Source organism: Fictibacillus nanhaiensis, from assembly GCF_036213205.1.
Taxonomy (GTDB): domain Bacteria; phylum Bacillota; class Bacilli; order Bacillales; family Fictibacillaceae; genus Fictibacillus; species Fictibacillus nanhaiensis_E.
On sequence record NZ_JARMFC010000033.1, the window covers coordinates 1 to 57,671 of the forward strand.

Annotated in this window: 61 protein-coding genes and 2 tRNA genes; 45 read left to right on the top strand and 18 right to left on the bottom strand. The window is 36.7% G+C overall.

What is annotated here, in order from left to right; translation table 11 throughout:
- Positions 1 to 823 precede the first annotated feature (823 nt).
- The 12 genes from P4V41_RS20445 (at position 824) to P4V41_RS20500 (ending at position 14,393) form a co-directional block, all read left to right on the top strand.
- On the top strand, positions 824 to 2,344 hold the full coding sequence (locus P4V41_RS20445) for a primase C-terminal domain-containing protein (protein ID WP_328086992.1): 1,521 nt from the start codon (positions 824 to 826) through the stop codon (positions 2,342 to 2,344).
- A gap of 719 nt (positions 2,345 to 3,063) precedes the next feature.
- Entirely contained in the window at positions 3,064 to 3,834 is a 771-nt protein-coding gene (locus tag P4V41_RS20450) for a hypothetical protein (protein WP_328086993.1), read from the top strand.
- On the top strand, positions 3,794 to 5,761 hold the full coding sequence (locus P4V41_RS20455; RefSeq protein ID WP_328086994.1) for a type IV secretion system DNA-binding domain-containing protein: 1,968 nt from the start codon (positions 3,794 to 3,796) through the stop codon (positions 5,759 to 5,761). The genes P4V41_RS20450 and P4V41_RS20455 overlap by 41 nt, the downstream gene beginning before the upstream one ends.
- Positions 5,736 to 6,713: a conjugal transfer protein gene (locus P4V41_RS20460; RefSeq protein WP_328086995.1), complete on the top strand. Its 978-nt coding sequence runs from the start codon at positions 5,736 to 5,738 to the stop codon at positions 6,711 to 6,713. Before P4V41_RS20455 ends, P4V41_RS20460 begins: the two co-directional genes overlap by 26 nt.
- A gap of 4 nt (positions 6,714 to 6,717) precedes the next feature.
- Complete coding sequence (locus P4V41_RS20465; protein ID WP_066394966.1) at positions 6,718 to 6,951, top strand: TcpD family membrane protein; 234 nt, start codon at positions 6,718 to 6,720, stop codon at positions 6,949 to 6,951.
- Positions 6,948 to 7,334: a TcpE family conjugal transfer membrane protein gene (locus tag P4V41_RS20470; RefSeq protein ID WP_328086996.1), complete on the top strand. Its 387-nt coding sequence runs from the start codon at positions 6,948 to 6,950 to the stop codon at positions 7,332 to 7,334. The genes P4V41_RS20465 and P4V41_RS20470 overlap by 4 nt, the downstream gene beginning before the upstream one ends.
- 11 nt (positions 7,335 to 7,345) lie before the next feature.
- On the top strand, positions 7,346 to 9,784 hold the full coding sequence (locus P4V41_RS20475) for an ATP-binding protein (protein ID WP_328086997.1): 2,439 nt from the start codon (positions 7,346 to 7,348) through the stop codon (positions 9,782 to 9,784).
- Positions 9,784 to 10,215 carry a hypothetical protein gene (locus P4V41_RS20480; protein ID WP_328086998.1) on the top strand — a complete coding sequence of 144 codons (432 nt, stop codon included), beginning with the start codon at positions 9,784 to 9,786 and terminating at the stop codon, positions 10,213 to 10,215. The genes P4V41_RS20475 and P4V41_RS20480 overlap by 1 nt, the downstream gene beginning before the upstream one ends.
- A 13-nt stretch (positions 10,216 to 10,228) precedes the next feature.
- Positions 10,229 to 12,100: a CD3337/EF1877 family mobilome membrane protein gene (locus tag P4V41_RS20485; RefSeq protein ID WP_328086999.1), complete on the top strand. Its 1,872-nt coding sequence runs from the start codon at positions 10,229 to 10,231 to the stop codon at positions 12,098 to 12,100.
- Positions 12,101 to 12,118: 18 nt separating this feature from the next.
- Complete coding sequence (locus P4V41_RS20490) at positions 12,119 to 13,144, top strand: bifunctional lytic transglycosylase/C40 family peptidase (RefSeq protein WP_328087000.1); 1,026 nt, start codon at positions 12,119 to 12,121, stop codon at positions 13,142 to 13,144.
- A gap of 13 nt (positions 13,145 to 13,157) precedes the next feature.
- Complete coding sequence (locus P4V41_RS20495) at positions 13,158 to 13,664, top strand: hypothetical protein (protein ID WP_328087001.1); 507 nt, start codon at positions 13,158 to 13,160, stop codon at positions 13,662 to 13,664.
- Between the two features lie 537 nt (positions 13,665 to 14,201).
- Complete coding sequence (locus P4V41_RS20500; RefSeq protein ID WP_328087002.1) at positions 14,202 to 14,393, top strand: hypothetical protein; 192 nt, start codon at positions 14,202 to 14,204, stop codon at positions 14,391 to 14,393.
- A gap of 21 nt (positions 14,394 to 14,414) precedes the next feature.
- Here the strand turns inward: P4V41_RS20500 and P4V41_RS20505 are convergent, their stop codons facing one another.
- Positions 14,415 to 14,942 (bottom strand): hypothetical protein, encoded by a 528-nt coding sequence (locus tag P4V41_RS20505; protein ID WP_328087003.1) that lies wholly within the window; start codon positions 14,940 to 14,942, stop codon positions 14,415 to 14,417.
- 447 nt (positions 14,943 to 15,389) lie between these two features.
- Between P4V41_RS20505 and P4V41_RS20510 the strand changes: the two genes are divergently transcribed.
- The 9 genes from P4V41_RS20510 (at position 15,390) to P4V41_RS20550 (ending at position 26,677) form a co-directional block, all read left to right on the top strand.
- Entirely contained in the window at positions 15,390 to 15,872 is a 483-nt protein-coding gene (locus P4V41_RS20510; RefSeq protein ID WP_328087004.1) for a hypothetical protein, read from the top strand.
- On the top strand, positions 15,809 to 17,821 hold the full coding sequence (locus P4V41_RS20515) for an ABC transporter permease subunit (RefSeq protein WP_328087005.1): 2,013 nt from the start codon (positions 15,809 to 15,811) through the stop codon (positions 17,819 to 17,821). Before P4V41_RS20510 ends, P4V41_RS20515 begins: the two co-directional genes overlap by 64 nt.
- 374 nt (positions 17,822 to 18,195) lie before the next feature.
- The gene (locus P4V41_RS20520) at positions 18,196 to 18,843 is read left to right on the top strand and encodes a recombinase family protein (RefSeq protein WP_328087006.1); all 648 of its coding nucleotides are present in this window, start codon (positions 18,196 to 18,198) and stop codon (positions 18,841 to 18,843) included.
- Positions 18,833 to 20,509: a restriction endonuclease gene (locus tag P4V41_RS20525; protein ID WP_328087007.1), complete on the top strand. Its 1,677-nt coding sequence runs from the start codon at positions 18,833 to 18,835 to the stop codon at positions 20,507 to 20,509. Before P4V41_RS20520 ends, P4V41_RS20525 begins: the two co-directional genes overlap by 11 nt.
- Before the next feature lie 254 nt (positions 20,510 to 20,763).
- Positions 20,764 to 22,494 carry an ATP-dependent nuclease gene (locus P4V41_RS20530; protein ID WP_328087009.1) on the top strand — a complete coding sequence of 577 codons (1,731 nt, stop codon included), beginning with the start codon at positions 20,764 to 20,766 and terminating at the stop codon, positions 22,492 to 22,494.
- Positions 22,482 to 24,062 carry a UvrD-helicase domain-containing protein gene (locus P4V41_RS20535; RefSeq protein ID WP_328087010.1) on the top strand — a complete coding sequence of 527 codons (1,581 nt, stop codon included), beginning with the start codon at positions 22,482 to 22,484 and terminating at the stop codon, positions 24,060 to 24,062. Before P4V41_RS20530 ends, P4V41_RS20535 begins: the two co-directional genes overlap by 13 nt.
- A gap of 271 nt (positions 24,063 to 24,333) precedes the next feature.
- On the top strand, positions 24,334 to 24,870 hold the full coding sequence (locus P4V41_RS20540; protein WP_328087011.1) for a hypothetical protein: 537 nt from the start codon (positions 24,334 to 24,336) through the stop codon (positions 24,868 to 24,870).
- Between the two features lie 69 nt (positions 24,871 to 24,939).
- A complete protein-coding gene (locus P4V41_RS20545) occupies positions 24,940 to 25,116 on the top strand; it encodes a hypothetical protein (RefSeq protein WP_328087013.1) in 177 nt (58 codons plus the stop codon).
- A 1,015-nt stretch (positions 25,117 to 26,131) separates the two neighbouring features.
- Positions 26,132 to 26,677: a restriction endonuclease gene (locus P4V41_RS20550; RefSeq protein WP_328087016.1), complete on the top strand. Its 546-nt coding sequence runs from the start codon at positions 26,132 to 26,134 to the stop codon at positions 26,675 to 26,677.
- 378 nt (positions 26,678 to 27,055) lie between these two features.
- On the opposite strand, the gene P4V41_RS20555 is transcribed toward P4V41_RS20550, so the two are convergent.
- Entirely contained in the window at positions 27,056 to 27,604 is a 549-nt protein-coding gene (locus tag P4V41_RS20555) for a DUF2247 family protein (protein WP_328087018.1), read from the bottom strand.
- Positions 27,605 to 27,833: 229 nt separating this feature from the next.
- On the opposite strand from P4V41_RS20555, the gene P4V41_RS20560 reads away from it, so the two are divergent.
- Positions 27,834 to 28,550: a sporulation protein gene (locus P4V41_RS20560; protein WP_328087020.1), complete on the top strand. Its 717-nt coding sequence runs from the start codon at positions 27,834 to 27,836 to the stop codon at positions 28,548 to 28,550.
- 732 nt (positions 28,551 to 29,282) lie between these two features.
- On the opposite strand, the gene P4V41_RS20565 is transcribed toward P4V41_RS20560, so the two are convergent.
- Positions 29,283 to 29,504: a hypothetical protein gene (locus tag P4V41_RS20565; protein ID WP_328087022.1), complete on the bottom strand. Its 222-nt coding sequence runs from the start codon at positions 29,502 to 29,504 to the stop codon at positions 29,283 to 29,285.
- 624 nt (positions 29,505 to 30,128) lie between these two features.
- On the opposite strand from P4V41_RS20565, the gene P4V41_RS20570 reads away from it, so the two are divergent.
- The 3 genes from P4V41_RS20570 (at position 30,129) to P4V41_RS20580 (ending at position 31,486) form a co-directional block, all read left to right on the top strand.
- On the top strand, positions 30,129 to 30,626 hold the full coding sequence (locus P4V41_RS20570) for a DUF3888 domain-containing protein (protein WP_328087024.1): 498 nt from the start codon (positions 30,129 to 30,131) through the stop codon (positions 30,624 to 30,626).
- Entirely contained in the window at positions 30,619 to 30,867 is a 249-nt protein-coding gene (locus P4V41_RS20575; protein ID WP_328087026.1) for a hypothetical protein, read from the top strand. Before P4V41_RS20570 ends, P4V41_RS20575 begins: the two co-directional genes overlap by 8 nt.
- A 163-nt stretch (positions 30,868 to 31,030) precedes the next feature.
- Complete coding sequence (locus P4V41_RS20580; protein ID WP_328087028.1) at positions 31,031 to 31,486, top strand: DUF3888 domain-containing protein; 456 nt, start codon at positions 31,031 to 31,033, stop codon at positions 31,484 to 31,486.
- A gap of 435 nt (positions 31,487 to 31,921) precedes the next feature.
- On the opposite strand, the gene spoIIP is transcribed toward P4V41_RS20580, so the two are convergent.
- A complete protein-coding gene (spoIIP, locus tag P4V41_RS20585; RefSeq protein WP_328087030.1) occupies positions 31,922 to 33,064 on the bottom strand; it encodes a stage II sporulation protein P in 1,143 nt (380 codons plus the stop codon).
- Between the two features lie 709 nt (positions 33,065 to 33,773).
- Here spoIIP and P4V41_RS20590 point away from each other — a divergent pair.
- The 3 genes from P4V41_RS20590 to P4V41_RS20600 all read left to right on the top strand — a co-directional run bounded on the left by P4V41_RS20590 (position 33,774) and on the right by P4V41_RS20600 (position 35,195).
- Positions 33,774 to 34,316 carry a hypothetical protein gene (locus P4V41_RS20590; protein WP_328087032.1) on the top strand — a complete coding sequence of 181 codons (543 nt, stop codon included), beginning with the start codon at positions 33,774 to 33,776 and terminating at the stop codon, positions 34,314 to 34,316.
- Between the two features lie 236 nt (positions 34,317 to 34,552).
- Complete coding sequence (locus P4V41_RS20595; protein WP_328087034.1) at positions 34,553 to 34,771, top strand: hypothetical protein; 219 nt, start codon at positions 34,553 to 34,555, stop codon at positions 34,769 to 34,771.
- 148 nt (positions 34,772 to 34,919) lie between these two features.
- The gene (locus P4V41_RS20600; RefSeq protein ID WP_328087036.1) at positions 34,920 to 35,195 is read left to right on the top strand and encodes a hypothetical protein; all 276 of its coding nucleotides are present in this window, start codon (positions 34,920 to 34,922) and stop codon (positions 35,193 to 35,195) included.
- Between the two features lie 185 nt (positions 35,196 to 35,380).
- Here P4V41_RS20600 and P4V41_RS20605 read toward each other — a convergent pair whose 3' ends face one another.
- Complete coding sequence (locus tag P4V41_RS20605) at positions 35,381 to 35,623, bottom strand: hypothetical protein (protein ID WP_328087038.1); 243 nt, start codon at positions 35,621 to 35,623, stop codon at positions 35,381 to 35,383.
- Entirely contained in the window at positions 35,611 to 36,138 is a 528-nt protein-coding gene (locus P4V41_RS20610) for a hypothetical protein (protein ID WP_328087040.1), read from the bottom strand. The genes P4V41_RS20605 and P4V41_RS20610 overlap by 13 nt, the downstream gene beginning before the upstream one ends.
- Positions 36,139 to 36,977: 839 nt before the next feature.
- Here P4V41_RS20610 and P4V41_RS20615 point away from each other — a divergent pair.
- Both P4V41_RS20615 and P4V41_RS20620 read left to right on the top strand, forming a co-directional pair.
- Positions 36,978 to 37,553, top strand: a complete 576-nt coding sequence (locus P4V41_RS20615; RefSeq protein ID WP_328087042.1) for a sigma-70 family RNA polymerase sigma factor — start codon at positions 36,978 to 36,980, stop codon at positions 37,551 to 37,553.
- Positions 37,543 to 38,562: a DUF4030 domain-containing protein gene (locus tag P4V41_RS20620; protein WP_328087044.1), complete on the top strand. Its 1,020-nt coding sequence runs from the start codon at positions 37,543 to 37,545 to the stop codon at positions 38,560 to 38,562. Before P4V41_RS20615 ends, P4V41_RS20620 begins: the two co-directional genes overlap by 11 nt.
- A 323-nt stretch (positions 38,563 to 38,885) precedes the next feature.
- On the opposite strand, the gene P4V41_RS20625 is transcribed toward P4V41_RS20620, so the two are convergent.
- Genes P4V41_RS20625 through P4V41_RS20635 form a run of 3 tightly spaced genes read right to left on the bottom strand, consistent with a single transcriptional unit; the run spans position 38,886 to position 39,707 of the window.
- A complete protein-coding gene (locus P4V41_RS20625) occupies positions 38,886 to 39,107 on the bottom strand; it encodes a hypothetical protein (RefSeq protein WP_328087046.1) in 222 nt (73 codons plus the stop codon).
- A 13-nt stretch (positions 39,108 to 39,120) separates the two neighbouring features.
- Complete coding sequence (locus P4V41_RS20630; RefSeq protein ID WP_328087048.1) at positions 39,121 to 39,450, bottom strand: sigma-70 family RNA polymerase sigma factor; 330 nt, start codon at positions 39,448 to 39,450, stop codon at positions 39,121 to 39,123.
- Positions 39,426 to 39,707, bottom strand: coding sequence for a hypothetical protein (locus tag P4V41_RS20635; RefSeq protein WP_328087050.1), 282 nt, complete (start codon positions 39,705 to 39,707; stop codon positions 39,426 to 39,428). The genes P4V41_RS20630 and P4V41_RS20635 overlap by 25 nt, the downstream gene beginning before the upstream one ends.
- A gap of 194 nt (positions 39,708 to 39,901) precedes the next feature.
- On the opposite strand from P4V41_RS20635, the gene P4V41_RS20640 reads away from it, so the two are divergent.
- Together P4V41_RS20640 and P4V41_RS20645 are read left to right on the top strand one after the other, a co-directional pair.
- Positions 39,902 to 40,837: a S8 family peptidase gene (locus tag P4V41_RS20640; RefSeq protein ID WP_328087052.1), complete on the top strand. Its 936-nt coding sequence runs from the start codon at positions 39,902 to 39,904 to the stop codon at positions 40,835 to 40,837.
- A complete protein-coding gene (locus P4V41_RS20645) occupies positions 40,828 to 40,983 on the top strand; it encodes a YvrJ family protein (RefSeq protein ID WP_328087054.1) in 156 nt (51 codons plus the stop codon). Before P4V41_RS20640 ends, P4V41_RS20645 begins: the two co-directional genes overlap by 10 nt.
- Before the next feature lie 48 nt (positions 40,984 to 41,031).
- On the opposite strand, the gene P4V41_RS20650 is transcribed toward P4V41_RS20645, so the two are convergent.
- Both P4V41_RS20650 and P4V41_RS20655 read right to left on the bottom strand, forming a co-directional pair.
- Positions 41,032 to 41,105 (bottom strand) — tRNA-Cys (locus tag P4V41_RS20650).
- A 74-nt stretch (positions 41,106 to 41,179) separates the two neighbouring features.
- A tRNA-Cys gene (locus tag P4V41_RS20655) sits at positions 41,180 to 41,251 on the bottom strand.
- 116 nt (positions 41,252 to 41,367) lie between these two features.
- Between P4V41_RS20655 and P4V41_RS20660 the strand changes: the two genes are divergently transcribed.
- Positions 41,368 to 41,610, top strand: coding sequence for a glutaredoxin family protein (locus P4V41_RS20660; RefSeq protein WP_328087056.1), 243 nt, complete (start codon positions 41,368 to 41,370; stop codon positions 41,608 to 41,610).
- 209 nt (positions 41,611 to 41,819) lie between these two features.
- On the opposite strand, the gene P4V41_RS20665 is transcribed toward P4V41_RS20660, so the two are convergent.
- Positions 41,820 to 42,065, bottom strand: coding sequence for a hypothetical protein (locus tag P4V41_RS20665; protein WP_328087058.1), 246 nt, complete (start codon positions 42,063 to 42,065; stop codon positions 41,820 to 41,822).
- A gap of 103 nt (positions 42,066 to 42,168) precedes the next feature.
- A complete protein-coding gene (locus tag P4V41_RS20670; protein WP_328087060.1) occupies positions 42,169 to 42,921 on the bottom strand; it encodes a hypothetical protein in 753 nt (250 codons plus the stop codon).
- Positions 42,922 to 43,125: 204 nt separating this feature from the next.
- On the opposite strand from P4V41_RS20670, the gene P4V41_RS20675 reads away from it, so the two are divergent.
- Positions 43,126 to 43,341 (top strand): hypothetical protein, encoded by a 216-nt coding sequence (locus P4V41_RS20675; RefSeq protein WP_328087061.1) that lies wholly within the window; start codon positions 43,126 to 43,128, stop codon positions 43,339 to 43,341.
- Between the two features lie 197 nt (positions 43,342 to 43,538).
- On the opposite strand, the gene P4V41_RS20680 is transcribed toward P4V41_RS20675, so the two are convergent.
- A complete protein-coding gene (locus P4V41_RS20680) occupies positions 43,539 to 44,975 on the bottom strand; it encodes a PLP-dependent aminotransferase family protein (protein WP_328087063.1) in 1,437 nt (478 codons plus the stop codon).
- Between the two features lie 121 nt (positions 44,976 to 45,096).
- On the opposite strand from P4V41_RS20680, the gene P4V41_RS20685 reads away from it, so the two are divergent.
- The 3 genes from P4V41_RS20685 to P4V41_RS20695 are packed head-to-tail and all read left to right on the top strand — an operon-like array spanning position 45,097 to position 47,627.
- Complete coding sequence (locus P4V41_RS20685; protein WP_328087065.1) at positions 45,097 to 45,858, top strand: ABC transporter permease; 762 nt, start codon at positions 45,097 to 45,099, stop codon at positions 45,856 to 45,858.
- Entirely contained in the window at positions 45,855 to 46,634 is a 780-nt protein-coding gene (locus tag P4V41_RS20690) for an ABC transporter permease (protein ID WP_328087066.1), read from the top strand. Before P4V41_RS20685 ends, P4V41_RS20690 begins: the two co-directional genes overlap by 4 nt.
- Positions 46,635 to 46,646: 12 nt before the next feature.
- Entirely contained in the window at positions 46,647 to 47,627 is a 981-nt protein-coding gene (locus tag P4V41_RS20695) for an ABC transporter ATP-binding protein (protein WP_328087068.1), read from the top strand.
- 90 nt (positions 47,628 to 47,717) lie between these two features.
- Here P4V41_RS20695 and P4V41_RS20700 read toward each other — a convergent pair whose 3' ends face one another.
- Positions 47,718 to 48,137 (bottom strand): hypothetical protein, encoded by a 420-nt coding sequence (locus tag P4V41_RS20700; protein WP_328087069.1) that lies wholly within the window; start codon positions 48,135 to 48,137, stop codon positions 47,718 to 47,720.
- Positions 48,115 to 48,474 (bottom strand): sigma-70 family RNA polymerase sigma factor, encoded by a 360-nt coding sequence (locus tag P4V41_RS21680; protein WP_419181340.1) that lies wholly within the window; start codon positions 48,472 to 48,474, stop codon positions 48,115 to 48,117. Before P4V41_RS21680 ends, P4V41_RS20700 begins: the two co-directional genes overlap by 23 nt.
- Positions 48,475 to 49,091: 617 nt before the next feature.
- Here P4V41_RS21680 and P4V41_RS20705 point away from each other — a divergent pair.
- The 3 genes from P4V41_RS20705 (at position 49,092) to P4V41_RS20715 (ending at position 51,761) form a co-directional block, all read left to right on the top strand.
- On the top strand, positions 49,092 to 50,372 hold the full coding sequence (locus P4V41_RS20705) for a histidine--tRNA ligase (protein ID WP_328087070.1): 1,281 nt from the start codon (positions 49,092 to 49,094) through the stop codon (positions 50,370 to 50,372).
- A gap of 198 nt (positions 50,373 to 50,570) precedes the next feature.
- A complete protein-coding gene (locus P4V41_RS20710) occupies positions 50,571 to 50,699 on the top strand; it encodes a hypothetical protein (RefSeq protein WP_328087071.1) in 129 nt (42 codons plus the stop codon).
- 213 nt (positions 50,700 to 50,912) lie between these two features.
- Positions 50,913 to 51,761 (top strand): hypothetical protein, encoded by an 849-nt coding sequence (locus P4V41_RS20715; RefSeq protein ID WP_328087072.1) that lies wholly within the window; start codon positions 50,913 to 50,915, stop codon positions 51,759 to 51,761.
- A gap of 114 nt (positions 51,762 to 51,875) precedes the next feature.
- On the opposite strand, the gene P4V41_RS20720 is transcribed toward P4V41_RS20715, so the two are convergent.
- Entirely contained in the window at positions 51,876 to 53,177 is a 1,302-nt protein-coding gene (locus tag P4V41_RS20720; RefSeq protein WP_328087073.1) for a M23 family metallopeptidase, read from the bottom strand.
- Between the two features lie 392 nt (positions 53,178 to 53,569).
- Between P4V41_RS20720 and P4V41_RS20730 the strand changes: the two genes are divergently transcribed.
- Positions 53,570 to 54,394, top strand: coding sequence for a hypothetical protein (locus P4V41_RS20730; protein ID WP_328087074.1), 825 nt, complete (start codon positions 53,570 to 53,572; stop codon positions 54,392 to 54,394).
- A 1,016-nt stretch (positions 54,395 to 55,410) separates the two neighbouring features.
- Here the strand turns inward: P4V41_RS20730 and P4V41_RS20735 are convergent.
- Positions 55,411 to 55,539 carry a hypothetical protein gene (locus tag P4V41_RS20735; RefSeq protein ID WP_328087076.1) on the bottom strand — a complete coding sequence of 43 codons (129 nt, stop codon included), beginning with the start codon at positions 55,537 to 55,539 and terminating at the stop codon, positions 55,411 to 55,413.
- A gap of 235 nt (positions 55,540 to 55,774) precedes the next feature.
- Here P4V41_RS20735 and P4V41_RS20740 point away from each other — a divergent pair, with 235 nt between their 5' ends.
- From P4V41_RS20740 to P4V41_RS20755, 4 genes are all read left to right on the top strand, one after another.
- Positions 55,775 to 56,020, top strand: coding sequence for a hypothetical protein (locus P4V41_RS20740; RefSeq protein WP_328087077.1), 246 nt, complete (start codon positions 55,775 to 55,777; stop codon positions 56,018 to 56,020).
- Positions 56,021 to 56,164: 144 nt separating this feature from the next.
- Entirely contained in the window at positions 56,165 to 56,431 is a 267-nt protein-coding gene (locus tag P4V41_RS20745) for an AbrB/MazE/SpoVT family DNA-binding domain-containing protein (protein ID WP_328087078.1), read from the top strand.
- A 333-nt stretch (positions 56,432 to 56,764) separates the two neighbouring features.
- Complete coding sequence (locus P4V41_RS20750) at positions 56,765 to 57,199, top strand: hypothetical protein (RefSeq protein ID WP_328087079.1); 435 nt, start codon at positions 56,765 to 56,767, stop codon at positions 57,197 to 57,199.
- 258 nt (positions 57,200 to 57,457) lie between these two features.
- Positions 57,458 to 57,589 carry a hypothetical protein gene (locus P4V41_RS20755; RefSeq protein ID WP_328087081.1) on the top strand — a complete coding sequence of 44 codons (132 nt, stop codon included), beginning with the start codon at positions 57,458 to 57,460 and terminating at the stop codon, positions 57,587 to 57,589.
- The last annotated feature ends 82 nt before the right edge of the window (positions 57,590 to 57,671 follow it).

The following is a 57,671-nucleotide window of genomic DNA, read 5'->3' on the forward strand; positions in this document are numbered from 1 at the left end:
TTCGGGTTACAGTTCAATTATACGGGTCCCTTTTTTTAGTTATAATTTAGTTGTTAAGTTGTTTGTTATGAAAGAAGAGTGAGGAACGAAAAAATTATTAAAGAACGAAATTACATATAATAAGTATTATTAGCCTGCAGAGACAAACGTTTAGTGGTGCAAAACTATGCACCACTTTTCTCATTTTAGTACACACAGTCCGCTCACTGGTGCATTTTGCACCACTTATGCACCATTTTACTACTTCATGAGCGGAACCTGTGTATCAAAACGAACCATAAAATGCACCACTTGCACCACTGAAATCTTATTTTCAGCGGAACTTGGGTAGTATCGGAACATATGAAAACAGTGGTTTTACAGGATAATCCATCCAATTTACAAATGATGTTTTAACGAAACCTGACGAAATCTAGCGAAGTGTGTGCGATAAAAATGCACCACTTCGGTATACATTTTGAGCGGAACTCGTGTAGTAGTCTTTTACTAAAAGAAAGAATAAACCTTTATGTAGTAGGATTTGCGGCGCTTCATCACAAAGTACACAGAGTACGCTCAGGTGGTGCATTTTACGTGTAATGGTGCAAAACAGAAGCGGAACGTGCATGATAAAAAAATAGAACCACTTTTTTTGTCCCTTGAGCCACATGGTCTCAAGGGGCTTTTTGGGTTTGGTGCATTTTCCTTAGAGAACACCCTTTTTCAAGATGCAACTTCGTTATACTTTCTCCAACAAACGGAAACATCTCGTTGTGATGAGGGAGAGCTGTGTCAAAAACAGGCTCTTTCTATCGGAGAAACAAAAAATTCGGAGTGAAAGAGGGTGTCGTTGGTGCAAAACGTGAATAAAAAACAGAATTCTGTTGTCTCTATACCGGATATTCTATCATTCATGACTCATGACAGCCTTATGCTCTACAAGAAAAAGGGAACTTCTGCACCACTTCGTAACGTGGTGCGTTTTACAGAAGCTGAAAAAAATGCACCACATAAACGTGGTGTTGTGTTCGTGTCGTCTTCGAAAGAAGATCTCACAGAAGGGAAAGGACTCGTCGTTACGTCTTATGAGACCTTACAAGAGAAGTATCGCCACCTCTCACACTGGACACCAAACACGTTTCGCGGTGGCACGTATTATGACTTTAAAAACCGTATCATCAAAGGACACGAGCGGGAGAACCTCAAACAGATCAACGTGATCTCTCTTGATATCGATACGAAGAGTGCAGATCTTTACGCGCTTTACATCGGGTGCGAAGAGTTAGGGTTGCCACGTCCGAACTTGCTGCTTCAGACACCTCGTGGATACCAGGTGTTCTTTGTGTTGTCATCTCCTTTTTATATCACGAACCGAGAACAATACAAGAGTCTACGCATCGCAGAGAGACTGTCCAACAACATCCGCCGTGCACTAAAAAATTATGCACCAGTCGATACGAACTGTGTGCCTTTTGGGTTTTACCGGATCCCAAAAGAAGAGAACGTTCTCGATTACTACACAACACCTGCTGACACGGCGTCACTCATCTCATGGTCCGTAAACTATGAAAAGCGAAACATGTTCTCTGTGATCTATTCGAACCAAACAAGAGAAGACGATGTTACACAATCTGACTGGTACCGAGCACTCATCACGTCAAAACGAATCGACTCTGGCTACCACGGTTCAAGTCGTAACAACGCACTCATGACGCTCGCTCTTGCCAACTATCAGAGCGGGAGAGAACTAGAAGGGGCGTATGATGAACTCGATCAGTTCAACTCGAACATGGTGAAGCCACTAAACAAGCAAGAGTTCGAACGTACGTTAAAAAGTGCGTACTCTGGTAAGTATAAAGGAGTGAAGCGTTCTTATGTAGAGAGCCTCCTCGAGCTCTGGACGGATGGACAAGCTCAGTTCGTAGGACGAGAAGGGTGGTATAAGTTTAAAAAGCCACGCGAAGAACGAACACGCTCTCACTATGATGAACGAGAAAGTGACCTACTAACGGTTTTAAAAGAAAAAACAACAGGTGTGAACCCATACCTAGAAGGGTCACTTCGAATGCTCGCAGAAACTTGCGGCATGGCACTATCTACGTTAAAAGAAGTGTTAAAGAAGTCGAAACAAATCATCAAGCAGACGATCGGCCGCGGTCGAAACGCGGTTACAAAGATCGCATCCAAATCCGTACTATTTCAGCACTTGATCGAGACGCGACAACAAAGAACGCCAGAAGCGCAGCTGGCGTTTATAGACCTGTTGCCAAAGCGTGATCAAGCATTCATCGGGATCAACCAGAACGATAAAACAACGGTTCCATTTCTGATAAACGGTTCGCTACCAAGAAGTCGGTCGGGTTGACATTAAATGAGCCAGTGTGCCAATACATATCAAAATTCTCCTGTCTGCTCTCTTAGGATCTTCAGGGTTATTGCAGAATAATGGAGTGAGAGGGAGTAGTTAAAGAGTTAGAGGAGAAGGGTTCTGGTACGTGAAATTATAGAGATTTGTAGTAAGATAATATTATTGTAAGAAAATTCTGATAGTAGTTTAGTTATATTTTCCAGTGTATCTATTGCCAAACGTGCGTTCTTTAGTGTAATCTGCAGGCAACTAGATCAGATTTCATCGAGGCCATAATCGAGAGCGTAGGAGAGTTGGTGTTTTTTCACGGTGTATTATGGGTTCGATTATGAGTAAGAATGCAATGATACAAGGAGATTCCGGCATTTCTCTTTTTTCTCGTCCCGCATCCAAGACCTCATACCCACAACGTACATGTGACTATGAGGTCTTGGACGACTCGTTAAAAAGAGAAGCCGGAAAAGAAGAGTATGAGAATAAAAGAGTAAGAGGTTGAGTGTGGGAGGTGGGAAGAAAGTTAGGGAAAAATAATAATAAGGTCAAGAGAAAGTAGTTCAAGTGATAAACATCAAAAGCAAAAACCAGCAGTTCAAGTTCAAGTAAGTGGAGGGTAGTTCAAGTGCGGCAAGTAATCTTAGAATGTGTTTTCAGTGATGTTAGGAATAGTGAGCAGCTGATCTAGTGTAGAACATTTCATATCAGTAAGGTGGTGGAACGTGTTATACAAGTACAGTACGTTACAACCAAAAGATGTGGAGTACCTGACGTTTATCTTAAGAAACGGCATCGTGACGCATAAACAAGTGATGTTGAAGTTTCAAGAAAATCATGTGAACCAAGCGTATCGGCGACTTCAGAAACTAACGAACCAAGGTTATCTTGTGAACAAACGGATCGCATCTAGACTCGGCGTGTATTACGCCACGACAGAAGCTCGGCAGCAAGTGGAAGCGGAAGTGACGGTACCGAAGTCTGTGAGTCTAAACACGGCGCAGCATACACTTCTCTTAACAGATCTTCTGTTGTTTTATGAGTATCAGTTCAAACAGAAGGGGATACCGTTCTCGTATCATACGGAACGTGAACTGCGGTATAGGATTGTCGGACAAGGGTCGAACCAAGAGAAACTTCGGAACTACAACAACCGACGAGACCGGATACCAGACGCCCTCTTTTTTGTGAAAAGAAGTGATGATTCTGTGAACCGGATCTGGATCGAACTCGAACTCACGAAGAAAGAGAACAAAAGGTATCGAGATAAGTTTAGAATGTTTGAACGAGTGTTAAGTGAAGGTGAATACGACAACGTGTTCTATTTCACGCATACCGGTCACATCAGAAACACGATCAACCGGATGAGCAGCGATCTCACGAACGGTCATCGGATCTTAGTGAAAGATATCCCAGATGCGATTCTTAACGACAAGTGGGAGGAGGTGACGAACGTTGGAACCTCTGATGGAGAGTCGGGAACAACCGCAAAGTGACACTGATCGAATGATCGGAGACCTGGTTCTCTACCTGTGTGTAGGCGTACTGATCCTATTCTTCATCGTACCTGCAGTAACAGGGTTGTTACCGTTCTTTCTTCTCTACACGATAAAACGAGATCTATACGCTTATCTTTGTTTGATTACAGGCTGTATCATTCTGATGATTCTGTACGCCTCTGAAACGCTTCTCAGTTATCTTGGTGTACTTTCCGGCGTAAACGTACCGTTCGTGACTCATCTCGTTGAACAGTTGTTTAACAATAACAAATCCTTTTCTGTTTCACCTGCGAGTTATCTGAGTGTGCTTGCTCTTTCATTGATCTTTGGCTTTCTGTATTACATCTATGGCACATACTTCTTCAAAAGACGAATCACCACAAAGTCTGAAGAGGTGAAAAGAAGAAAAGACGAAGGACGTTACAAGCGTTTTCGTGACAAACGAGTGAGTTTTCTATCTCAGAAACAGCTTCAGTACCGAACTACAGAGAAACAGTCACCGTTCATCGGGTACACAGACACCGGAGAACACTTAGAACTAAAACCTCATGAGATGAACTATCATATGCTCGCGACAGGCGGTACGGGGACAGGGAAGACGACCCTCATCGCTTCGATCATGGAGAGCGCGTTAAAACAGAACAAGCCCGTCATCTTCTTTGACGGTAAAGGCGAACGTAAATCGATGCTCGAGTTCAAAGCATTAGCCGAAGCCTATGGAAAAGAGGTGTATCTCTTTTCTGAATCCGACCACCACACCTACAATCCGATAAAAAACGGCACACCGACCGAAACGAGGGACAAACTCATGTCACTCTTCTCTTTTTCAAGTGAAGGAGACGGTGCGTACTATACGGATATCGCCTCACGCTACCTACAGCTCATCATCAAGCTCATCGACGAGTGTGACGAGACTCGCGATCTACACACCATCACGAAACTCACCAATTTAAGTCAGACCAAAAAGTTGTTTCAACAGAAGACAACGGAACAAGAGATCTCAGAAGAATATGAGACAACGATTGAAGTAGAACCACCACAGGACGATCTGGACGACTTCACAGGAACGCCAAAACAAAAAGAGACGAAAGTGATCACACAAACAAGAAACGTAAAGATATCGGTCCTGAATGAGAAGTTACAAAGAATAAAAAATACGCTCGATGACGAGTTTCCGAGCGAGATCGTAGAGAGTTGCCTCACACGGCTTCGTATGCAGCTTGGTGAACTGATCGAGAGTGATCTGGGTCACCTGTTCACGGAGAAGGAGGACGGCATCGATCTTCGAACCATCACAGAGAACAACAACGTGGTCATCTTTTCGGTCTCTGGCAGCCGTTATGCCGATTATATCAAGCGGATCGGAAAGCTCGTGATCCTCGACGTGAACTCGCTCGTCGCTCACAGACAAGCGAAGGGACGACAAGCGATATTCGCGGTGTATGACGAATTCAGTGCGTATGGTGATCGTCGGATGGTCGATATCGTGAACAAGTCACGTTCAGCCGGGTTCGAATGCATCATCTCTACCCAGACGTTATCTGACATTGATAGTGTAGATCCTGTGATGACTGAACAGATTATATCGAACTGTAACAGCATCGCAACGGGTCGCGTGAACTCCGCAAAAGACGCGGAGAGGATCGCAGAAGTGTTCGGAACGTATCAAGATCAAGAAGTGACGCAACAGGTGGAGAGGAAGAACAACCGACTCCGCCGGGAAGCAGATATGGGGACCGTTCGAGACGTAGAGCGGTTTAAAGCGAACCCACGTGAGATCAAGAACCTACAGATCGGAGAGATCTTCATCAACCGAAAGATGGTCGAAGAAGGACTCGGCGACACCTATTTTAGGCGTGTGTACGTGAGAAACGCGCTAGATCTAGGAGGACTGAACAGTGAAAAATCTATTCTCTATCCTTAAACGTAAGAAAAGACGTGTACCATCGGCTCGAATGAACTCAAGAAGTGTGGTGAGCTTTCTCTTTTGGATGGGTGTTCTTGCAATACTCTTCATCACCACTCAGTCGTATCTTCGTACCGCGTTTTTAAACGAAAAAGTGAACGGCTATCAAGATTCAACGGAACAAGAGCTAGAAAAAATGGTAGATGAAGGTTTCATCACCTCACCTGCAGGTGAAGCGTACACGGAAGAGTTCGTGAAATCTTTCATTAATATCCCAGTCACAGAAGAAGAACGAAAGAAACGAAGTGAGGATTTGAGTCGTTATCTCGCAGAAGGTCTCACATTACAGGATATCGAGAACAACACGAACTTTAAAGGAGAAAGAAAACTAACTAGCATTTCTCTTCATGAAAGGAGAGGAAAGGGTGAAAGCGCTTACTATACCTACAATGTTTCATATGAAACATTAAAAACACCACCTCTTCTGAAAAAGGGGGAAAAGAAGATCTCTGTCACGCCTCTTGCTAAGAAAGTGATGATTACGGTACTGGTTGGAACAGACGGTCAGAACTTTAACGTGATTGAACAGCCTTATTTTTCGAACGTTCCAAATGATACGAGACTCTCTGCCGTTAAGAACGGTGAGGACGACAGCAAGAAGAACCTTAAACAAGAAGATGAACTAAAAAGATTTGCGACCCAGTTCTTCACGTCTTACACCGAGAACACGGTGAGTGAGATGAGCTACCTCATGGAAACACCAGAGTCACTGAAAGATCTGTATCAGTATAGAGGGGTAGAGAACTTTAAGGTGTACGACAGTGAAAAAAACACGTACCTCATCAAAACGCTCGTCCTTTTAGAAGACGGGGAGACGGGGATCGTGACGAAGCAGCCGTTCTCGATATTAGTTGAGAAAAAACAGAACAAGTTCTACGTAAAAAAACTACTTCATTCGATAGGAGGGTAAAATTATGTTACCAGATCTTACTGGACTGACAGATTATGTGTCGACGCAAGTGGCAGCCGTACTCTTCATCATCATGATCGTAATGATCGTTCGCGCGTTTATCTCACAACGATGGGGCCAGTTCTTCTCAAGCTTCATCTTCGCGGTCGTCTGTTATGTGATCGTCGCGAATCCTGGTGAGTTTGAAGGCATCGCTAAAGCGTTATGGGATGGTGTGAAGAACGGAGGCCTCTCATGAGGCGGAGTTATAGTTACCGAAAGATGTGGCGTTATCCGATCAAGGTGTACAGCCTGGGTAAAGGAGATCGCGGACTCGTCTTCTCAAAAGGCATCGAAATACGCCAGATCGTGGTCGCAATCCTCATACTCAGTATCCTGTTGTTGTTTCGAAACACGCTCAGTTCATTCCTTCCCTCGTCTCTCACGCTCGCGTTCTACACAGTCGTGCCTTGGATGACGTCAGGACTTCTCTGCCGAGCGAGGATGGACGGCAAACGGTTGGATCGTTTTGTATCAGGACTGTTTCGGTACTCGCTTCATAAACGAGAGAGTTATTGTAGCGGGAGAAGAGTGGATTCGAATTATTCCGTCTCTACTCGATACGAACCTTTTAAAAGTTGAGGTGATATGATGTGCTGCAGTTTCCGATCCACAGAATAGAGAACAATCTTGTGATCACAAAGAGTGAAGACATCTGGAGTTATTACCGCGTGTTTGAGAACACGGTCGGAATCAACGAACAAGAAGCACTAGAGAACTTGGTGTACCGATTAGAAAAGCTCGCGTGGCAGCTGTCAGGATTCCTAGAGATCGACTATAAGATCCTTCCGGTACCCGTCGATATCGAGGCCCGAATTTCTAAACTACAGAATCAATACGAGGGTAAATATGCGTCAGTCGGTTCTTATTACAGTGAGCGGTTACGAGACATCCTGATCGAAGAAGCGAAAGATACGGTCGAGTACAAGTTCTTTGTTGGTATCAAGCTAGAACGTAATGAGAACGAACAAGGTAACATTCTCGGGACCACTATTCGCTCCCTAAAAGGACTGAACCGTTACGTGCAGCGACTCTCTGGTTATAACGGGATCGATCATGAGTTACTGAATCAGTATAAAGAGAGTGAAGAGAGTGCGTTCGCGACCCTTTCGTCCTACTTACCAGCAACAAGAGCAAAAAGAGAAGAACTTCACTACCTTTTTCGCCACTTCTTTACGCGTGGGATGAAGATTGAGAGAGAAGATGACGAATCGATCACGTCTCTAACAGAAGGAATTCTTCATCAGTCTGACGCCGGGTTCATCCGAATTCAACAGTTAGAGGATGAGAGTTATTGTGCGTTTCTACCTGTGACCGAGTTTCCGGTCGATATGAACGGACGGGCGTGGTCGTATTTCTTTCAAGAGCTCGGGTTTCCGGTGGAAGTGCATATCAGAACCCACTATAGGGAGAAAAAAGACGATTATAGCGAGACGAACAAGATCAAAAGAAGGTTTCGTGATCAAGACTCACAGCTGTTACAAGCAAATGAAGACGAAGACTCTCTCATCAACTCTGGAAGAACGCTTCTTCATGAGTTAGAGAACGACATCAAGAACCAAGGAAAACCGCTTCTTCGCACGTATACGCACTTCGTCGTGTGGGGGATCTCGAAGAGTGAGTGCCGAAGTCGGGTGACTCGTCTTAAACGAGCGTTTAAAGATCGAGGCGTGGAGGTGTTGCAGCCGCTCGCTGATCAACTGCTTCTTTTTCATCAGTCTATACCAGGAGCCGACTTAGTAGTACCCGACTGGGAACAGATCTTAACACCAGAATCTTTCAGCGATTCGCTCTTCTCACTCACCCGTAAAGTCGGGAACACGGTCGGTTTCTATCTCGGTAAAGACATCACGAGTCCAGGAGAAACGGTCGAGAACTCACCCTTTTTAGTCTTTTATCATCCGTTTCTAGGTCAGCTCGGTTTAAAAGGGTCTAAATACTCGTCACCTCACGTGACGATCTCAGGACCGACCGGGATGGGGAAATCATTTTTGTTGAAGGATATCTTGTTAAATGCGATCTTCTTCGGCGCAAAGATCCTGATGACGGATCCCAAGAACGAAGTCGAAAAGAAGTTTAAAGCGACGATCGGAGAAGAACAATCACCGTTCGCTGATCTTATAGAGAGCTTCAACTATATCACGTTCTCAAGTGATAAGCGTGACGCTGGTAAACTTGACCCGCTCACCTTTTTAGAGGGAGAAGAAGCGCATGATACAGCGGTCGCGATTCTTGAATACTTAGCAGAACTTCAGAGTCAGGAGAGAAACATCAAGACCGCCATCTATAAAGGGGTACGCCATGTGTTAACAACAGAACGGAAACCGGGACTGTTAAAGGTCGTCAAGTACCTTCAGTCGTCTGAAGATAAAGAAGTAAAGAACGTAGGCGACTTACTATATGAAGTGGGAACGAACGGTGTCGCGAAACTCATGTTCTCAAATGGAGACGTGTCTGGTATCTCCTTAAAAGAACAAGTGAACATTCTACAGATTCAAAACTTAACGCTTCCAGAAGACGGAGAAAAACCCGCTACACGTGATGAACATATTGCGGTCGCACTCATGATTCCGCTCGCGAAGTTCGCGACCAAGTTCGCTCGAGATGATTCGCAGACGAAGATCACGATCTTTGAAGAAGCGTGGATGTTAACAAACACCGGTCAGGGTCATAAACTCATTAAAGAGATGCTTCGTACGGGTCGTTCTCTACGATCTGCCGTCTATATCGTCACACAATCAACCGTTGATTATAACCGTGCCGACGTGAAAGAAGGAATCGGGACCAAGTTCTCGTTCAAAGCGAAGACGATTGAAGAAGCGGGGAACATCATCGAGTTTCTTGGCATCGAAGACAACAAAGAGAACCGAGAGCTGTTAAAGAACTTGAGTGAAGGACAGTGTGTGATGGAAGACATCTATGGTCGCACGGCAAAGATCCAGATCGATGTACCGTTCAACGAATGGAAAGACGCTTTCAACACAAAAGAAGAGGATAAAGGAAGACGGGAAACAGAGGAGGCTTTCATCTGATGAAACAAACGTATCTCATACTACCACTAACTCTACTCCTATTAGTAGGCTGTAGCGGAACAGAACCCGAAGACATCGCTAAAGTCGCTTATGATTGGGAGAAAGCCTATTTTGACAGAGATTATGATGAACAACAAAAACTATTATTTAAAGATGGATCTTACGAAGTTAATAAAACGACCAAAAAGATCAATTCCGGTCTTGCATACAAAGATATACAATACGAAATCTATCCAACTAATGAATCGGATCAGTATTATGTGATGACGACATTTCGCAACCCTAATGGTGAGAACACAGTAGAAAATGAACTTCTCATTCGTGAAAAAGGAGAAGAGTGGAGGATCGATGTGGATAAGAGCATGAAGATCGACCGTGAGGATATCAGAGATAAGTATGAGTTAGAAACGTGTATTCATTGTAAAGATTAAGGGAGGGGTTTTGATGCACCACCTTAAAAGAATCTTAATCGCCTTCGTATTTTTGTTTCTTCTTCTACCGAGTAGTACGAACGCCAACGACCCCTCACCGACGATAGAGAAGAAGATCGAAAAGATCGGAAGAATCGAACTAGAACAGAGTCATTACCCGCTCGACAACTATAAGTTAGAAGCGGATATTGACGACGGTATCAAAGCAACAGGAGACCGAGCACTTCACTCCATCAATGCAGGATTATGGAGCTTTAATAAAGTGATCTCGTCGTTCACCTTATATGCCGTTAACCAGCTCATGAGTTTTGACCTCATCTCAATTATGGTAAAGAGTGCGGGTGAGATGAGTGAACGAATCTATACCATCATGGTGAGTACGTTTTTATCGCTTTTCATCATTATCGTCGGTGGAACAGCTGCTTATCGGTATTATGTGAACCAGCAGAGCGGACATGCCATCAAAGCCATAATCGGAGCACTCGTCATCATGGTCTTCACGTTCTGGTTTTATGAAGATACGACAGGGAATATCCAGCAGTTGAACCAATGGGGCTCAGACATCGAAGGAATCGCGAGTTCGGCTAATGTTCTTCTTACGTCAGAAACCATAGATGGCGACGAATCATTCAGTGCACAAGAAGGAACTGCAGTGTTGCAGAATCAGCTCTTCAACCTCATGGTGAAACGACCATACACCCTACTAAACTATGGTACAACGAAAGAAGAAGAGGTAAATAAAGAAGACCCTAATAGGTTAGAAAATCTACTAAAGATTAAACCTTACAATGAAGAGGGGAAAGATGCTCGAGGTCAAATAGTAGAACGAGAAGTTAGAGATTTCGAGAATAAACAAATGTCACCGGAGTATAGCGGGGAGCGGTTCGGCTACCTTATCATTACGATCATCTCGACGTTCAGTCTCGCGATACCGGTCATCTTGTTGTCTAGTTTTAAGTTTCTATTGCAGGTGTGGTTTTTAGCGCTTGTGATCTTCACGGCTATACCACTCATTCTCTCACTCATTCCGAGTTTCAGTGAGACGGCACTTAATCACTTTAAAAAGATCATCGGTGTGTTGCTGATGAAAGGTGGACTCGTGTTACTCACGTCTGTCATCACGGGCATGGCCACTTTAGTCTATGAATCTGTAAAGATATCAAACGGCATCGAAGGATACGCGTTCGTCGTGTTTTTGATTGTCCTCATCATCTGGGGACTTATGAAGTATCGTTCTGAGATCTTTGAAGTGGCTTCAAGCGGGATGGTGCAAGGTCAACAGATCGCAGAACGTATGACGTTTCAAGCAGCGAGTGCTGCAGGAGAAGTTGGTGAAAAAGGATATAGTGTGGCTAAACGGATGACGGGGAATAAATCGCACGGTCGAAACCATCAGTCGAAACACAAGAGCAGCAATGAACAACGCATGACGAACCAGGAAACATACCGTACTGACTCCTATAGCAATCAGTCAGACAAAAGAGAACCCGGTTTTAGTAAACGTGTCCTCTTCGATCAGGGACAAGGAAATAAAGAAGTCGCGGCAACTAGTTCGGCCAGAAAGAGTCTCTTTGGTGTTGTGAGTTTAAAAGATTATAAACAAGATAAAAAGAGCGAAAAAGAAACTCAACAAAGAAAGACCGAGCAACACCTAACGCCGAAGGTTGCGAATCAGACGGCATCTGCTTACCGTAACCCTGGAACGGTGAGTGATAAGAGAACAGAACCCAAAAGGGCTAACTATGTGGTACGTGAAGAGAGACCACAACAGAGCAGTGCTCGAAGTGTGAAGCATATCACCCGGTATGAGGCACAAAAGCAGATCGATGCGAGGAAGCTTCAAGAAATTAATAATGAGAAGAGGCGAAGTGAAGGCAGACACTGAGGATAGGAGGAGTTTTACATGCAAAGTGTGTTACGTAAGACCGCCAAACGTTCGATCAAAGCATATCTTTTAACAAGACCCACCACATGGCTCCTTCTTCTTGGTGTTCTACTTCTTACGAGTCTGATCGGTATCGCGCTATTTGTCGCGCTATCACTTGGTGGGGATAAAGATCTAGATGAAGACTTTTATAGCCCGTCAATGGACGGGAACGCACAGATCACCAAAGAAGTGTTACGGTGGGAACCACTCATACGAAAGTATGCGGAGAAAGAAGGGATCTCTGAACAAGTGGGTCTTTTACTCGCTCTAGTCCAACAAGAATCAGGAGGTCGGCATCTGGACGTGATGCAATCGTCTGAATCATTAGGGTTACCACGTGGAGCATTGATCGACCCAGAGTACTCGATACAAGCGGGGGTCAAGTACTTTGCGGATGTGTTGAAGCAATCGGACGGTGATATCAAGATCGCACTTCAGTCATATAACTTTGGAGCGGGATTCATCCCGTACGCGAAAGAAAACGGCGGGTACTCGAAAGAAGTCGCCACTGACTTTAGTAAAATGATGGCAGCTAAACAAGGTTGGGAGAGTTATGGTGATGTTCATTACGTGGACCATGTGCTTCGTTATGTGAACGGAAGTGGTCCGACAGTCTCAAACGGAAACCAAGCGTTCGATGTAGAACGCGTACATAACGTGATGAAAAACTATCTTGGGTTTCCTTACGTATGGGGAGGACGAAAACCCGCTGCAGGAGGGTTTGATTGTTCAGGACTGTTAGAATACGCATTCGGACTGAACGGGAAACCGTTAAACGGGACAGCTCAGACTCAATACGATGTGACGGTTCCCGTGTCAGAGGAGGAAATCAGACCAGGGGATCTCGTCTTCTTCTCTACGTATAAAGCGGGTGCGAGTCATGTGGGGATGTATGTAGGAAACGATCAGTTTATCAATGCGAATGACAACGGAGTGGAGTATTCATCCGTTACCGAGTGGAAACAGCTGTATCCGTTCTTAGGATACCGACGCGTATTATAAGGAGGGTTGAGACATGGAACGAAGAACGTCATTTTTTCTCATGTTTGCAGGCATCATCATGATGGTGCTTGTTATCCTATATGTGTTCAGTCTGAGAAGTCAGCTCTCTGATGTACGAGCCAACCAGGAGAATTACAAACAACAAATAGAAGCGTTCTCTCATATCGAGCCATCTCAAGCGGAACAAGTGAACAGGAAGTTTTTAAAGTCTTTCTTCACGTATGACAATCCGAGTGAGCGGTATCAGAACATCAAACCCCTTATGACCGCATCAGGCTTTAGAGCCACTCATCCTTCAGGTAACGGATTACCTCAATCAAAAGAAGACGTTTCGTCTTCTATCGGGAACATCAAACTCTTCAAACATGAAGTGTCTAAAACTGAAATCGAGTTTCTAAATGAATTCAAAGTGACAACAGACTATAACGATGTAGGATCAACAGAGAAAATGGTGGTTAAGACTGAATTAATCTATGTAGGGGGAGAAGGTTGGAAAATACAAGACATATATGTTGTTTAAAACATATATAACAACATATACAAATATGTGTTAATTAAAATACTAATTCCGAGAGCAGTGTTTTAATTTTGAGGCTTTAGGTATTGGATCAAGTTAGGTGAATGTGCCAAGTGATTATTATTAATCCGATTACTAAAAATTATATGTGACAATTCAATTCTGTCACAAGATAAAAAGAAATTGAATCTGCTGAACAAATTAATGGTAACATAAAGGTCAAAAAGCAGTTATTATTGATTTACTTAGAAAATGGATAGGTGCTAGTAAGATAGGTAAAGGTACATACAATACATTGATTTTTATAAAGAGATACTTGTGAAAAAACTCCACTGACACATAAAAATCAATTTGGATGAGATAGGAATACGGGTAAGTGTGGCTTCTAATAAATATAATTAAACTCACAAAGTTAATACTAAAAACAGTCTTAGTTTAGTTCAAATTTAAGGTGAAAAAATTTGGTAATTATAGTATAATTTTCAAATGAGTATGTAAGCATAAAGGACAATTGAAATAAAAGATTGATTGGAGGTTCCAATGGGCTGGTTAAAGAAAAGCTTGATTTATTTTTTAGCTGTATATATTAGTTTAATGGTTTATGATTTTATTGTTCATGATAAATTAGAGTGGGCTGAAAATATAATAATGCCATTAATGTTTGCGGCAGTAGTATCCTTTCTTGAGTGGGGAAAACCTAAGAATAAAGATAATAAAAATTCGATCACATAATTATGTGATCGAATTTTATTTTTACCAGCCATGTTCTTGATAAACACACGTCGTATAGTAATAACCAAGTTGTACTGCCAGGGATATTGCATTTCCTCTAACACCAGCAGCAATAAGTTTTTTTGCAGCTTTCTCATATTTCTTTTCTACTATATATGTAACAACTGTACTTATGAATTGTAGTGTTAAAAATTCACCAATATTATTTTTTATTTTTTTATTTATGCAACGGTCTACCGCGGCTGATTTTTGAGGCCCGTTTTTGTCTACTACTTGAGGTTTAGCCGTCATTTCTAGTTTTAATTGTTCCAATTCTGGACTAGTACCATACTTTTCCTCAACTTTCTCAAAATCAAAGCCAATTACATTTCCACTAATGTCTGTTAGAGCAGCTTCTTCAAACAAATATTCTAGTTTTTCAGCTAGATCTTCTACTTGTACTTGTTCTTCCTCAATCGTAATTGTACTTGCACTTGCTAAACCTGCTGAAGTACTTACGAATAAGGTCATTGTTAAACTCATAACCAAAATAATCTTTAAAAACTTCATTAAGTTCTCCTTTCTGTTAAATGAATTTATTTACATTAACACCAATATTATACATATAGGAATAAGAGATTACTAGTCTTATTGTAAAATAATTGAAAATATGGTTTATATCCTTAAAAACCGAAATTCCCATCTCATTGAACTAAACATCTTATGTGTGAACTACACAACTTAATTATGGATCGTACAACTTTAGTATGATTTAAAATTAGCACTCATTCTTTAAAGAGTGGGGATTTTTGTAAAAAAACAATTAGATACTCTTGAAGTATTAAATTACAATTTTGTAATTTAATGTTAAAATTATCCTGTCAACAAATATAAAACGGATTAATAAGACGTTAAAAAAATTAAAAAAGCTAAAGTCTAACATTTATCGGACAGATCAAAAAGAAACGATCATAGTAGTAAGTGAAATAAACAGATAGATGTAAAGAGGGGGGCATTATGTTACGTTCTTTTTTGGTTAAAGGCATATTATCCATGGTGGGTATTATTTTCATCAGTGCTATTCCGTTCGCATTCATCGGAGCTTCTTTTCAGTTTTCAAAGTACATAGAAGGACTATTTACTATTTTTCAGTCCTTGATAAGGCCGATGCAATTAACTTATATCGTAGAAGCTACGGAACGTTTGGTGTTTCCATATGTTTGGGATCCTTATTCTTATTCCATGACACTTTTGTTTTCCGCTTTTTTTATAGCCTTAGTTATTTCTGTGATTCTTAGTTTCGTAGTTTCACTACTTCCTCACATGTTATATAAGTCCGTTAAATCTATTCTTTTTGTTTTTGAATCTGTTCCAGATGTGATGGTCGGAGTAACCATTCAGTTTTTTGTAATCTGGTATTTTAACAGACGAACACGTTGCTTTTTCCTGTTGCTTCATCATCGTTTCAACAGCCATACTTTATTCCAATCCTTTGTTTGACCATTCTGCCTCTGGTCATTATGTTTAGAACCATTCTGTACCATATTGAGCAAGAATGGGAAGAGAACTACATACTCACAGTCAAAGGAAAAGGATTGACGAGAGTACATATCCTCATCCATCACATTCTGCCGAGAGCTTTTAAGAGTTTGTTTTTCCAATCAAAAGTGATTATCTGGTTCATGGTGTCCAATCTATTAGTCGTAGAATTATTGTTTAATATTTTTGGAATCACCAATTTTATCTTCACGTACGGTACACCAGTTCTTTTTTCTTTGTTCTGCATTCTTATCTTTTTACCAATATTCACGTTTATTAGTATCGGAGAATGGATGTCAGGAAGGGTCAATGTAGAGAAACAAGAGTCAGCACCAAACATATTCCCTGCGATTTTAAAAAAAGTGTTCTCTTTTTGTAAGTTAGCTTTGTTAAAAATGAACACGTTTTTCAAGCTGATGAAAGAGCCGTTGTTTGTGATCGGTTTTTGCTTTTTGGGTACGATGCTTTTTTTAAGTATCTATCATCATGTTCAATTTGATGGCGTCGTTCCGCAAACAGAAGTAATCTATGGTGAAGATGGTAAGACGCCGATCGATAAAGCATCTTTTGATCCTTCTCAACGCTTTTGGTTTGGTACCGATCAGTTTGGTTTCGATACGTTCTACAGGATCATTGCAGGAGCTAAGTATACATTGGGTCTTGCTTTGTTCATCAGTTTGTTGCGACTGGTTCTATCTTATATAGGAGGGTTCCTTCTTTACATGTCCACAAATCGTATTCGAAACGGGTTTGTAGGATTATCAGAAGCTCTTCAATACGTTCCGGTAGCGCTTCTCTGTTTTTTCATTCTGTATCCCATATCCGTATCAAGCTCGTTTTCGTTTTGGGATAAAGGGATATTTCAAATTATAATCATGACGATCTTAGCCGTTCCGGTTACATCGGTCATGTTCTCTTCAGAGATAGGAGAGATCAACAAGCAAGAATTCATCACTGGAGCGAGAGTGTTAGGGGGAAATCGATTTCATGTGTTCTTTAAACACATACGGCCACATCTCACCCCGAAGTTATCATATATCTTTATCTCTCAACTCATGTTTGTGTTGATTCTCTTTTCTCATCTAGGCATGTTGAGGATGTTTTTCGGGGGAACTGTGTTAAGAGAATATACGATGGGTGTAGGTGACTTTATCCCTACTTCCGATTCAAACGAGTGGTCTGGCATGATCGGAGCGTATTACAATCAGATTTTGATCCGTCCTTATTTGATTCTAATACCTGTTATCTTCTTCTGCTTGTGTTTAATCGCTGCACAGTTCATGTTAAAAGGCTTAAAAATATCTACGAGTCACATCTATATCACGAACAAGTTTGAAAAGGTGAAAGTAGGTTCCTCTGTTGCGGTTGTTGTTCTTTTTCTCATACTAAACGGGATCGTTATCAATAAGTTTCATGAAGAGTTGGCACCAAAGAGTGTCACCGCTGCTACTGAAGTGAAGAAAGAACAAGATAAAGTTAAAGAAGAACCGGCAGAAGAAGTAGAGAAAAAAGTCGTAGCGTTGAACGCGGAGTTGGTAGCGAGTTTTGAAAAAGGAGTCATTCAACCCTTTCCGTTCGTAGTGGGGCAACCTCTGGATGAAAGTAAGGCAGGAAAACCCCAGTCATCCAAAACCTATGAAGATGGATTAACGGTTAATACATATCTATACGATGGATATGATTTGAGAGTAGGATTAAATCAAGAGAAACAAGTGAGCTCGATAAGCATCGAACTTCATACGAATCGGGATAATATCATAAAGGCCATGAATCAGAAACCCTTTGCAAAAAGCACTGATCGCCAATTTCTAGCATTCATTTCAGGAGATTTTCAAACTTCATTTTCCCGTCAAGGAGACGATATTTGGTGGGCATCGCTTCAGAAGAAGCAGGCTGAAGGTGTAGATTAAATAAAACGTGTTTCATCATTGACTACAAAGTAAATAAAGACCAACAGATTGAAACCGTGTGGCGATTCATTAATAAAGTTAAGAGATAGCTCCATTTGTATCAACTAAAAAAATCAATTAAGAAATAGCTTTTGGACTGTGGTCTATTAGCTATTATTTATTTGGAGATCCAATCCTATTTAGATTGAAATGTCCATAACGTTACAAAAGTACACTTTTGCGAACAAGACATTGACATGTAAATAGTAAGAAGTTACAGCGTGCGTTAATGTGCATTTTTATTTTATGAACGTTCTAAATTTTCTATCTACTTTATTGAACTTTCTGGTAAAATATAGATATTAGTATATATAAGTGAAGGAGGTGAAGCAATAATGTTGATTCGAAAATTTGGCTACATTCGAGTGAGTAGTAAAGATCAACATGAGGGTCGGCAATTAGCTTCTATAAAAGATTTAGAAATTGATGACCGTGATATTTTTATCGATAAACAAAGTGGTCGTGATTTTCAGCGTGAACAATATCAATTGTTAAAAAGAATTTTGCGTCAAGGGGATATTTTGTACATCCATTCATTAGATCGGTTCGGAAGAAATAAAGAAGAAATTCTAACTGAATGGAATGAGATTACAAAAAATATACAAGCTGATATTGTTGTTCTCGATATGCCTTTGCTGGATACTACTCAATACAAAGATAGTTTAGGGACATTTATAGCTGATTTAGTTTTACAAATTCTATCATGGATGGCAGAAGAAGAAAGAACTCGTATTCGTAAAAGGCAGCGCGAAGGAATCGATAATGCTCTGCAAAGAGGAGTAGCTTTCGGAAGACCCAGAATACAAATTTCAGAGGAATTTAAACAAATATATAAAAAGTGGAAAAGAGGAGAACTAACAGCTGTAAAAGCGATGGAAGAAGTAGGGGTGAAAAAGACAACCTTCTATAGACTTGTTAGAGAACATGAAAAAGAGTTGAAAATAAATAATCAAGAAAGGCGAGGGAAATACAATGGCATATAGGTATATGTACGAGGTTGAAATAAAACACGAAGGGTTAAATAAGTATAGAGTTGTCAAAGGGTCTGATCGATATGTTGTTGAGCAAAAAGCAAATACTCAGTTGAAGCAATGGGAAGAGATGTGGCGAAAAAAACAAGAGGCAGAAAAAAAGAGAAAACAACGAGATAGCTTAGTAAAGGAAAAGGAAGCAAAAAAAGAGTTAGCTTTAGAACAAACAAAAGAAGCAGAAGAGAAATTACTTAATATTGAAAACACACTTATATACACTCTTAATATTGATGATAAGATCGATTGGGAAAGTTTAAAGGACTTAAGTGATTTTGAGAAACCTAAACCTTCACCACCATCTCTATTACATTTACCAGAAGAACCAATAAAAAGTTCAATAAAGTATCAGCCGAAGCTTAATATACTGGAAAAGATTTTACCTTCACTGCAAAACAAAAAAATTCAGGATTCAGAAGAATTATATACACAAGACTATAGAAACTGGGAAGAGGAAAAGGAAGATACTATTAAGAAAAATGAACAGGCACAAGCAAATTTTGAAATTCAATTAAAGCGATGGGAAGAAGAAGAAAAAAATTTTATTATACTTCAAACAGAAAAAAACGTAGCAATTGATAATCAAAAAGAAAATTATATTAAAGCTCTTCCTACAGCTGTTATTGATTACTGTGATATGGTGTTATCTAATTCAGAATACCCGGATGAATTTCCTCAAGAATTCGATATTGATTACAATCCAGATACGAAAATATTAGTAGTAGATTATTCATTACCTTCACCTGATAAGTTACCAACCTTAAAGGAAGTTAAGTATATTCAAAGTAAAGATGAGTTTAAAAATACTTACTTATCTTTGACAGTAGAAAATAAGTTATACGATAATCTCCTGTATCAAATTACATTGAGATCATTGCATGAATTATTTGAAGCTGACACGGTATCTGCAATTGAGTCCATTGTTTTTAATGGTTGGGTAAAATCAATCGATAGAGCAAAAGGTCAAGAAGTCAACGCTTGTATTCTAACAGTCCAAACTAATAAGGAAGAATTTATGGAAATTAACCTAGAACACGTTGAACCTAAAATGTGCTTTAAAAATCTAAAAGGAATTGGAAGCAGCAAACTACATAGTTTATCACCTATAGCCCCAATTATAAAAATAGATCGGGAGGATCCTCGGTTTGTATCTTCGTATGCTGTAGCCGACTCAATTAATGAAAACCTAAATATAGCAGCGATGGATTGGCAAGATTTTGAGCACTTAATACGTGAGTTATTCGAAAAAGAATTCAATCAGTCTGGTGGAGAAGTGAAAATTACTCGAGCAAGTAAAGATGGAGGGGTTGATGCGATCGCTTTTGACCCAGATCCATTACGTGGGGGTAAAGTAATAATTCAAGCCAAAAGATATACAAATGTAGTTGGCGTTTCAGCTGTTCGTGACTTGTATGGAACAATACTAAATGAAGGGGCGAACAAAGGATTATTAGTCTCGACTGCAGATTATGGGCCCGATGCATATGAATTTGCTAAAGGGAAACCTATTACACTTTTGAATGGAAACAATCTATTGCATTTATTACAGAAGCATGGCCATAAAGCAAAAATTGATCTTAAAGAAGCAAAAAAACAACTAATGGATAAAGAAAGAAACTAGAGTTTTAATTTTATTTTATTAGGCATAGTATAATGTTCCTTGTCAATTATGGCAGGGTTTTTTTAAAGAAAATAGAAGGATTAAAAGGTAATGTCGAGAATTGTATATTTATGTAAATGTAGAGAGGGCTTTTTTTAATGGGTGCATTTTGAGTTATCTTTTTGACCAACTCAAATTCCGTGAAGTATATAATGCTGTTTTTAGATATATAAGATTTTTAATGATTGCTTTACATAAAAATTGGGGGAAATAATATGCTTCTTAAGCAGTTAATTATTGAAAACTTTAGGAATTTTGAGAATATGGATATTGATTTAACTAACCGCAATATTATATTTGGATTAAACGATATAGGCAAGAGTAATTTTTTGTCTGCTATTCGGTTCTTATTGGATCGGAATTTTAGGAGAAATGGTTTAACGGATTCAGATTTCTATGATAAAGATACCAATAGAGAAATTGTTATTTCTCTTAAAATTGACATTGCTGATGATGAAGAAAATGATGATAATAAAAAAATTTATACAATGATGAGTGGTGCAATTCCATCAGGTGCTGAAGAAATTTATATTCAGCTAAAAGCAATATATGACGCTGAAGCTCTGATGGGGCAACCAAATCTTTTTTGGGGTGTTGATTTAGAAAATCTAGAAGCAATCCCAAGTAATCAGTCATTTTTTGAATTAGATAAATATTTTAATGTAGTTTATATAGACTCATCAATAAAGTTAGAAGATACATTTAAGAGATATACAAAAGAAATATTAAAGAGTGAGTCAAGTTTAAATGAGATTGAAAGAAAGGTTTTAAAAACACACATTAGTAATCTTAATAAGAGTGTAGGTAAGTTGAGTACAATTAAGGCATTTGAAAAGGAACTAAAAGATGAGTATAAAAAATTTAAAGATGACAAGAACTTTAAAGTATCTATTCAATCTGAAATTGAATTAAGCAATATTCATAGTAAACTCACACCGTATATACTCGACGAAAAAAATGAGAACTATCCGACTTCTGGAGATGGTAGAAAGAAAATTCTTGCTTACACATTACTTACGCTTGAGAACCGTAGACTTGAAGAAAGAAAGATAAATATATTTCTTGTTGAAGAACTAGAAAATCATTTACATAGGTCAATGCAAATTGCATTATCATATCAGATTTTTTCAGATGAGATATTTAAATATTTATTCATGACAACTCATTCTTCATTAATTGTAAGCCAGATGGATGAAGTCACACTTATAAAGCTATTTAAAGAGACTACAGTAAATGCAAAATCTTTTGTATATAGAGTGCCTGAAGATTATAAAACTTTAAAGCAAAAACTAAATCAAAATTTAGCTGAAGCAATTTACGCTGATGTAGTATTGCTTGTAGAGGGGCCTTCAGAGAAGATCCTATTTGAAAGAATTTTAAAAGAAAAGTGTGAAAGGTATGAGAGTTTTGGAGGCTATATTCTTGAAGTAGACGGGATTAATTTTAAGGAATATTATACGGTATTAACTGCACTTGGTATTAAAGTTATAGTTAAGACTGACAATGATCTTAAGAAGGTAAAAGGAAAAACAGAGTGCAATCTCTTAGGTGTAAACAGATGTCAAAGACTTATTGGCAGAAGAGAAATAATAAATTTAAAGGGTATTGACCTTATAAGATGGGAAAGGGATTCTCATTACATAGTCGAAAGAAAAAACTATGTCTTTAGCAAGTTACCTACAACTATCAAGAAGTTAAAAGAGAATAATATTTACCTATCGAGGGTTGATTTAGAAAATGATTTATATGAAGTTATTCCAGGGATTATGGATAAATTAGCAAGGGATAAAAATAGTACTAAAAATGGTATTGATTATTTACAAAGTGCAAAATTAATAAACATGATTGAATTAAGTACAGGTATTAGTAAAAATGGTATCGACAAAATTTATAAACATAAGCGATTCGAGTGTTTGAAAGTGTTGGTGGATTTATGTTGCCGGTAGATAAAGAAATCAGGGATGAGATTTTAAATACTTCAGGTAATATTGTAATAAGTGCAAGTGCAGGTACAGGTAAAACTCACACTACTATTCAACGGATTATAAAAGATACAGGAGACAATAATAATTATCAAACATTTGCAGCTGTTACATTTACAAGAAAAGCTGCAAAAGAAATTTTAAATCGATTAGGTCCAGATAAGGGTGAGGGGTTTGTTGGAACAAATGATAATTTTATATGGTTAGAGATAATTCAACCGTTTATGTACGATGTCTATGGATGTGATTTTAAAAGGGAAATCAAACCAGACTTCAATGATGAAAATCGTATTAGAACTTATGATGAAGGGTTAGAAAAAATCAGAGAGTCGCAATTAATGTGTAAGTATTTTAACGTTAAGAAAAACTTTGCATTCCAGCTTGCATTAAAGATTGTAAAGAATTCTCATTCTTCAAGAAGATATTTAAAAGCAAAATATTATCGGATTTATATTGATGAGTATCAAGATAGTGATGTAGACATGCATAACTTCTTTATGTATCTTTCCGATGAACTAGAGATACCGCTATTTATTGTTGGTGATTCTAAACAATCTATATATGGATGGAGGGGAGCTTATAGTAGTGGGTTTACTGGATTATTCACTAAGCCAACCTTTAAAAAATTTGAATTATGGAATAACTTTAGGTCAAATAAAGTTATTCAAAATTACTCCAATATTTTTATGGAAAGTGTAAGAAAACACTGTCAACAGACTGAATTTAACAATGAGATAATCGCTTTTAAATATATTGATGATACCGAAGTTATTAAATATATTATGGAATGGATTGATGTTAGTAAGAAATGTGCATTTTTAAACTTTAGTAATAGTAATTCTGAGTTCTGGAGTGAACAATTAAAATCTGTTGGAATTCCTTTTGTTTTTATTCCTGGATCACCTTTGGATTATTCTAATCTTGAGAGTGAACACATTTGGATAGCACGAGCTATAGCTAATTATTCATTGCAATATAGATATAGTGAGTATGATTTCATGGATGAAATACCGATGCCAGAAGCTTTTAGAATTTCTGATATTAAAACGATCCTAAAAGGTATTAAAGAATCACAGTATGAGATTAACTTATATAATGAAAATTGTATTAAGTTGTATGAGTACCTAGGTTATAGTGATGACTTAGAAAAAATTAAAAACGAGATAAGCATACTATTTAATGTTGTAAATGATGAAAAATACATACCTACATATAATCAGGATCGTCATAAATTAACTTCTGGAACAATCCACTCCTCAAAAGGACTAGAGTTTGAACAAGTAATAATAAACGCACAAGATTATGACATGTCAAGAGATGGAATCAACTATTTGCATTATGTTGCTATTTCTAGACCAGAAGAAAGGTTATTGATTATTGGACAAGATGGCTTAATGGAAAGGTATAAAAGTTATATAGAAAATGCACTTGTAGAAACTCAAAAAATAGGAATTAAAATTAGTATTGAGCAAGTAGTAAAGATCATAGAAAGTGACAAATCAATTTTGGTTGGAGAGAGTGTTACGGTATAGTTTACTAATAAAGATCGTAAAATTTCTTTAGGTTTACTTTTGGGTTTCTTTAGGGTAGAGTTTACCATTTATAGACAAGTTTTTTTATCTTTAGGGCTTAGGAAAAATGTATTTTGTCAATCATGGCCCACTGAATTTAAAAATAATTGAAATGGTTTAAAGCAAAATTATTTTACACGTCGTGTTGATTCTTAAATTAAAAGTTTACTAGAGTGGAAGAGCATCCGATATTATTTTTTGGATGCTTTTTGAGTGAGGAAGGAGGGCAATAATGAATAGGGCAGCACCACATTTAATTGTTACTTTTATCGGTTTAAGTGTTGTTTTCTTAGGAATATCTTATTCAGATTTGAAAATTTCTAATGTTTATGTATCGTGTGCAACATTAGCTGCATTATTTTTTACTATCACAGATTTATTTAATTTAATTGATGAATACGAAATAGATAAAGATAAAGTAACAAGTAGATTTTACAAATTCATTATTGATAATAGACACAACCTATCAATTTTTTCTTTGTTCTTTGCTATCTTTTCAATAATTTTTCTTCCTTATGTAGATTTTATGGAAAAATATTTATTAGGATACAATAATCAAATTACCCTAGTATCACTAGGATTAGTAATATTGATAATAAGTTTTAGAGCATTAAGCTATGAAGCAAGAAGAGAAAAGGAAATTTCAGACACAATCAATGAAGTTAAAGACTTATCATTAAAACACCAAAAGGATTTAGAAGAATTACAAAAACAATGCGCAGTTTTAATCGAAGAAAACTTAAAATACCAACGAAAAAACAGTGACTAATTAGTCTTTTTAGTGTAAATGAGCGTCAGCTGATAGAAGATTGTTTTGTATACATGAGGAGGTTTTTTTTTGTCTGATCAACAAAAGGCTATTGCAAATGTAATGAAATTTTTGCGTGATGAATCTAAAAAAAGCTTATTGGTAAAAGGATATGATAATGAAGCTAAGTTAAGGGTAGTTCTCTCTTGTTTGAATAGTGAGTTTGACAAGGGAATCATAAGAACAAGTTCTATGTCTGACATTTAAGATCATATCAATCGAGCTTTTAATAAAAAACTTCTACCTTATACAGTTAAATCAACTACTAATTATAAATTAGGTAAAATGACTATTAATATAAATAGTTACGCAACTCATACAGCAACTAATCCTAGAGGCAATGAAAATACTTTTACTTTAATTTTTCCTGTACAATTAGTGCTCGGTAATTCTAAAAGGTATTCCAATTTTCTAAATGATTTAAAGAAAATTAGATCAAGAAAAATTATACTTATTACTACAAATGAGTGGGGTATAACAGATTGGGATATTGAAAATTTCGTGGATGAAGTATTTTTTTATAACGTTGAAAAAGACAATCCCCAGATCATGTCGAATTTAAGAAATAATGGTGCGATATAAAAGCGTCAAGTAAAATCCGAAAAAATTTATGCAGCAAAACAGGTACGATTGTTGAAAAATAATAGGAAGTAATTGTTTAACATTTATCGAATCCTTGATAAAGCAGTATCATCCCATAGTTTAATTGGACCAAAATTACGACCAAAATCGGACCAAAATAATTTAAAAAGATAAGAAATATCTTGAAAAGCAATAAATTTAAAAAGCTGATAAAACAGCAATTTAGACGTATTTTGAAAAAGAAAAAAAGGGTGAGATATGTTCCGTACACAAGTTCATGCTTGGAACAGACAAGAAGAGCAACCGAATATTCGGTTGCTCTTTTGTAATAATTGCTTAATTTGTTTTTGTTGTTTTGATAACAACCATAACGGTTGTTATCTTGCTTGCTCTACTTAAACAAGCAGTGCAAAACAATCAAAAATAGAAGTACGTCACTAGAAGTGAGTGTCCATTCAAATTTAAGCATTATTACACCTCAATCCAATATTTAATTACTTATATAATACCCACTTGAATAGATTTAATGTGGGTAATTCTAATTAATAGTATTTACTTTGAAAACAACGGAGATTATATAGACAAAGATACATGAAGTGGGCACTATTTTTACGCAATCTTTTTGAGAGGAAAATAAAACTTGGGTAAAGTAATACATTATTTAAAATCAAAAGATAAGGCCACTCTATTCACAGCAGCTGTCTTTATATACGTCATTCTAGAGGTTTATGGTCATACAATCTGGAACGCCTTTATTTGGGTAATGCTATTTTTATTAATTTATAAGTTGATAAAATTTGGGATACGGATTAGAAGAAATAATCAATGGTTACGTTCTGATATTCACGATATTGATCTCATGAATGGAATAGAATTCGAAAACTACTTGGCGGATCTTTTCGAATCCAAGGGCTATTCGGTAAAATTAACACCGCGGTCAGGTGATTACGGTGTCGATCTGATCTTAAGGAAGGGAAGAAAGAGAACGGCAGTCCAAGCAAAATGTTATGGAGGAAATATAGGAGTAGACGCGGTGCAACAAGTCATTTCTGGTAGCATTCATTGGCGAACGACAAATGCCATGGTTATCACGAATCGATATTTTACTCCAAACGCGAAGAAGTTAGCCAAATCAGGGATGGTGGAACTAATCGATCGTGATGGATTAAGTAAACTGATAAACTGAATATAAAATAAGACTAGCTTCAAGTAGTATCAAGGTTGTTTATGTGGTTCGTTCTTTTAATTTTTGTAGTGAAGAGGAAAGTATAATTAATGTTTCTAAGAAGAGTACTGGCAGCTGCCAGTACTCTTCTTCTTTTTCTTATAATAATTTTAAAGAATACAAAATTAAGGAGAGAAAAGGTCATCTATATGTGAAGATTTATAAAGTGAAAGAGTTTGCTGATAAGGATCGTACCTTATATGAATTTGTTAGTATGACTGTGCCCACTTTAAACAGCTTGATGAAAGATGATGGCCAAAATGCTTTATTGTATAAACGTTAAATGCACAAGGTGGTTACTTTACTGTATGAAGATTAACGCATAGTTAAATCATACCATTAAGGATTAGATACAAACAAATGTTTCTGCTTATTTACAAAATGGAGAATAGCACTCTCTAGTTTTTGCTGAGCTTCTTCTGGAGTGAGCAATGAAACTGTTTTAGTTGGGTGATAGTAGATAAGTTCATACATGTCATCTGGAAAACCAAATCTAGCGTATATAATATCAATACTCTCGAAAAGCTCATGTTGTGACTTATAATGATTAAAGGCATGGATCAGATTTACATAACGCCATTTCCATATTTCATGATCAAACTCTTCCTCGTTTCTATAAATCTCCGGTAAGTGATTATATTGTGCTTTTAAATCGGGTTTCTCAATAGAGGATATTAGTAACTCTAGAGCATCTATTTCAGAATGAACGCCCCAAGCCAAGTCTACTATCTGTATGGTTGGTTGATCCTCGTTCTCTAAAGAACTTAAAGCAAAATCTTCAACAAACTTCTTGGTAATCATCTTTAATTGCAGTCCTCTGATTACGAACGGTACATCAATCTTTATATTTAAACTTTTTATATAGGAATAGTCATAGTGTTCATCCATTATGTAAATCCACCTTGTGGTAATTTTTGTTAAGATGAAGGTAACTTGTAATATGGTTTAAAACAGTATAATTACCAATTATATCATTACAGTAGGAGCATCTGTTTTAACGGCTGTTGCTCCTAAACGATTATTTTCTATTACATTTATAAATACCGTTATCTTTTCAGCAAGAGAAACTATTTGTATTTTGTATCGTAATTAACTAGAAGCGATTAGGAGGCATTCTATGTTCAAACAAATTTTATCAAGTGTTATGGTGGGATTGGTGAAAGTGGATACCATTATTCATACTCCAATCTTCATACCTGGTGAATATGTACAGGGTGAAGTGATTCTTTATGGTGGTAATAAACCAAGAAGAATAGAAACTATCACTTATTCTTTTGTTAAGACATATTTATTTGGAAATGAAAACATCCATTATCCTTTCTTTAGTCATGAAATGGTTGTGGGAAAAGAAATTGGAAAGAACGAAGAAGAACGTATTGACTTTCGTTTTCTGTTACCTGAAAACCTTCCTGTGCCCCTCTATGAAAATGAATTATGGTTAAAAACCGATGTAGAGATACCCAGAACCTTAGATCCTGAAGATAAAGATTTCGTAGAAGTAAAGATGCATCCATTTATGGAACTCTGTATGAAGACATTCCAGGATGATCTAGGGTTCACTGCAAACGTTCGCGAACCGTTGATGGATATACAGATCATAAAAGCAGTGAAGAGAGAATTCGCTTCAATTTTGGACGCAAGGCAACACGTCTTTTTACAATCCGTAAGATTTAAACCGACAGAACTTTATAAAGAGAAGTATGAGAGAATAGAGATTTTCTTTGACGTTACAGCTGATTCTATCGATCTTTATATATATGTAATCTTTAAATCGACTTTTAGTAAACTCAACAGCAACCCCCTAAACTATGTTTTATTGCAGCTACCGAAATAGATCAGTCATGACCAGAGAGAGATATCGGAAAGAATTAAAAGATTCTTAGATGATTTAAAGAAGACCGATATAGCGGATTATGTTTATTAATGGTTTCATAGTGTTTTCTATTTGTGATTAACAAACATAAAAGGATAATGTCATCAACACATATGTCATTGTATATGTTGATTTTAATAATGATTCTGATATATAAAGTTAGATTACTTTAAAAGCTGACTTGTTTTAGTAGAATTTGTTTCTTTTTGGTTCAAATCATTTTGGGGCGGCAGCACGACAGACTGATCAGAAAGGGAAAACGTTTTTCTGTCATTCTGTAACGTGTCGCTTCGGTATTAAATCGATTGATAACCACGGTCTGTACGGTTCATCCTTCACCTACACACCGATAAGTTCCTGTTTCATTTGCGGATAACCACCATGCCGAACGAGCCGGAAACCCACAATAGAAAGAAATGTAAAGGAAAGAAACAGTAACGTTGAAGAAAAAGGAGAAAAGAAATAAATCTCAAAATTTCTAAATTTGGAGGAAAATGTTCTAAGCTGTACACATCGCTCGGAAACAATGACACTAGTCCTTGTAATCTCTCTTAAGAATTTTAATGTTTATTAATATGGCCATACTGGATTGTGTATGTTTTTAATAGTTGGAATTTTATAAAGTGTAGGTCATATCGCCCTCACCTTTACATAGGATGATTATGTTAGTTGAGCGTATGTTACATAGTTTTTCTATTTGGGATTATTATAAAAGCTCCCGAGCACAGCACTAAACCCCGTAATAAAAGCGATTCGTAATACCAATACAATGTATTCCATCGGTTCTTTGTATGTGGTCGCTGAAACACCGTTTCCTTCATGAATTGTAGTAGAAATAGGTATGAAGATGATGGCTAACCCGAGACCAAGTGTAAAGCCATAAAGAAAAAACATATTAATTCTCTTCGTATTCATAAGACTCCCCATGACTTCTATAGTATTTTATGAAAATTTCCATCACATTCTAGCTTAAAAGAGATTAGCTAAAATATGTTGATAAAAAAATATACAATATCTATATCATATATGTTGTCATATAATATTGTGGTTGGATTTTATCATTGTTTATCTTCTTTTTTGCAACAATCTTTCAGTTGAAATATTCTCCATTTCTTTTCTTCATTTTTTACAATTATAAATGAAAAAATTGGAAAATGATATGTTAGATTAGCTGATTGTCATTCATTGTGGTTTAGTTTAGCCAGATTCATGATGTTTTTGACTAACCTACGTAATAATTCGTATACAATAATAATATTGTTAACATATATGTCATTGTTAACTTTTTAGTAGGGGATCACGATTGCTTTCAAGAGACTGTATTATCTTATAACAACAAACTAAAAAGAGTGTGGAATTGAGTGGATAGACGATACTATTGATAATAAGATGGAAAATGTCGCATATGAAAAAAGAAGAATCCTCTTTAAAATTAAACAAATGTTTAAAAAGCACTCCATCTGGGGTGCTTTTCTGTATGGAAATAGGGGATACATACATTTGCAAATTCTACAAATTCTAATGATGAGGTGATAATACATGAAAAAAGCTGTAATGATTTTAGTATTGGTGTTAATTTCTGCATCTTTAAATGTTCCAATAACACATGCAGAAGTAAGAAAAGTTACCAATGATGAAATGATTCTCTTCACTACGACAGAACAAATGCTTTTAAGTTTTATTGAACCCAAAGTAGAAGAACTGGTTCAAGAAGAATATGGCATGAGAATGCCGTGGAGATTTGTTCAGGTAAATGAGGTAAAGCATGTTGCTAAGATTAAAGAACCCACATCTTGGTATGAGTTGAAAACAGTAATCGCAGTAGGAGAAAAAGCAAAAAAGAAATACGATAATCTGACTTTAAAGTTTACTAATCATTATAATAATGATAAAAATTTCATGAAAAATATGAGTGACATAAATTTTGAATTATTAGATTATAAAAACGATGTTAAAGTTGATTTTGCTACACCGTGGAGTAAGTATCCTGATAACTCAGAGATTAAATTTGCGGATGTGAATACATTCTATGAATAAAAAGCAATATGTTGAATTTAAGAATGCTAAACTTAACATCCGAAAGAAAACGTATTATAAAGATGTCAATTCTGTAATGGCACGAGCTGATAAATATGGAAAAGCAAGATCAGATGGAGACGGCTATTCTCCAACTAGACAGGTCTTTGTATTTATTACGGTTTCTGAAGATGGTACTAAAATGAAAACAGCCGTTTATGATGCTGAAATTCAAAAACTGATCTTTGCTAGTTCTAATTAAGAAGTAAACATATTTAAACAAATGTTTAAAAAAACAGAGAAAAGCCGCTGCTGTCGTGCTAATTATTATGGAAATAATGCATTTGCAATTCGCGAAGTTGGATTTTATGTAACATATTTCAGTAAGAGAAGACATAAAGCCCCTCAAAGGAGCTAAAGAATAGATGAGAAAAATCTTGATTTTGTTTTTACCTGCATACATTGTAATTACCATGAGTATAAACACAATTGTGGAAGCTGTTCCAAAGCCTCCTGAAGGTTCTAGAGGAGAACTTTATCAAGATCTATTTGTTACCATTCTCTTACCATACATTGAACAACCAATCAATGAATACTACTCAAAAATCATCAATGTTACTCCTATGGTATATCCGTATCAAGTAGATATAGTTAGTGCAAAAAGGGTGCTTGAAGGAAGATCATTTCTATTCATAGTGACTCTTGAGGTCACACCAGTTGTAGGTCCACATATTTCTGTTGGAAAAGATAGGCTAACCTTTAAAATTGGGGCACCAGATGAAATAGGTCAATCAGTAAAATTAATTCATTTTAATCATTTAGAGACACACGAACTACCACCAGATTTGAAGCACATACTTAGAAAACAGCAAAGTTTGTAGAAGTATTTTGTGATATCAATAAGGTTAAGGTTTTCGTAATAAGGGAAACTTGGATTGAGCTAAAGTACATCGGGTACGTCATATTCGCGTATGATAATGTAAATGGTGCGCTAAAAATACTTCTAAGATTTAAACAAATGTTTAAAAATATCAGAGAAAAGCACAACTTCGTGCTTTTTTTGTTGTGTTTCATTTATTTGTATAAGTAAAGCTACAGATTACTTCTGTAAATCCAATCAGGGTAGCATTCGTAGTATATAAACTTAACCAACAATTGTAAACAATCGAGTTAATTTGTCAGTTAGGGAATAAAGGATTCTGCTAATTTAGAAAGGATAACATTAATATCTGTCACGCTTTAGTATGTGAAACAATGATTATGAAATACCCTGGAAAATACAAGGAGGAAGCCTTCAAGGCTTCCTTTTATCCTTACTATTCACTATTTTCTTGAGTTGCATTTACTTTTTCAGCATCCCAATACTGTTCACTAAATACATCTGCAAAAGCTTCAGAGGTATTCATAAGCTCTTCTAGATTATTATCAATTCCACCCATTTCAATCAACATCGAATTAGTCGATAGATCTTGATTGTAAACGCCGTTTCCTTCATTTTTTCCTTTTATGACTACTCCTCGACATAGACTTGGATACTTTTCGTTTATTCTGTTGTATAACGATTCAGCAAGTATAAGATTCTTTTCATAACCGGGATGCTCTTTACCTACTACTAAGAACAATCTAGCGTATGTTTTTCCGTCGATTTCAATTGTCGTAACATGTCTAGGCTGTGAATCTCGATGCATATCAATTAAATATTGGATGTCTTTGTTATTTGAGATTGTTTTAACTACGTTTTCTCTGGCTGCTGTGTAAGCTTTACCTGTTCCCCAATTTTTATTTTTAAGCGTTTCGCCGATATTTGAGGTATCGTGTGATACACCAATCCCTCGTTCCTCTAAATCTTTCTTTAGTACATCACCAATTGCGATGATGTTAGTAGAGGGATTAGAACTATTGTACGTACCATTTTTCGAGAGGGGTTTATAAGCTTCGTAACTATGTGAGTGATAAATATGGATTACTTGTTTGCCTTTAGTATTTTGCTTAGGTGTAGGATTTTTATGTCTATCCTCGTTTTCTTGCAGGATTTTTTTATTTTCTTCTGTAGGTTCCGCCGTTTCCATAATCTCTTCAATAGGAGGAGTAGATTCTATGGGTAAAGTTGCATAACTTGTTCCTTTACTAGCTAGATAGATTTCTGCATCATAGATAGCAAACCCAGGTAACTCGTTTCCAAACAAACTACGTATATCTCCAGGACGAATATTAGTGGCGAGTTGAATAAATATAGATGATAATTCTGGAGGTTCACTTTCCTGAGGTAATGCCTGTGTAAAGTAACTGTTCTGTGATCCAATTGCATAAACGAGGGCCTCAGTATTAAATTCTCTTAGCCACTTTGAAACTATTGTTGATTCCAACCATTTGCTTTTTACAGAAGTGAAGATTATGACAAACAATAGGGTTAAACCGATTAAACAAATGTTAATTTTTAAGAATCTATTAATCTTCATGAGAGTATACACTTTCTTCAATATAAATTTGAATTAAGTGAAAGCAGAATAGAGTCAGTCCTGCTATAAAAACGCCGATTGTAAATACCCATGGTAATATAAAAAAACTTGTAAAAGATGAAAAGAAGAAAAGTAGAAACCAGTTATGTAGCTTTTTCATTAACTTCACCTCAATTTATTATTAATAGATTCTATTAATAGAAACCTAAAAATATCACTAAAAGGGTGAGTATTGTAAAAGAGAATTTGTAAGAGTAAAAGAGGTTATTGAAGTTTTCAACAAATGAGTGCGTTAACTCAGAAGGATTTGAAAACTATTAAGTAAGAATGGTTGAGTGTATATAGACTTAATACTCACTAGAGGAATTTTGCTCAGTAGAAGTAATGGTATGACTATTCTAAATCTTACACGTAAATGGATGCGTAAAAAACACTATCGGTTAAAGCTCTGCAAAAAACCTATACTTTTACTGGTAACGTTACAAAACCAGTGACATTAATGAATCTAACCCCCTCCTAAATCACAATCTTATTATTGTTCCACTGAACAGATCTATAGATTTTTCATTTTGTTCAAAAAAGTCACACTTGAAAAATCACCATGTAAGGGAACATTCAATTGTATAACGCCATCTGATAATCGATCGAATTTAAGTAAGAATAAAAAGAAGCATGTGGACATCTTCTAGTAATAGGAGGTGGTTCTTAGATGAAAAAGGTATCGTATGGTTCACTCTATATGGCCTTTATTTTTTTGTTGGTTGGTTTCGCATCTTTTGGTTATTTTCAGATGAAAGAAGGAGAAAGCCTTAATGAGAAAAGAGATGTTTTAAGTTCATTTGATAGTAACGGCTTTGATGGTGAGAACTTAAAGCAACTTTCTTTTATCTCTTCTGTTAAAGTATATAATGTTTCAGCTGTCAAACCAAATTCTTCCGTTTTTGAGTATGTTAAAGGTGCAAGCACGCAATATGAATACGAGTCCAATAGTAAATCGGTTCTAAGTGATTCCATCCATTCAGGGTCTGGAGATGGAAAATGGTACTTAGAGTTAGAGAGGGAGAGTTATCATAGCACGAGTGTCTATTTCTTAATGGCATTTGTCATGTTGTATTGGTGCTTCTTCACGTATTGGTCTTTCATGAAGTTGTACGAAGACAAAAAACTGACCATGATGTGGGGATTAACCTTGGTGTTCTTTAACTTATTTGGTTACTACGCTTATCACATAACAAGTGAATCGAATGGATAGAGCGTTCAGAGAATGAAGCGTTGACCAAAGGAGATTTCCTTAACTGTTGAAGAAACAAAAGCTTATCTTTCGAAAGTAAAGATGGAGATGATCAATCTAACACGAGAAGTCTCAGATTCAACGGAATATTGCGATTACCCTATTAAATTAGATTTACAAAAGTTAATTGTTGTGGGCGATGATGTGAATATTGCGAAGATCAATAACGAACTAAATGGGTTCACATGGATATCACAATGAGCTTAAGTGATTATAAAGTCGTTGATCATGTGAGTATAGATTACCAACGTCTTGTCACTATCCAAACCTCTTTAACTGGTTCTGATGCAAAAGCTGAAAAGATGGTGAAGAAGATAGAAAAAATAGTGTTGGAGACATTGCAAAAGGAAGAAGCACACTATGGTTCGTACCAAATAGAAGTGAAAAGCCGTAACGGAGCAAAGTTAAACAAATAAGACTGAACAGATAGATCAATACTTTAACCCGCTTCCTTTCGAATGCGGGTTTCATCATGTCATCAATGGAAATAATCAGGTACTTTGAACCAAGGATAACTCCAATCATGCAGAGAATTTTTCAAGAAGGAAGAGGGAGGAGATAGAGATGGAATTGTTGTTTGCTTTACTTGTTCATTTATTTATCATGGGTGCTATGGTTCTATTGATTAGCGGAGTGTTAACCTGGTTCTTTCAACGGATTCATTTTTGTGTGATCGTTCTTTTCTGTATGGCATCAGGTTATCTTTATACAGTTGTCTTAGAGATACCAGCGTTCGCTTGGTTTGTCATCCTGTATAACGGTGTTCTGTCTCTATTAGGAGTGGGCTTAGTTAAACTTGGGCTTCATATGAAGCAAAAAGCCGAAAATATAATCACGTAAAAAAGACGAGCTTTGAGCCTGATTTATGCTGCTTTTATCACTTTAGATTTTCCACTTTTGTTTTTGGTAAAGTGAAGGTGTAATACGATACTCTGAATGAAAATGATTTATTTATACGAGTTAACAAAATGATGAGACAAAAACCCCTGTCCACAAGTGTGGACAGGGGTTTTTTACATTTTATTTTATTCGTAAAATTGTTTCCATTCTTCTGAAGTTAACTCATCAGGTGTAATGCCTCTTTCTTTACAATAGGCTAACATGGGACGTAGTTTCGTACGTGGTTTCTTGAGTTTACCTTCAGTGAAAACTCCATCTATAAAAGCATCGTCAAAGTGCTGCAGATCTCTTTTCATATCGTGTTCACTCACCCTTCGTACTCTTAGACCGCGTTCGGTTCTCTCTAAAACCTGTATCATCTTATCCATGTTACACCTCCTAATAAGTATCTCTCTACATTCTTTTTAGAACTTTGGGGATAGAAAATCATGGGATGTCCACCCTCTTCTTCACTTTGGAAACCGCCATGTAACGCTCCCATTCCTAAATAAAGAGGAACTTTGCTGGATTTGGAGGAAAGCATCACATGTCCATCGAAATGTTCTAAGCTGTACCAACATGCAAAGGAAACCAATGTTTTTCCGACACCGACATACTTTCGGTCTAGTGCAATCCGCTTGTTATGGGGAGCTGATTCCACCCAGTCCAAGTCGACGCAGAGGAAATCTGGATCGTTATTTGGGTACAATGCTAGGAGTCCTTGTACTCTATTTTCCCCTTCAGCAAACAGTCCAAACACGATGGAATCACGACTAAACGGTCTTTTCCAATCAAACTGCCAGCTATCTTTTGCTTTTTTTATATCATATGTTATGAGGTCTTCTCGGTTGAGGGCTTTAAAACGTTCATTAACAGTCTGTCCAGTTCTGATATCTATAATCATACGCTATCCATTCTTCATTCCCTCTTTTTTGTTGTCAATATTATAACACACTCAGACGGGATAGAATTCTTAAGATAAGGAATCTGTGTATATTCAATGTCATAAAGTTGCAACTTTTTAATAATGAAATAGTGGGTAGTCTTTACTTTTGGGGCACAGTACTCATGAGGTGGATAAATGATTAAGAAATTTTTAGTAACTATCTTTATTTTTACAACTGATTTCTACCAATTGCAATGCTCAAAGTAATCCACAAATCCAAATAATTGATATAAATAAAGGTAGTATGGTTAAAGTTGTTACAATGAACAATGACATACAACAAGAAGCAGTAAGGATTCTTAAAGGAATATTGGGCGTTTATGTGAAAGTAAATCCCCCATTCCTACGAAAGGGTACGTAATAAAAATTCCATTGGAACCTTCAAGGATATTGAATAATCAGTGGTTTGAGGGTTGGGTAGAAGAAATAACCATTATATTTCCTAGTAAAGGAAAGCCATGATGATGAAAACATAATACATTTCATTACGTTTGAAGGGGATGCAGATTTTCTATTGAAATTGTTAAAAATATAAACGTTTTATAGTTGGAATCCGCATAAAGAACAATGTGGACCGTTTAAGATAAAAAAATAGGACGGTTCATCTTATAGTGAAACTACCTTTTTAAAGTGTAGTTTCATGGTTTCTCCTGTGACTATGGAACGTGCAGTAACGGAAAAAGTAGAAGAATACTGGCAGCTGCCAGCACTCTTCTGCTTTTTCGTATAATAATTTATGGAATACAAAACCAAATAGAAAAAATGTCGTCTATATGTATAGATAAGGAGGGACGATATTGATTTATAAAAAGAAAGAGTTTGCTGATGAAAAACAAACTGCATATCCATTTGTGAATAGAGATGATCTCAAGTTGAACAGGTTGATGAAGGAGTATGGCCAAAGTGTCTTATGGTTAGCTTACTCGTATGTCAAAGATAAAAACCTAGCTGAAGAGATCACACAAGATGTGTTCATCACCTGTTATGAGAAGTTGGAAACCTTTCGTGAAGAATCATCGATCAAAACATGGATCTACCGCATCACAACGAACCGGTGTAAAGATGTGATGAAATCAAAATCGTATAAGTACAAGAAAGTCACGCGGTCCTTATTCAATCACTTTGTTTCAAAAGAAGATACACCAGAGGATTTCTTAATGAGAAAGACGGAGGAAAAAGAGCTTTCGTTAGCCGTTCTCGCCTTATCCCTAAAATACAGAGAGGTCATCTTTCTATATTACTTTGAGGATTTAAAGGTTGGAGACATAAGTACATTGTTATCAATAAATACAAACACTGTTAAAACTCGATTGCATAGAGGTAGAGAACTTATCAAACAGATGTATGAAAGAGGTGTGGAGAATGGAAGATAAGTTCAAAAAGCTGAGAGGAAGTATGACTGCGACTGTTCTAAATGACATTATGTTTGATAAAACGCTAGAGCAGAAGATTCAATACCGTATACAAACACAGAGTTTCAAAAAAAAGAAAAACAAATTTATCTACTATATAAGTGCATCTGTTTTACTCTTTGCTTTATTTATCGGTTCTGCCTTTGTTTCACCTGCAATGGCGAAAGTGGCATCTAAACTGCCTTACTTAGGACAATTTTTTGAATCTAAAGACATCGTTATGGTCATGAGTGAAGAGTTCCTAGAAAAAGGGTATAACGTTGGTAGTGTAGGTGTTTCATATCAAGGAAAAAAAGAAGTATTGATTGTAATAGAAGGATCTGCCTCCTATTTCAATAAGGTCAAAGTAGATGTGGAATCTACAGCATTAAGTATTTTGAAGAGTAGAGATTATGATGCTTACTCGGTTGTGGTATCAAAATACGAAAGTGATAAGGATGAAATAACTCCAGAACAGGAGGAGAGAATCAAGAAAGAAAGCGAGCTGTTTACAGCTCTAGATGGTGTATTTAAAAAATATCAACTAGCAGGGCTTAGTCTTAATGCTGATAAAAAAGTGGTGGATATCGAGATTCCGGATACAGATACGAGGATGTCTGAAATTGAACAGAAGGTTCAAAGTGTTTTAAAAACAAAAACAGATGAAACCTACACAGTTAAATTCAAAAAAGTAAATATGAATAAAAGAGATCAAGATAGAAGATGGGCAGAAATCCTAGGACTGGTCGGGGATGAATTGATGGGGAAAAAGGTCTATAAGGTCACAGGGCTTGGCTACTCTGTATATCCATCGCCGGAAATTATCTTTAAGACTTCTCTAAAAAAATCTGACCCTGAAGCGAAGAAACATGCAAAAGAACTGGAAAAAGTCATTGGAGAGTACCTTGCTACAGAAAAAATGCAAGCCAAAGTAAAAGGAGATTCATACAAGATCACCATTAGAAGTAAAGACTATAAGAAGATTAATTAAGTACTAAGGAGGCCGCATTTTTCTGCCTTTTTTATTCTACATCAGGTACTTCTATCACTTGTTCTTTAAATCTGTCAATAAGATTATCTAGACTTTTAATATCTTGTTCTGCGGCTAAATAATAGGATTTAAGCCAATACGCATTATCAGTTGCAAAACCTAAACACTTTTAAAATATAATATGTATTAATGTCAATAACATCAACAACATATACATATATGTTGTTGATGTTATTGTTTTTTCGGCATTTCTTTTTTATGTTAATGTAGTTCAACGACATTAATTCTTCTTATTTAGTAATGTCAAGGCGGTCTATTTAACTTTACTCCGAGAAGTTGTATATAAAACTCCACAATCCAGGTGAATCATTATTAAGGATAATTGGAGTCGTTTTTTCCATGATTTTAATTTTTATCTCTTGCTCTAAATCGTCTCTTTCATTTGCGTTCGTCTGATAAAGACATTTACGTATCTTGCTTAAAACCATCTTATTACTAAAAACTTCCTCAAATGTTTCATCTAACTTCTGTCTACAATTAACCATGATTACTTCACTCCTAGTTTACCCTTGTTAAAATTTTTTTTATTTTTTTTATAGCTTGCTTATGGATATTTGATATGTTTTGTGGTGTTTCTTTAAATAAATCTGCAACTTCTTTGTTATTGAAGCCTTGAACATAAATTAAGTCTAATACTTTTTGCTGTTTACTTGTTAAGAGATTAATTGCTTGAAATAATCTCTCATTTTCTATGATTTTTGATAGTTCACTATTTCTATAAACCACTATCTGATCACAAATATCAAGCTCTGGTGAAGGTATTTGTTCAGCTAAAGGTACATCATCTGAAGAATTAATATTGTCTAAAATAAGAGGGTATCGAGACATTTTTTTCTCGTACGTTTATCAAAATCAATACTATAGAGCTTAATAAGACTCTGAATATATTTATACAATCTAGCTCTGTGGTAAAAATCTTTAAATTTTATATCAAGTTCATTCATTTTTTCTTGGTTATTTAATGTCACAGCTTCAATGAAAAGATCTCTGTTATTTTCATCGTTTAAGAACTCTTTAATGATAGGCTCATTCAATGCACCACTATATTTATTCATAAAAAAAGTAAGCTCATCATTTTCTTCCATAAACAACCTCCTTTACCTTATAAAGTGAATTTAATTTCCTTTTATCAACCTAAATGCGAACTTATGTTCTTATTTTTTCATAATATTAGGAAGAAATCTAGGTTTTTAGTAGACAATCTAAAAATTTTATTAAAATGTTGAGTTTTGTTCGTTCTAAATCACTTGATTAACTAAATAGTAAAGGGGGATACAATATGAACGAAATCTATCTCTTACCAATGACTGTTGAAAACGTAAGAGAACAAATCAATAAGATACCCAAAGGAGTAAAACTGATAAAAGCTCCAATGGTATGGAAGGAATCAAAACAAGGTGAAGGTCGTGTAATTGCGGTCTTAGATACAGGTTGTGAAATTCATCATCCAGACTTAATAGATAACATTTTAGGTGTATATAACTTTACAGAAGATGATAACGGTGCATCATCAATTGTTACAGATTATCTGGGACATGGAACTCATGTGGCCGGAATCATATCAGCTAAACAAAATGAAGCAGGTGTTGTAGGTGTGGCTCCAAAAAGTAAATTATTAATTCTTAAAGTAATTGGCAAAAGCGGAAAAGGGAATATAGGAGATCTAATCCAAGCGCTAAAATATGCCATACATTGGCGTGGCGACAATGGGGAAAAGGTGGATGTTATTAATCTGTCATTAGGTGGTATACAAGATGATCCCGACCTTTACGAGCAAGTTCAATTGGCCGTTAAGGAAGGTATATTTATTGTGGCTGCTGCGGGTAATTTTGGCGATGGGAACGATCTAACCGACGAGATTCTTTATCCAGCTTATTATGTAGAAACGATACAAGTAGGGGCACTAAGCGAAAACATGATGATCATGGATTTTTCCAACACCAATGACCGAATTGATTTGGTTGCACCAGGGGAAAATATACTTTCAACCTATCTGCATGGAAGTTATGCCAAGCTTTCGGGAACTTCAATGGCAGCTCCACATGTATCGGGTGCCATTGCGTTATTAAAAAATTTAAGTATAAACATAGAAACCAATATTCCTAACTATATCAATTTTCGGTTAGTTAAAGATGCGCTTTCCTTGGGGCATTCAATAAATCTGGAGGGTAGTGGGTTAATTCAATTGGAAGGGAGGAAAGAACTATGGACTTAATCACTTTACCAACATGGATTACGATAATAGGGAATTTTGGATTTCCAGTCATGGTGACTATCTACTTACTACACCGATTTGAAAAGAGAATTGAAACCCTTACAGCTGCAATTGATCAATTAAAAAATGTAGTGGATAGGAAATAACAAAGAAAGAGCCTGCTAATCAGCAGGCTCTTATTATTAATATTATAGTGGAGGTGACACCCGGACTTGAACCGGGGATGAGGGTTTTGCAGACCATTGCCTTACCACTTGGCTATGCCACCAGAAAGGATAAGAGACTAAGTCTCTTATCCATATATAAAAGGAGAATCTGGAACCTTTCTTCTCCTGTAAGAGAGGGGAATGTTCGGATTTGAACCGAAACTTAAGGAGCTGCAATCCTTTGCCTTACCTATTTGGCTACATCCACCCTATATGATTTAAAGTGAAAACCATTTTAAATAATCAACTAATTTTAATAAATTTGATTGATTTTTATTAATTTACCTCACTTATTCATGTATACGAAATATTGGAGGTAATACTATGGAGATTACAATTTATATGAATGATAATTGTGGCTACTGTCATGATCAAAAGAAATGGATGAACGAATTAAACATTCAATATCAAGAGAAAGACATTCGAAATGATCAAAATGCTCATACAGAGTTTTTAAATTTAAAAGGTTTGGGGACTCCACTCACGATTATTAAAAATGGTAATGAAGTTTCTCAAATTTTAGGGTTTAATCAGGCACAATTAAAAAAGATATTGGGAATTAAATGATGGATAATTCTATTGAAGATTCTATAGCAAAATATAATAAGTTGAAAATAGAATTTTTGAAGATAACTCAATGTCTCGAACATTGCGAAGAGGAAGATAGAGAATTTTATTTTAAAGTAACAGAAGATTATGCACGTAAATTAAAAATTGTTAATCAATCGATGAAAGAAAAGTATGGATTGAAACTGTGTGATTGCAGTGACAGTTTTTTACTCTCCAAATATCATTGGTGGAACATAGATCCAGAATAAGAAAACAAATAAAAATAAAGCATTACCCCAAAGACCAAAATTACTTTTATTCCCTTTCTTAAACACACCAATTATTGCAAGGACAAAACCAAGAATAGCAGTTCCTATTACAATGTAACCAGAAAAAAATCCTTGTAGAGCCAAAATTAAAACAAGGAAATTGACGAAAAACAACATGATGGATAACTTGCTTAGAGTATTCATAAACTCACCTCCCTATACATTATACAATATTATACAATTGTATGAAGAGGATTTATTCCTACAGAAAAAGCCGGCATATGCCGACTTCTTCCCTACATATTTACTAGCAAAGAGCTGCGCTAGCTGAAAATGCCCACCAGATTTGATTTTGTGTTGCATTATCCTCATCTTCGTATTTTGCTGCACAATTAACGATATTTTTATCACAGCAGTGATCCCATTTTCCATAATTACGCCAGCAACGGTCATGTGCTCGACAACAGTTGTCAATATTGTTAATGACAGGACCACCACCCTCTGATAGTCCATCACCACATCCACTACCACAGTGGTTATAATCCCGGTTATTATCTTCATCTTCAAGACATCCGGTATCAGACCAAGCTAATGCAGTGATCAAGTTTTGTGAACTTAAAGGTACAAATTCAGAGTTATTAATTCCAGTTTCTTTAAATTCAAGATCTAGTTGCCCCTCATTTTTATCAGTGGATATAGGTTTCACTTCACCTTTATTTACTTCAAACACCTTAATAAACTTATGCTCGGGAGTTAGTACCCTACCGAATATATTTTCAATAATCTGGTTCCCTTTAATACCAGCAAAATAAGTGATTTGAAGAAGGTTAGAAAACTGAATAGTGTAATGTTTTCCTGTACCTAACTCATTACCAATTGCAATATCGTAAATATATGCTCTTGATAGTTCTAAATCCTCTAATTTCGCTGGAACTTCTTTTTGAAGTTCTTTAAATAAAAGAATAAATTCAGTCTTTACTTTTACTCTTTGCAGAATTTCTTCTTTTTCTTCCTTACTCTGAATATACCTGCCATTTAAAATCTTAGGATTCTTTGGCATTATATCGCCTCCTCTTTGTTAATGAGTGTTATCCACTCTCCTTATCAAAGTGAAAACTAATCCTAAAAATAAATCACATTTAAGAATTTTTTTCTCAATTGATAACTGCCTTTTTTCTTCACTTAATAAAGTAGGAGGTGATAGAAATGAAGAAAAAAGAAAACGATAGCTTAGAACCGTACGCTGATCAAGGGGATCCCGGTGGTGGAGGCTATACAACCTGTGGAACTTATCGAGCATGCGTGTCTCACAGAGATTGTTGTATCTATCTCGAGGATTGCAGAGGTTGTGTTTGGACAGATGGAAGTTTGTATGTTTGTGGTTGTAAAAAAAGATAAAAATGAGCCAGTTTTGTTTAATACAAAACTGGCTTTAGTTTTAGTTAAAATGCTCAAGTACACCATAGGAGTAACAACTTAACCTGGTACTTTAGATAGTTACTATTACCTTGATACTTGGAGTTAATAGATTCCCTTATACAACTCAACTAAAAATTGTAAATGTCTTGTCCTAGGTATTAATTAATAATCAAAGGTTTAAGATTTCAAACTAAATATTACAGACTCATCTTTTATGGGTGGGTCTTTTTTAATTTTTACAGTGTATTAATAGTACAATTAGACTTTCTTCAATGCATGATTCAAACGAGTCATACCCACTTGTATTTCCTCTTCTTTACAATGAGCGAAAGAGAGTCGGATAAACCCTTTCTCTGCTCCGTAAACACTGCCGGGAACCACGATGACACCTTCTTTTATACAAGATTCCAGTAGATCAAGCTCGTTCACTGGGTGATGCAGTTTACACCAGACAGTCCCACCACCGTTAGGAATACGCCATTCTAGGTGATTCTGAAAGTCTTTTTCTAATATCTTAAGCATTCTTTCTTTTCTATTCGTAAGTGCCTTTTTGTACAATGCCACGTTTTTAGACCATTCTTTTGATGCTATATATTGTGAGGCGATCTGTTGAGAAATCGCTGAAGATCCGAGATCGATTCCATGCTTCACCTCTGCTAACCGTTCTATGATGCTTTTTGATCCTACGACCCAACCCATACGCATACCAGGGGCGACGGTATCCGATAAACTCTCCACATAGATCACGAGCTCTTTCTCAACATCCAGACCGATCAGAGGAGGTGGAGAAGGAGTAGAGTCTTCATGAATCAGTGGGTTCGTGAAATTGATCTCAACGATTGGGATCTTTCGTTCACTACAGATCTCTAACATTCTTTTTCGTCGATCCAGACTAAGCGTCGTGCCGGTCGGATTCTGATGGGTAGGGTTGACAACGACCATCCGAATCCTATGTTTTTTATAAAGTTCGATAACTTCTTCCGAGCAAACACCACTCTCATCTACGGGAAGTCTCACCATCTTTACCCCCGCTACAGAAAAACATTTTAGCGAGTATCCATAAGACGGACACTCTACAGCTACGGCATCTCCTGGTTGAAGTAAACATTGGGTGATGAGCGTGAAGGCTTGCTGAGCACCTGACGTTATCAAGATCTCTTCTGTACTAGCTGAAATAGAGTACTGTTCCTTCAGGTGTGAGGAGAGTGTCTCTCTGAATTCTATATCTCCCTGAACATCTGAATACTCAAGGTTCGTTGTAAGTTGTATGTTGGAGAGCAATTTCTGTAGCTGTTTTACGGGATACAACTCTTTTGAGATGCCTCCGTTCGCAAGGTCGATCACATCTTTTGAACGACTCATTTCTCTGATGCGTGCGCTGATTACAGCAGTCGGATCAAAGGCTACTCCCTTAAAGCTGTTCCAGTTGATCAATCTTGGGGGATCGAGCTCCCAAGCATATTCACTCACGATGGTCCCGCTTCCCGTCTTCGACGTGATGAGCCCAGAACTTCTGAGTTCGTTGTACGCACTCTTTACCGTACTCCTGTTCACATCAAGCTTTATCGCGAGGGTACGTTCTGTTAAGAGTCGAGAACCCGGAAGCAATTCCCCACGAACGATTCTTTCCTCATAATGTTGAGCGATCTGTTTATATAAGGGCACGCCTAGAGCGTGATCAGGTTTCCAGTTCATAGATTCTGTTCCTTTCAAAATTGGGTGGGGAAAATAACATCCCATTGGGTGGCGACAAGCCACACTTCCAAAGATACTATAGATTATTATACAGAAATTAACATCTTAGGAGGAGGAGCATTTGTTTTATTCCATTTTTAAAGTCCAACAAGCAAAGATGGTAGGTGACCCTACCATCATCTATCAGATCTTTATCCAACCTATCATTTTCACGTTGCTGTTCGGTTATCTCTATCAATCTTCTGGAAAAGAGGGGGCTGTCCTTTTATCTGTGTTTATTGGGGTTGGTCAGATGACGATGTGGCAAGTTCTACTTTATGCCGGAGGCATTATCGTGCGTCATGAGTTCAATCGTGAGCGGACGATCTATTATAGTCTATTGTCTCAGACCGACCTCTTTGGGATATGGGCCAAACGGTTATTTTTATGTATTCTGCTCACAACACCAAGTTTTTTAATCGCGTTACTTACGGGAGTGACGGTCTTTGGCGTCTCGATCGATGTCTCTGACCTCACTTATTTGGTGATCAGTGTCGGGTTGTATATGGTTTCACTGTATGGGATCGGTCTACCTCTGATTCTATTACTCTTCTTATCGGTTCATGGAGGGAAGATCATTCAGACCGTCACCTATCCAATGTTTTTATTATCAGGCATGATCGTCTCAGTGGACTACTTTCCTTATGTAATTAAAGGGATCGCTTTTTTGTTTCCTATCACATGGAGCACACACTGGATACAGGAAGTCTTCATACATAACACGGTGGATTGGTCATTTCTTGGTTATACCCTATTGATCTCTTCTTTTTATGCACTGTTCGCTAGAGTTCTGTATCACTTCATCATGAAGAAAATCAGAGTTAGGGGGGAGATCAATCTATGAACACGTTTCAATATCTTCTATACAACACAAAGTTATCGTGGAGGATGCAGAGAAATGAACTGCCGTTAAAGATCTTTATCGGAACGTTCGCCATCCGGATCATCTTTCAATCGTTGTTCTTCATCTGGGTCGCGACAGTGATCGGTGGTGATGAGATGAGAGAGTTTGCGATGTACGGTAACATCTTGATACCCGCTGCACATATCTTGTTCATCGACGTATACAACGTATTACGAGATGAGATCGATGAAAATCGGATCGACCTGTTAACCCTCTCTAAAACATCATTGTTGATGATCTTAATCGGACGTTCTCTGGTGTATTTTGTGAAAGCTTTTTTTATCATTCTGTTTACTTACGCAATCATCAGTTCCATCTTAATCCCAGGGCTCTGGCATTGGCTTAAGCTGTTTGCAGCGATTCCGTTGTTATTGCTTTTTTCATTATCCGCTTATTCGTTCGGTATCTTTTTAGCCTCTCTAAACCTAAACGATAAGATCAGTCAGATGTTACCGAACTTCTCACTCGTGTTTTTAATGTTAGTCGGAAACTTTACCGTACCGGTTGAATCATTACCCAAGTTCTTACAAACTCTCTCTCAGTTCGTTCCGCTCAGGCACTCAGTGGATGCGTTTCGAGACTTCATGACGAACAACTTGCCTTATTGGACGAACCCGAGTGTTTATTTGGAACTAATCATCCTGACGTTTTTCTCAGTGGTGGGATACAGTGTGTATTTAAAATCGTTAGATAAATTTAGAAAGCAGCCCGTTTAAGGAGGGAACGAAATGGAACAGATCATAGAAGCACATCACCTATCTCGTGAGTTCAAGAATAAAGGCGTGACGAAATTTGCCGTACAAGACTTAACTTTTTCGGTGAAGAAGGGGACCATCTTCGGACTTCTCGGACCGAACGGTGCCGGAAAATCAACGACGATCAAGATGATGAACACGTTGTTGTTGCCAACATCTGGTGAACTAAAGGTGTTAGGACATGACATCTACAGGGAAGAGAAAAAAATTCGAAAAGAAATCGGATTTTTGTACGGAGGAGAAACAGGTCTCTACTGGCAGCTCAGCGGTCGAGACAATTTGAGATACTTTGGTTCGTTATTTAAGATTCCTAAGAACATGTTAGAAGAAAGAATCGATTATTGGTTGGATCGTTTAGGGTTAACCGATGCGCAGGATCAACTGACCATGAGATATTCAAAAGGGATGAAACAACGGCTTCATATCGCGCGCACTCTAATTCATGACCCAGAATTGCTGTTCATGGACGAACCCACATTAGGACTGGATCCTGAAGGAACGAAAGATTTGCGTGAGATCATGTTGGATTTAAAGAAACAGGGAAAGACCATCATCCTTACTACGCATGATATGGAAGAAGCAGAAGAGCTTTGTGATGAGATCGCCTTTATCATGGAGGGGAGACTGATCGCAAAAGGAACGATTGAGTCACTCCAAGAGATGTATGAAGAAGAGAACCGTTATGAGATCGAACTTGGTGTCACTCCTTCCTTACCAGTACAAATAAAAGATAAAGGCATCATGATAGAAGCACCTATAAAGCTCGCAAATGGATATACGATGATCCATGTGACTGTAGCTAAAACACCAAGAGCGGAAAAAGCTTTTGGAGAGATGATTGCCCAGCTCCTACCGTTTGAGATCAAGCAGCTCGTCAGAAAGAAGATGGAGTTACGAAAGATCTACCTCAGTATGGTAAACGGTCAAACGAAAAGCACTCAATCTATTAGTTAAATGTTATTGGTGGTAGTTCCATTAACTAAATAGAGGGAAGGAACGAGGTATGAGAAAAGCGTGCGAAATGAGGCACGCTTTTTATCTAATTTAAGGGAGCTTAAGTTCTAATGGTAGCACAGGAGAGAGCGTCTCATTGTAGGAAGGTGATACACTTAACGTCTTATTTTTAAGCAACTGTGTAAAGACGATTCTGCGAACTTCAGTTGTTCTATTCCCATCCGTAAATTTGTCAATTTTTCCATCACTTAAATACCCATCTGTTTTAAATGACTCATCGACACCTTGGACATCAAGCATTCTTATAAATGAATCTAATTCTCCCTTTGGATAAGTCACTCTGTAGATGATTGCCGTTGAGGCTTTCCCATATATGATAGAATCTACATTAAAACTAACATTGCCTTCTGAATTCGTGTTTTCCATCACTCCTGATTTTATTGCTTGAATTACATCTTCTTTTGGTACCTCAACTTCATTTATTTTGTTAGAGAATGTGTTTTTGTCCATCAAAGTAGCTCCTTCCCAATAGTTTCAGCAACTGTTTTCTACCACGATTCAAATGAGTTTTAACGGTGTTTATTAGTATTTTTAAGATTAAAGCGATTTCCTGCAAACTCATATCATAGTAATAGAAAAGGATGATACTCTCCTTATACGGTAATGGCAATTCCTCAATGGCTTCCAAGAGGTCTAACTTTTCTGCGTTCTGATCGGTAAACAAAGATACAGTTTCATTTTCTGATGCCATTTCTTTTTGTCTATTCTTTTGAAAATCATAAGCACTGTGAATGAGGATTTTAGTAATCCATGTTATGAAATATTTCTCATTCTTTAAATGTTTTATGGAGGAAAATGCCTTATAGGCACACCGGCAATTGCTTTTTTATTAGAACAAAATCATCCAACTCTTTTTCCTTATTAGAGAAGGATTTATTGTGAAAAGTTTCAACTTTTTTAATAATTTATAGATTATATTTATCATAATAGATTATTCTTACTTGGAACGAGATCATTCAGACAAAACGGAAAATAAAGTGGGTTTTCAAGTTTTTTATAGATTTGAGATTGATCAACAACACGACTTTAGGGCTGAGCATGAGTCACGTGAAAGAATTTTAATTAATTCAACCGAGGTAACCGATTAATATCATAGTTGGAACGAACTGTATCAAGAAATACTTGATTCTGCCAAGAAAGATCAATAAATTAATAATCTTTAATAGATATTGTCAAGCTTATTGTAGTATGTTACATTTAATGGAATTTAAGAGGTGAGTAGTATGTATATCTATATTAGTATTAATTCGTTCTCACAATCACATCATCATATCAAATAGCCTTGCTATTGCATTTTTTATAAATCGCAAATAGGAAGGCTATTTATCATAAAACCGTATTTGATTAAGTTCAACTTAAATCAAGTGCGGTTTTTTATTTTATTTAAAAATGGAGGCAGAAAAAATGAAAAAGATGGATTATCAGAATGTAAAAGGTACACAAGATTTCCTACCGAGTGCCGAACTCGTTAGAAGGAACATCAGAAGAACGCTAGAGGATGTATTTATTCAATACGGATGTAGACCATTAGAAACACCAATCTTAAATTATTCGGATCTCCTTGCTTCAAAGTATGGAGGTGGTGCTGAAATCCTACAAGAAATGTATACGTTATCGGATAGGGGAAAAAGAGATTTAGCCCTACGATATGACCTCACTATACCTTTTGCCAAAGTGGTCGCAATGAATCCAACACTTAAGATGCAATTTAAACGTTATGAGATCGGAAAAGTGTTTAGAGACGGTCCAATAAAACCAGGCAGATTTCGAGAATTTACGCAATGTGATGTTGATATTGTAGGGGTGGACTCGCAGATTGCAGAAGCTGAGTTAATGGTTATGGCTTTAGATGCATTTGATAAGCTTAAGTTAGATGTAACCATTCAATATAACAATCGGAAATTACTCACCGGTATGCTTGATATATTTGGTACGGAGACTGAAAACATTAATAGTGTCGTGTTAATACTAGATAAACTTGAAAAGGTCGGAGTGAATGCCGTAGTCTCAGAGCTTAAAGGCCTCGGTTTAACTGAATCAACGGTAGGTTTGATCGAACAGTTTTTAATGGATCCCACGAACACACATGTAAGTTACTTCAAATTTTTCTCTAATCAAAATGAAGAAGTGAGGCAAGGTTTAGAGGAACTATTAGAATTAAACACCTACCTTGAATATCTTGAGGTAAATAAACAATGTGTCTTTAATCCCTTTTTAGCGAGAGGCTTAGAGATATACACGGGTTCCATTTATGAGATCTTCTTAGCTGACCAATCTATTAAATCCAGTATTGGGAGCGGTGGGAGATATGACAATGCGATTGGAGGTCTTATAGGAACGAATGATAAGTTTTCAACGGTAGGAATTTCATTCGGATTAGATGTCATTTATACGGCAATAAGTTTAGCCAAGAACGGTTTAAATGAAGGAACGGATGTAGATTATTATGTTATACCGATAGGTACTCGAAAAGAAGCGTTATTAGTAGCAAATGATCTAAGAAAGAAAGGGTATAAAGTTGAATCTGAAATGGGTAATAGAAAGCTAGGAAAAGCTCTGGAGAAAGCAAATAAGGAAAAGATTCGTTGCGTGATTATTATCGGTGAAGAAGAAGTCCTAAATAATCATTATCAAGTTAAAGATATGGCGACCGGTAAGGAATCGATAGTCCGTTTTCAGTTTTAAATTCTGCAACACCATAGTTGTTATCTCATTATTAGGAGGTGTAACGTGAACTAACAAATTGAGGAAGTAATCGTTAAATCGTTTCTTACAAAAAGAATCCAAGATAGAGTGTTGTTTGAGTTAGCTACTAAGAAGAAAAGACAGGATGCTTTACAAAGATTAAGTCATAGATACTTAGAGAGTCTACGGATTGAATGTATGATCGAAATTCCTAAATCTAATTCTGAACCTGAAGGAATCGCACGAATATTAAAGCAGCACGGAGCAGAAGATTCTAGTTACTCAATATCTTGGGTAAAACGATTGATGGAAAAGAGTTACCTCTAGTAGTTGCATTGGAAAAGACCAACAGGTCACCCTGAGTTCATTACGTTCCTAGGTACCTGCGGTTTTAAAAAAGTGAACCAGCCCCCATCATGATCAAGAATTCAGTCACAATGCCAAATAGAAACGAAGCTATATGGAATTGCTGCTCAAGTATTCGGATGATGTTATTATTACACCTGTATTATTACGACTAGAAATTAAAGGACATTAATTATGCAAACTATAAAAGCTACACACTTACTGAATGTTAAAAAACTTGAAAGTTCTATTGATTTTTTTAGAATTAACATTGATCATAATGATAATGTAATTGTACTATTCGAAAAAGAAGTTAATTCAAAGTATAAACATATTATTTATCATTCAACAGAAAAGGAAACAATTAAACTGGAATTACCTTTGGTTGATCATTCATTTGAATTTGCTCAACCATTTAATGGCGGGTGGCTACTTGTAAGTGCGAGAACAGATGAAGATGAAGGGTATATTAAAAATGCGACTATTTTTGACGAGCAACAAAATGTAATCAAAAATTTTGAGCTTGGGGATGGAATTAATAATGTTCAAACAACTTCTGATTCACAAATTTGGGTCAGTTATTTTGATGAAGCCTCTGGATCAAGATTAAAGTGCTTTGATAGTCATGGACATGTAATATTTGACTTTAATAATTTTATTCGTGAGAATAAAGAAATACCATACATGTATGACTGCTATGCAATGAATGTAACTTCAAAAGATACCAATGTGTATTATTATGACAGTTTTCCACTTTTGAAAATCGGTTTAAATAAAAAAATAGAACTACATAACGATATCCCGGTAGAGGGGTGCAATGCGTTTGCAATAAACGGAAGTAAAGTACTATTTAGTCATGACTACGATCGGAAAGCTGAAGTGACAATGTATGATTTATCTACAAATGAATTAGTAAAGTATAATGTTAGAAATCAAGACAATAATGTACTAGATTACGATGAAGCAATTGGAAGAGGAAAAAATCTATATTTAATTAAAGATTTTAATATATATCTAATCGATATGAATGTATTTACGGTTTAAGATACTTAAGAAGTATTATATGGATTGCTAAGTCTTTAGATGAAATTAAACGTGATATCAGAGAAAAAACCCGCTATCTTTTAGAGGTAGCGGGTTGAGCTTTATATCCTACTATTAGTCCTTAAGCGTCTTTTTGATGTACATTGTTTGGCTGTGAGCGGCTACGTGGTAATAGTCGCTACCTTCACCAATCACTAGGACAAATCCGCCACCGTTTAACGTCATGATTTCTTCTTTAAAACCGTAGTTATACGCTTTGGTATCCACTCTTAGATCCATTCTTTTCATTGGAAGCTCTTGTACTTGGTTTCCTGAGATCCAACCGTAAACCGTGCTTCCATTTGAGAGCTTGTACCACTTTTGTCCGTTATACGTTGTTTGTTCTTTTGAAACTAAGATCCAGTTTAGGTATGGAGTACTTGATTCTTTATAAACACCAGGTGTTGAGTAGATACCATACGCATCACTCGTGATCTTTACTGCTTTGTATGGCATTGTATATTGACCATCAAAATTAACGAGTTTCTTAGCAATGTACATCGGTTGGCTGTGAGCGATAACTAGATACTTATCGCTGTATTCTTTAGCAACATAGACATACCCCGTGCTGTTTAGCGTCATGATCTTTTCATCTAAGTTGTAGTTATATGCATCCACATCTTCATTTAGATATTTCTTTTGTAGATTGTCGTACTCACTTGTTTGATGAGCAGCGATCCAACCGAATACTTTATCTCCATGTACAAGAAGGTACCAACGTTCCCCGTTGTAGATTTGCTGTTGTTTTACAACAAACGTCCAGCCGAGATATGGAGTTGATGATTCTTTATACGTACCCATCTTAGAATACAAACCAAACTGATCGCTATCAAGTTTGATCACTTTAAACGTATCGGATGGAGGCGTGTCCGCAAACTCCGTTCCTAATAATTTCATAGGATCTGTTGAGTTTGATTGAGTACCATTATACGTTCCATCATGAATCTCAAAATGTAAATGTTGTCCTGTAGAGTTACCCGTGCTACCCATGTAGCCGATAATCTCACCTTGACTCACTGTTTCTCCAGCTGAGACCGAACGAGAACGCAAGTGACCATATAGGGTCTCGTAAGTCTTACCACCGATGTTATGAGTGATAACAACAACATTCCCATATCCATTATAGTTTCCTGGAGATCCGAATGTGGATGATCTTACCTTACCAGAAGCAGAAGCTTTAATCGGAACGGTCCCAGGAATAGCAATATCAATTCCATGATGAAATTTGCCCCAACGCTCACCATAACCGGAGGATACATCATCTTTATCTCCCGCTGGCCAGATGAAACTAGCAGCGCTTGTTTTTGTCGGTGAAATTCCACCTGCGACTGATAGTGTTAGTACAATCGCTAAAAATAGTTGCATAAATCTTTTCAACACATAAACCCCTCTCTACCTCTTACCTACTAATTTTTTGTCCCTAAACTATTATAGATTTGTAGCATTTAGGGCCAAAAAGAATACTAACATATTTTTCTAATAAAATACTATTTATTACAAAATTAGGTATAATCATCCTGTTTTTATCTAAAAAAGTAAAAACATTTTAGTAAAAAGGGTCTAAGATGCTTTCTAAATAAAACAATATTTAACAAGATATTTAAGGTAACATGTATTAGAGATGATAACTCCTCAAGGGTGCAGAGAGTGGACAGGGCTTGGCGTGTTATTAGATAAAAACGAGGGGAGACTTGAAATATCATCCCTTGGTTGGGGTGTTGGTTTTCAACGTATGATGGTGTCTTATTGAAGCTGAAGGGGGGAGTATTATGCATAACTATATTAGTGAGACGTGTGGGGTTCAATATGAGAGTTCTGTACATGAACCAACTTCATGTTCCATCTGTGGGGAAGAAAGACAGTATGTAAGTTCCAAAGGACAGTCTTGGACCACGTTAGAAGATATGGCGGAAAGTGGTACTTATAAAACGGAAGTGAGTATCGAAGAAGAGAACCTGTATCGGGTTCAGACGACTCCGAGTTTTGGAATCGGCCAAACAGCATATCTCGTAAAGGATAATGGATATAACGTATTATGCGATTGTGTGAGTTACATAGATGAAGATACGACAAAAGCCATTCTGCAACTGGGTGGTATCGATGCGATCGCGTTATCACATCCTCATTATTATTCCACTCAAGTAGAATGGGCTGAAACATTCGATGCCGCTCTCTATATACATGAAGATGATAAGAAGTGGGTAACGAGAACGAGTGAAAGAATCGTTTTCTGGTCAGGTGATACACTCGAACTCAGGGAAGGCATCGTTCTACAGAGAATCGGTGGTCATTTTAAAGGAGGCACTATCCTAGAATGGAAAGACGGAAACCACCAACAAGGTGTTCTTCTTTGTGGAGATATCGTACGTATCGTAGCGGACCGAGAATGGGTAAGCTTCATGTACAGTTATCCTAACTTTATTCCTTTACCAGGTGCTACGGTTGAGAGGATCGCTCAGCGAATGGAAGAACTAACATTCACTCGCATCTATGATGCATTTAATCGAGTGATTAAAGAAAATGCTGCAGAGACAGTACAACGATCAGCCAAAAGATACGTTGATGCATTAAGCGGAGAGTTGTTCCAAACATAATTAATAAAAGCGTTGATCTTTAGGGATTAACGCTCTTTTTCTTTGAGATTCAATCAATGAATTTATAATAAGGTAAGTCCGTGCTCAACAAACTTCAGTACACTTTTTGTTTATTAGGGCATCTTATACGATTAGAGGTGATATTATGGAACAATATTTTTTATTAATGCTTTACTGGTTGGGAATAATCATATGGGCTTTTAAAAACAAGAACAAAGCTAAAAGGGACTTTCTGCAGATAAAAGATAATTGGAAGATGGTGGTAGTGTTTTTAACGCTCTTTTTACTACCATTTTTCGTGGTGGCTTTAACAACATTTATTCTATAGATTTCCTCTAATAATTTAGTATTAATCCATTGTATTGTAAATCTAAATGGAGAGGATGAACTTTAGATAGATGAAGTGTTAAGGGATTGCTCACGTGCCGTGTGGCCTTGAGAGCAGATACCAATATACAGCTATTGAACCTCAAACGCCGTCATTTTGAATCTATTACAAGGACATCATTCACAGGTCGAGGCACGAACGGTTACGCTAGTTTTTACTTTTCCGTCTTTTTACAGTCTATACCTTCAGCTGTTGTAAGTTTTGTATCTTTAAGTATCTCCTCATCCTAGCAACCGGTTAAAATACCAAAGATAATAACAAGATCATTCTAATCACATGTCCACTCATTAAGTATTCAACATTTCATAGATTACTGCGTATAGGTTACTTTGAATATCACGATTCGTTAACCAATTATTCTACTATTTCATATGCCACGAGTAAAACAGAATGTGATAGTATATGGTCTACGATGAGTGAGGTTTTATGAATGAATAATAGACGTGAAATAGTTATGTTAGTTAGATTGATGGTCTTATTGGTTCTATGCATCATTATATTGATGATTAGTATGTGACAATTGTCATCATAAGTTAATTAGAGATTCGTGAATAGACCTTAATAAGCCACACTAGGAAAATGGAAACTAGTGTGGCTTTGTTATGCGTATGGTATCATTTGTTAATCGTTAATTTTTTTGCTCAATGTTTCCTCCTTTCATAAAAAACTCACCTTTCATTAATTCTTCTAAGATAATTAGATTATTCTCAAGCTCTAAATCGATCTGTGCTAATTCATAACCCATTTTGGCAAACATTTTCTTAAACATCTGCTGAGAAGTTAGAAAATCTCTAAACCAACAAACGAACTCTTCTTTGTTCTCCTAGATTAAACATACACTCATAAAAAGCGTAAAGGGATGCCTGTCGCTAACCGCTTTCAGCAAACTTTGTGAACTTTTATAAAGCCAAAACTTGCACAAACTTCATGTCCCTTGACACTTCTTTTCGTGGCATGATTTTTTCTCTTCATCAAAGAAGGGAGAAGATAACATGAAGAACAGAGTTCATGAAGTGAGATTGGAAGATTATCAGCATCTAAGTGATACGGAGTTGCTTCAAAGAAGTAAAAACATCCAGGTGCAGCTTACTCAACTTTTAGGGTTAATGTGGGAATTAGAGGGGAAAGAAAGAGATAAGATAGAGCAAGAAATGGATGAACTAGACATTGAAGACATGAAGATTCATGCGATACTTAGCGCAAGAGAAGACCGACCAAATACTGAACATAGGTACTAGAATATAAAGCAGGGATTCTAAAGATATCCTTGCTTTTTAGTTAGATTTCGTACGTTCATTAATCAATCTAAACGACCTTATACCGATATAGAGTATAGAGAATACTGATGGAGGTGTTTTGCCAAAATTAAGCAAACAAACATCGTGAAAGTCGTCGATCGGTTGGGGAGAATAACGGTACCTATTTCGTTAAGAGAAAAGTATAACATAGAGATATCTGATGAGATTGAGATCTTCATGGAGGATGATTCTATTATCATAAAGAAGTTTAATGCGGTCAGACCATGCATGGTTACAGGAAAAGTAAGTGAAACAAATCTTGAGTATGCCGGTGGTAAGTTAGTCTTGAGTTCTGAAGGTGCTAGGACATTGCTAAAAGAACTTAAAAGCAATCCTAGCCTAATAAGTTGATATTATATCGCCTTACCAATAACAACATTTATATATGTTGTTCCGAATGCAAAATTGTTTTCAACATTCTGAGATTGACAGCATACATTAAAAGCAACCTTTCGTCTCTATTGGTAGCAAAGCATCCCTTGACCTAGTCACTCAAGGGATGCTTTGTTTATTTATTCTTATGTGTAAATTCGGCACAACTATTTACAATCATTGATTTCACATGTTAGCGAAAATTAAAAAATTACTTATCAATTTTTATTACCATCGAAAGTTATTTTTTTAAAGGAATTTGTCATTTTTAGTCGAAATATCCCATATATTGTAATGTTGAGGAGGGATGGGATGGAAAAGAGAATCTCCAAAGGTGAAGAAGATTTTATAAAAGGGTGTACAAGGGCCATTCTTGATAAAGATATAAAGCATATCCATTGGTTATTTATCATGAACGGAGTACGTCACTATATCGCCCACCAAAATGAAAGGGAAATTGAAGATTATATACACGGCAATCGATCAAAATTAATCTGTGTGGTCACAAGAGAGTTTATCTTAGATTGGCATCATCGGTATAGCGGAAACGATCTCTCCAAAGGATTGATTAAAAAACGATTGAGCGGGATGATTCGAGCGAGTGAAAAAGTTTCGGAAATTGCATATAGGGACTTTAAAAAAGAAGATATCGATGAATTATTAAAACAAATTCCAACGGAAGGACTAACGAGTGAAGAAAGGGAGAAATATCTAGCTAGAGTCAAGAGCTTGTTAGAGAGCAGATAATTCTAGAAAGAAGTAGATACATATATTGGATGAAAAAAACATCCATACCAGTGTAAATCATGTGTTCATATTTTTTGCTTTCTAACAATTTTGCACAATCAAAAGAGGACAAATAGAAGAAGATAGAACTGACAATGGAGAGTCAATCCTATCTTCTCTGTAGGACATTAGGGACAAGGATAATAACCTTGATACTAACATATTTCATACTCCTCTTTAGCTTTATAGGTGTGTAAGTAACAGTTTGTGTTCGAATGAATGGCTTTAACGATGGATTTATTGCGACTCAAAACACGTTGCTTGATCCTTTTGCCTTCTGTATTAAGACGTATTGAGTGGATATCAGATGTAAAAGAAGGATTTAAACTGACAGATCAGAGTGAATCGTGAACAAAAATTTTGTTTGTGATTTGCACTGACCCCGATGGGGGTGAATCATGATAAAGAGAGAGAGCGTAATTCTAACGGATTC

Bases quoted from the DNA above. Each gene is read 5' to 3' on its own strand.
- P4V41_RS20635 (WP_328087050.1), bottom strand. From the start codon at position 39,707: ATGGAAGAAAATGATGAGCTTACTTTTTTTATGAATAAATATAGTGGT.
- P4V41_RS20640 (WP_328087052.1), top strand. From the start codon at position 39,902: ATGAACGAAATCTATCTCTTACCAATGACTGTTGAAAACGTAAGAGAA.
- P4V41_RS20555 (WP_328087018.1), bottom strand. From the start codon at position 27,604: ATGGATGAACACTATGACTATTCCTATATAAAAAGTTTAAATATAAAG.
- P4V41_RS20565 (WP_328087022.1), bottom strand. From the start codon at position 29,504: ATGAATACGAAGAGAATTAATATGTTTTTTCTTTATGGCTTTACACTT.
- P4V41_RS20500 (WP_328087002.1), top strand. From the start codon at position 14,202: ATGGGCTGGTTAAAGAAAAGCTTGATTTATTTTTTAGCTGTATATATT.
- P4V41_RS20625 (WP_328087046.1), bottom strand. From the start codon at position 39,107: ATGGTTAATTGTAGACAGAAGTTAGATGAAACATTTGAGGAAGTTTTT.
- P4V41_RS20670 (WP_328087060.1), bottom strand. From the start codon at position 42,921: ATGCCAAAGAATCCTAAGATTTTAAATGGCAGGTATATTCAGAGTAAG.
- P4V41_RS20750 (WP_328087079.1), top strand. From the start codon at position 56,765: ATGGAAAAGAGAATCTCCAAAGGTGAAGAAGATTTTATAAAAGGGTGT.
- P4V41_RS20595 (WP_328087034.1), top strand. From the start codon at position 34,553: ATGAGCTTAAGTGATTATAAAGTCGTTGATCATGTGAGTATAGATTAC.
- P4V41_RS20600 (WP_328087036.1), top strand. From the start codon at position 34,920: ATGGAATTGTTGTTTGCTTTACTTGTTCATTTATTTATCATGGGTGCT.
- P4V41_RS20535 (WP_328087010.1), top strand. From the start codon at position 22,482: ATGTTGCCGGTAGATAAAGAAATCAGGGATGAGATTTTAAATACTTCA.
- P4V41_RS20620 (WP_328087044.1), top strand. From the start codon at position 37,543: ATGGAAGATAAGTTCAAAAAGCTGAGAGGAAGTATGACTGCGACTGTT.
- P4V41_RS20700 (WP_328087069.1), bottom strand. From the start codon at position 48,137: ATGGACAAAAACACATTCTCTAACAAAATAAATGAAGTTGAGGTACCA.
- P4V41_RS20710 (WP_328087071.1), top strand. From the start codon at position 50,571: ATGATCGAAATTCCTAAATCTAATTCTGAACCTGAAGGAATCGCACGA.
- P4V41_RS20530 (WP_328087009.1), top strand. From the start codon at position 20,764: ATGCTTCTTAAGCAGTTAATTATTGAAAACTTTAGGAATTTTGAGAAT.
- P4V41_RS20505 (WP_328087003.1), bottom strand. From the start codon at position 14,942: ATGAAGTTTTTAAAGATTATTTTGGTTATGAGTTTAACAATGACCTTA.
- P4V41_RS20575 (WP_328087026.1), top strand. From the start codon at position 30,619: ATGAATAAAAAGCAATATGTTGAATTTAAGAATGCTAAACTTAACATC.
- P4V41_RS20695 (WP_328087068.1), top strand. From the start codon at position 46,647: ATGGAACAGATCATAGAAGCACATCACCTATCTCGTGAGTTCAAGAAT.
- P4V41_RS20560 (WP_328087020.1), top strand. From the start codon at position 27,834: ATGTTCAAACAAATTTTATCAAGTGTTATGGTGGGATTGGTGAAAGTG.
- P4V41_RS20735 (WP_328087076.1), bottom strand. From the start codon at position 55,539: ATGTTTGCCAAAATGGGTTATGAATTAGCACAGATCGATTTAGAGCTT.
- P4V41_RS20495 (WP_328087001.1), top strand. From the start codon at position 13,158: ATGGAACGAAGAACGTCATTTTTTCTCATGTTTGCAGGCATCATCATG.
- P4V41_RS20680 (WP_328087063.1), bottom strand. From the start codon at position 44,975: ATGAACTGGAAACCTGATCACGCTCTAGGCGTGCCCTTATATAAACAG.
- P4V41_RS20715 (WP_328087072.1), top strand. From the start codon at position 50,913: ATGCAAACTATAAAAGCTACACACTTACTGAATGTTAAAAAACTTGAA.
- P4V41_RS20525 (WP_328087007.1), top strand. From the start codon at position 18,833: ATGGCATATAGGTATATGTACGAGGTTGAAATAAAACACGAAGGGTTA.
- P4V41_RS20755 (WP_328087081.1), top strand. From the start codon at position 57,458: ATGGCTTTAACGATGGATTTATTGCGACTCAAAACACGTTGCTTGATC.
- P4V41_RS20520 (WP_328087006.1), top strand. From the start codon at position 18,196: ATGTTGATTCGAAAATTTGGCTACATTCGAGTGAGTAGTAAAGATCAA.
- P4V41_RS20730 (WP_328087074.1), top strand. From the start codon at position 53,570: ATGCATAACTATATTAGTGAGACGTGTGGGGTTCAATATGAGAGTTCT.
- P4V41_RS20740 (WP_328087077.1), top strand. From the start codon at position 55,775: ATGAAGAACAGAGTTCATGAAGTGAGATTGGAAGATTATCAGCATCTA.
- P4V41_RS20580 (WP_328087028.1), top strand. From the start codon at position 31,031: ATGAGAAAAATCTTGATTTTGTTTTTACCTGCATACATTGTAATTACC.
- P4V41_RS20590 (WP_328087032.1), top strand. From the start codon at position 33,774: ATGAAAAAGGTATCGTATGGTTCACTCTATATGGCCTTTATTTTTTTG.
- P4V41_RS20705 (WP_328087070.1), top strand. From the start codon at position 49,092: ATGAAAAAGATGGATTATCAGAATGTAAAAGGTACACAAGATTTCCTA.
- P4V41_RS20660 (WP_328087056.1), top strand. From the start codon at position 41,368: ATGGAGATTACAATTTATATGAATGATAATTGTGGCTACTGTCATGAT.
- P4V41_RS20490 (WP_328087000.1), top strand. From the start codon at position 12,119: ATGCAAAGTGTGTTACGTAAGACCGCCAAACGTTCGATCAAAGCATAT.
- P4V41_RS20610 (WP_328087040.1), bottom strand. From the start codon at position 36,138: ATGATTATAGATATCAGAACTGGACAGACTGTTAATGAACGTTTTAAA.
- P4V41_RS20470 (WP_328086996.1), top strand. From the start codon at position 6,948: ATGAGGCGGAGTTATAGTTACCGAAAGATGTGGCGTTATCCGATCAAG.
- P4V41_RS20665 (WP_328087058.1), bottom strand. From the start codon at position 42,065: ATGAATACTCTAAGCAAGTTATCCATCATGTTGTTTTTCGTCAATTTC.
- P4V41_RS20485 (WP_328086999.1), top strand. From the start codon at position 10,229: ATGCACCACCTTAAAAGAATCTTAATCGCCTTCGTATTTTTGTTTCTT.
- P4V41_RS20570 (WP_328087024.1), top strand. From the start codon at position 30,129: ATGAAAAAAGCTGTAATGATTTTAGTATTGGTGTTAATTTCTGCATCT.
- P4V41_RS20645 (WP_328087054.1), top strand. From the start codon at position 40,828: ATGGACTTAATCACTTTACCAACATGGATTACGATAATAGGGAATTTT.
- P4V41_RS20510 (WP_328087004.1), top strand. From the start codon at position 15,390: ATGTTACGTTCTTTTTTGGTTAAAGGCATATTATCCATGGTGGGTATT.
- P4V41_RS20540 (WP_328087011.1), top strand. From the start codon at position 24,334: ATGAATAGGGCAGCACCACATTTAATTGTTACTTTTATCGGTTTAAGT.
- spoIIP (WP_328087030.1), bottom strand. From the start codon at position 33,064: ATGAAGATTAATAGATTCTTAAAAATTAACATTTGTTTAATCGGTTTA.
- P4V41_RS20605 (WP_328087038.1), bottom strand. From the start codon at position 35,623: ATGGATAAGATGATACAGGTTTTAGAGAGAACCGAACGCGGTCTAAGA.
- P4V41_RS20690 (WP_328087066.1), top strand. From the start codon at position 45,855: ATGAACACGTTTCAATATCTTCTATACAACACAAAGTTATCGTGGAGG.
- P4V41_RS20465 (WP_066394966.1), top strand. From the start codon at position 6,718: ATGTTACCAGATCTTACTGGACTGACAGATTATGTGTCGACGCAAGTG.
- P4V41_RS20630 (WP_328087048.1), bottom strand. From the start codon at position 39,450: ATGTCTCGATACCCTCTTATTTTAGACAATATTAATTCTTCAGATGAT.
- P4V41_RS20480 (WP_328086998.1), top strand. From the start codon at position 9,784: ATGAAACAAACGTATCTCATACTACCACTAACTCTACTCCTATTAGTA.